Source organism: Halorubrum laminariae, from assembly GCF_024494655.1.
GTDB classification, from domain to species: domain Archaea; phylum Halobacteriota; class Halobacteria; order Halobacteriales; family Haloferacaceae; genus Halorubrum; species Halorubrum laminariae.
The window spans coordinates 56601-110675 of sequence record NZ_JANHDL010000007.1; the positions used below are offsets into that span (position 1 = coordinate 56601).

Consider the following 54075-nt stretch of genomic DNA (forward strand, 5'->3'; position numbering starts at 1 on the left):
TTCGACAACGACCTCTCAAACCGGTACCCCGGCAAGGAAGTCAGCGTCGAGGATGTCCCCGGTACGTTCGTCTTCCATATCGAGACGGACGGATCGTTCAGCGTCGAGGAACTGCTGCTCCGCGCGATCGACTCCCTCGAGGAGCGCGCGGACGAACTACAGACGAAAGTCACGGTCTAACGTAATGACGGACCTTCGAACCACCCGGTCGGCGCTCGCCCCTGCCCGCAGTCGCGACGCCGACGCTCGCGCCGCCGAACGGTCGCGTGGTCCCGGTGACACCGGGACCGAAAGTGGTTTGAAGGGAGCCGGATTACGCAGGAGTGCACGCAGGGATAGCCAAGTCAGGCCAACGGCGCAGCGTTCAGGGCGCTGTCCTGTAGAGGTCCGCAGGTTCAAATCCTGCTCCCTGCACTCCGTTTTCAACGAACTCTCCACACAGGAGGGACAGCTATGAGTAGCAAGACGAATCCGAAATTACAGAACCTCATCGCCGATCTGAAGTCGGTTTCGCGCGATTCCGGAGCCAACGTGTGGCTGGATATCGCGGACCGACTGGAGAAGCCACGGCGCACGCACGCTGAGGTCAACCTGGGCCGTATCGAACGATACGCGCAGGAAGACGAGACGGTCGTCGTCCCCGGCAAGGTGCTGGGCAGCGGTGTGCTTGAAAAGAACGTCACCGTCGCCGCCGTCGATTTCTCGGGAACTGCCCGCACGAAGATCGACCAGGCCGGCGAAGCGGTGTCACTCGAACAGTTCGTCGAACAGAACCCCGAAGGAAGCAACGTCCGGGTGATTCGATGAGTCTCGCGAAGATCGACGCGGATGTCGTCGTCGACGCCCGCGACTGCATCCTCGGCCGCGTCTCCTCGGAGGTCGCCCAGCGCGCCCTCGCCGGGGAGTCCGTCGCCGTCGTCAACGCCGAACACGCCGTCATCACCGGCAACGAAGAGGCGACGATGGAGACGTACCACACCCGCGCGGAGCTCGGCTCCGACAGTGGCCCGTACTACCCGAAGCGCCCCGACCGGATCTTCAAGCGTGCCATTCGCGGCATGCTGCCGTACAAGACGGAAGACGGCCGCGAGGCGCTTTCGAACGTTCGCGTCTACGTGGGTAACCCCTACGAGCGCGACGACGACGCCGAGAGCGTCGTCCTCGACGGTACCTCGCTGGACCGACTCTCGAACATCAAATTCACCACGCTCGGTGACATCTCCGAGTCTCTGGGAGCTAACGTCACATGGTAACGAACACCTCAGGCAAGAAGAAGACGGCCGTCGCTCGCGCAACGGTGCGCGACGGCGAGGGCCGCGTTCGCATCAACTCCCAGCCCGTCGAGCTGGTCGAACCGGAGCAGGCACGGCTCAAGATGCTAGAACCGTTCCGAATCGCCGGCGAGGAGCTTCGCGACGGCGTCGACATCGACGTCTCCGTCGAGGGCGGCGGCTTCAGCGGTCAGGCCGACGCCGCTCGCACCGCCATCGCGCGCGGGATCGTTCAACATCTCGGCGACGCGGAGCTGCGCGACGCCTACATGAACTTCGACCGAACGCTCCTGGTCAACGACGTTCGCCAGTCCGAACCCAAGAAGTGGGGCGGACCGGGTGCGCGTGCTCGCTACCAGAAGTCCTACCGCTGAGGTGATCCAGTTATGATGATCCCCGTTCGGTGTTTCACGTGCGGCAACGTCGTGGGTGAACACTGGGAAGAATTCAAGGAGCGAGCCCGCGAGGGCGACGAGGACCCCGGCGCGGTTCTCGACGAACTCGGCGTCGACCGGCACTGCTGTCGCCGGATGATGGTCAGCCACCGGGACCTCGTCGACGTCGTCTCCCCGTACCAGTAACATGTCTGCACAACGATATAATCGATACGAGAAGGCGCGCATCCTCGGTGCAAGAGCGCTGCAGGTGTCGTACGGTGCGCCCGTGCTGATCGAGTCTGACCAGACGGAGCCCATTCTCGTCGCCGCGGAGGAGTACGACGCGGGTGTGCTCCCCTTCACCGTCCGACGGGAGGGTGAGAAATGACGCGAATCACGAGCGTCTCGCTGCGCCGCGTGCTCGACTCGCGGGGCAACCCGACGGTCGAGGCCGACGTGCTCACCGAGTCCGGCGGCTTCGGTCGGGGAGCGGCCCCGAGCGGGGCGTCCACCGGCGAGTACGAGGCGATCGAACTGCCGGCGAGCGAGGCGATCGCGAAGGCCCGAGAGCACGCCGTTCCGCGGGTCGAAGGGCTCTACGCCGGCGACCAGCGCGCCGTCGACAACGCCCTGCGCGCGGCCGACGGCACCGACGACTTCTCCGCGATCGGCGCGAACAGCGCGGTCGCGATCTCGATGGCGGCCGCGAAGGCCGCCGCCGACGTGCTCGGCGCGCCGTTGTACCAGCACCTCGGCGGCGCGTTCCGCGGCGACAACTTCCCCGTTCCGCTCGGCAACGTCGTCGGCGGCGGCGAACACGCCAAAGAGGCCACGCACATTCAGGAGTTTCTCGCCGCACCCGTGGGTGCGCCGAGCGTCTCCGAGGCCGTCTTCGCGAACGCCGCGGTCCACGCGTCGGTCGCGGACGTGCTCGACGAGCGCGGCGTCCCGGCGGCGAAGGGCGACGAGGGCGCGTGGGCACCGCCGATATCGGACGCGGACGCGTTTGAGGTCGTCGAGGAGGCGGTCGACCGCGTCGAGAGCGAGGTGGGCTTCGAGATCCGCTTCGGGCTCGACATGGCAGCCGCGGAGCTGTACGACGACGACCGCGAGGCGTACGTGTACGGCGACGAGACGAAGTCGACGGACGAGCAGGTCGAGTACGTCGCCGGACTCGTCGACGAGTACGACCTCGCGTACGTCGAGGATCCCCTCGACGAGAACGACTACGAGGCGTTCGCGGAGCTGACGGACCGGGTCGGCGACCGGACGCTGATCTGCGGTGACGACCTGTTCGTCACCAACGTCGAACGACTCCGGGAGGGGATCGACGTCGGCGCGGCAAACAGCATCCTGATCAAGCCGAATCAGATCGGGACTTTGTCGGACGCGTTCGATGCGGTCGAACTCGCCGCCCGAAACGGGTACGAGACGGTTATCTCTCACCGCTCGGGCGAGACGGAGGACACGACCATCGCACACCTCGCCGTGGCGACCGACGCCGGCTACATCAAGACCGGCACGGTCGGCGGCGAGCGCACTGCCAAGCTGAACGAACTGGTCCGCATCGCGGACGGCGCGGTATGACGGACACCCACACGCATGAGTGAAGACAACGACGCGGTCGAACTCGACGACGCGGAGACCGAGGCGGTCGACGCGGCGGTCGAGGAGGAGGCCGACACGACCGAAGAACCGACCGCCGACGCGGCCGCCGACGGGGCGTCCGCCGACGCCGAACCCGGAGACGCCGAATCCGCCGAGGCCGCCGACGTGACGGCGGATGCGGACGACGATGTCGCAGACGAGGAGGAGACCTCCCCGTTCGACGACAACGTCATGCCCGACGACGATGTCGACCTGCTGATCCCCGTCGAGGACTACCTCTCCGCGGGTGTCCACATCGGGACCCAGCAGAAGACGAAGGACATGGAGCGGTTCATCCACCGCGTCCGCGACGACGGCCTGTACGTGCTCGACGTGAGCACGACGGACCAGCGCATCCGCACCGCCGCGGACTTCCTCGCGAACTACAATCCCGAACAGATCCTCGTCACGTCTTCGCGGCAGTACGGTCGGTTCCCAGCCGAGAAGTTCGCGGACGCCATCGGCGCTCGCGCCCGCACGGGACGGTTCATCCCCGGCACGCTGACGAACCCCGACTACGCCGGCTACATCGAGCCGGACGTCGTTGTGGTGACCGACCCGATCGGCGACGCACAGGCCGTCAAGGAGGCCATCACCGTCGGCATTCCCGTGATCGCGATGTGCGACTCCAACAACCAGCTGTCGAACGTCGACCTGGTCATCCCGACCAACAACAAGGGTCGACGCGCGCTGTCGGTCGTCTACTGGCTGCTCGCCAACGAGACGCTCGACCGCCGCGGCGCTGACACCGTCTTCGCGCTCGACGATTTCGAAGACGACCTCTGAGACGGCGTTTCACGTTCGAGTTCGACTTTTCTGCGACTACAGGAGATCGATCGTGAGAGGGTAGTCCCACGTCTCTCCGCCTGCGGCTTTCACTGCCCCGATGACGACCAGCACGGTATTGACGACGCCGAGGGCGGGAAACACCAGAAACCCGATTCCGGCGAGCGCGAACGCGACTGTGAGCGCGACGAACGAATAGATCGCGAAGCAGATCTGCCAGTTGATCGCGTTCCGCGCGTTCTCTCTGACGAAGGCGTCCTCGGTGACGACGTAGATCACGAGTGGACCGGCGATCCACGCGAACAGCGCGAGAACGTGTGCGATCGCGGCAAAGGCCGTGTTTCTGCTCGATCCGCTGACTCCGACGCCCGCTGCTGTGGATGCCATGGGCCCGATACCGCCGGTTTCGTATATAAGCCGACCACGTCACGTTACCCGGCCGCTACTCTTCGGCCACTGGTTCCGGCTCCGACTGCGCGTGCTCGTCTAACGCCCACCGCGACTCGATCTCGCGGTTCGCGAGCACGATCCGGTTCCCGTCGTCCGAGTCGATACGCGTCTTCCGCAGTTCGATCGCGGCGACGGTCCCCGTCACGCCTTTCGCTTCGATGCGGTCGCCGGGGTTGAAGTCCGGATCCCGAAGGAGGTAGACGCCCGCGACGGTGTCCTCGATCATCTCTGAGAGGGCGTAGGAGACGCCGAGCGCGATGAAGCCGACGGCGGTCCCGAGACTGGCCGCGACGTCACCCATCCCGACGACCTTCAGGAACGTGAGCCCGACGCCGAACCACAGGAAGATGGCGACGACCGTGACGAGCAGGTTCCCGATCAGCGCCCGATCGCCGGCGTAGATCCGTCCGACTGACCGGTCGACGATCGCGAGCACGATCCGAACGACTACGTACGCGAGCGTGAGGAAGACCAGCCCCGAGAGAACGCGCGGGACCGCGGCGGCAAGTCCGTTGAGGAACCCCCGAAGGGACTCCGCAAGTAGGTTTGAGAGGATCTGCATGGCACACGCGACGGGAGCGACAGACGAAAAGGTGGGGGGACTGCGGAGGATGTCGCCCGGGGACCAAGCGCAACGCCTGTAAGCACGCGGAGAGAGGAGATTCGTATGACCGTCTGTGACGCGCCGGGGAAGGTGTACCTCTTCGGCGAACACGCCGTCGTGTACGGCGAGCCGGCCGTGCCCGCGGCGATCGAGCGCCGAGCAACCGTGTCCGCCGAGCCCCGTGGCGACGATCACGTCCGCGTCGAGGCCGAGGATCTCTCGCTCGACGGGTTCACCGTGGAGTACGCGGGCGGCACGGAGGTCCGACCGGACGTCGACGTGCCGACCCCACTCGTCGAGGCCGCGATGGGCTACGTCGACGCCGCGGTCAGACAGGCCCGAGATGCGGCGAACGCTCCCGACGCCGGATTCGACATCACGGTCGAGAGCGACATCCCGCTCGGGGCCGGGCTGGGTTCCTCGGCGGCCGTGGTCGTCGCCGGGATCGACGCGGCGACCCGCGCGCTCGGCAACCCTCTCGAACCGCGCGAACTGGCCGACCGGGCGTATCACGCGGAGTACGAAGTACAGGACGGACAGGCCTCGCGCGCCGACACATTCTGCTCGACGATGGGCGGTGCGGTCCGGGTCGAAGGCGACAACTGCGAGCCGATAGACGCTCCCAACCTTCCGTTCGTCGTCGGCTTCGACGGCGGTGCCGGCGACACCGGAGAGCTGGTCGCCGGCGTCGGGAAACTCCGGGAGGAATACGCGTTCGCCGCCGACACGGTCACGGCGATCGGTGACATCGTCCGAACTGGCGAAGACCTGCTCGCGGACGCGGATCCGGGCGGAGACCCATCGCCGGCGACGCTTGAGGAACTCGGCGAACTGATGGATTTCAACCACGGACTCCTCGCCGCGCTCGGTGTCTCCGCGCGCTCGCTCGACACGATGGTGTGGGCCGCCCGAGACGCGGGCGCGCACGGCGCGAAGCTCACGGGTGCCGGCGGGGGCGGCTGTATCGTCGCGCTCGATCCGAGCGATCAGACGGAGACCGCGCTCTCGTTCACGCAGGGCTGTGAGGTGACGTTTCGGGCGTCGCTCGCGACGGAGGGCGTCCGGGTGGTGGAGCCGTGATGGGCGGTGGACCGACCTCCGATTCCGACGCGTCGACACCGCCCGTCGTGCTCAAGCTTGGTGGAAGCCTGATCACAGAGAAAGACCGGTCCGAGACGCTCGACGACGCGGCGCTCGACGCGGCCTGCGACTCGATCGCCGCGGCTCGCGATGACGGATCGGTCTCGCGACTCGTGGTCGTTCACGGCGGCGGTAGCTTCGGGCATCACCACGCGAGCGAGCACGGCGTCTCGACGACTGCAGGCACGAGCGACGTAGACGCGGTGATGGACATCCACGGTGCGATGACGACTCTGAACCGACACGTTCTCGCCCGGCTTCACGAGCGAGGTGTGCCGGCCGTTCCGGTTCACCCGCTTTCGGTCGCTGCCCGCCCCGACGGCGCGAGCGGCGACCTTGACCTTCCGAGCGCCTCGACGGCGACCTTGCTCGACGAGGGGTTCGTTCCCGTGCTCCACGGCGACGGCGTCGCCACCGCTGGGGCGGGTGTGACCGTCGTCTCTGGCGACGAACTGGTCGTCGAACTGGCGACCGCGCTCGGTGCGAAACGTGTCGGCGTCTGTTCGACGGTCCCGGGCGTTCTCGATGTCGACGGTGACGTGATCGACGCGATAGACGCGTTCGAACCGGTCGCCGACGCGCTCGGTGCGAGCGACGCGACCGACGTTTCTGGTGGAATGGCGGCGAAGGTCCGCGAACTTCTCGATCTCGACGCGCCGGCACAGGTGTTCGGTGCGGACGGCCTCGCGGCGTTCCTGCGGGGCGACGACGCCGGCACACGGATCGACGGCGGATCTGAGTGACTGTTCGTTGCGCACGTCGACCCCGGATCAGTGCGAAAGATTGTGTTGGGTCGTCCTACGACTCTCTGATCTGCTCCGTTCCTCTGATGATGCACACGTGCCCACCGTCGGTCGTGTGAGTCAACGACAACTGCTCGCGGATCCGACACCCGTCCGGTGTCTCGACTGTCGCCTCCCCGGTCCAGTGGCCGTCGTCGCTCACGCTCGGTAAGACTGTGTGACTAAAACGCTCAATTTCGTCGTCGGGGTAGAACTCCTCCCAGTGGGTGCCGACCAACTCGCCGACTTCGACGCCGTACACCGAGGCGTACGGGTCGTTGGCGAACAGGTAGGTCCCGTCGGAATCGAGGATCGCGATCGGCTCGCTCGCTGCTTCCAGTGCGGCGACGCTCCGTTCGACGTGTTCACTGAGCCGGTGGTGGTCCACAGCGTTTCGAATCCGATTGATGAGCACCTCGTACTGGTCCGTGCTGCCCCGTTTCTGCAGGTAGTCGGTGACGCCCGCCGAGATGGCTTCGCTTGCGACTTCCTCGCTTCCCTTTCCGGTGAAGAGCACGAACGGGAGTTCGGGATCGGTCTCGCGCACGTCTTCGAGGAAGTCGATACCCGTGCCGTCCGGAAGGTCATAATCGGAGACGACCGCATCGACCGGCCCCGCTTCGAACCGGCGCTTCGCGTCCGCGATCGTCCGTGTCGATTGGTGTTCGAACCTCGGATCGAGACGGTCGAGATACGACGCGGTGAGGTCGGCGAACGCACTGTCGTCTTCGACGTGGATGACCCGTATCGTCGTATCCGTCCTCACTCGTCCGAGCATACGTGAAGTTGCAGCGACCCGAACAATAAACGCTTGCCTCGGCGCACCGAGCACCGTACCGAACTCTTATTCGACTCACCACCCTGCGTTCGGGCATGAACGAAGCGGACGTGCGCGAGCGGCTCGCGACCGTGCAGGATCCCGATCTCCACGATGACATCGTCTCCCTCGGGCTGGTGAACCACATCGATATCGACACCGAGGCGGGCGTCGTCCACGTGTCGCTGGCGCTCGGTGCGCCCTTCTCGCCACACGAGTCCGAGATTGCCGGTGACGTGCGGGACGCGCTCGCGGACACCGACCTAGATGTCGAACTGTCAGCGTCGATTCCGGACGACCTCTCGGCGGACGATCAGGTCCTTCCGGGCGTCCAAAACGTGATCGCGGTCGCCTCCGGAAAGGGCGGAGTCGGAAAGTCGACGATGGCGGTCAACATCGCGTCGGGGCTCTCTGCGCTCGGCGCGCGCGTCGGACTGTTCGACGCAGACGTGTACGGGCCGAACGTCCCGCGGATGCTCTCGGCCGAGGAGCGTCCGCAGACCGACGGCGAGACGATCGTCCCGACCGAGAAGTTCGGTGTGAAACTGATGAGTATGGACTTTCTCACCGGCGAAGACGACCCCGTCATCTGGCGCGGTCCGATGGTTCACAAAATCATCACCCAACTCGTGGAGGACGTAGAGTGGGGCGAGCTTGACTACCTCGTGATGGACCTGCCGCCGGGCACCGGCGACACCCAACTCACGATCCTCCAGACGCTCCCGCTCACCGGGGCTGTGATCGTCACCACCCCGCAAGAGGTCGCGCTCGACGACGCGGTGAAGGGTCTGCGGATGTTCGGGAAACACGACACCAACGTGCTCGGCGTCGCCGAGAACATGGCCGGCTTCCGGTGTCCGGACTGCGGCGGCTTCCACGAAATATTCGGCTCCGGCGGCGGAAAGGCGCTCGCGCAGGAACACGATCTCCCGTTCCTCGGTGGCGTCCCCCTCGATCCCGCGGTCCGCACCGGCGGCGACGACGGCAACCCGGTCGTGCTTGACGACGGCGAGACCGCTGACGCGTTCAAACTGATCGTCGAGAACGTCGCGAACAACGCCGGTATCGTCCGCCGACGCGAAGCGTCCGAGAGCCGATGACCGGCGACAACGAAGCGGACCGAGACGACCGGAACGGTGAGCCCGCAGATCCGCTCGACGCCGCCGGCGTCGACCCAGTAGTGCCCGACTCGGCGGCGAACGCCGCCACCGACGACGTCACCGACGACGCCGCGGTTCGAGCCTTTCTCCGTGACATCGCGAACGACGTTCGCGGCGACAGCTCTGAGAGTCAGCAGCTCTCGGCGATCCTCTACCGCGTATCGGATCTGTATGATCCGAACGAGCAGACGTCGCCGGAGGAGATCTACCTCAACGTCCGTCACATCATGCAGATCAAAGCACAGAGCGGTATCGAGCGGTGAGGATCGGCCGGGAACTCACATTCGTTGCGTATACACGTCTCTCACATCTGTTCGAGACGGTATGCGCGGGACCGGATTCGAACCTCAGTCACTCCGCTTCGCTCCGTTCCCTGCTTCGAATCCTCATCGGGATGCTTCTCCTCGCGAAATGCTCGGAGAAGCATGCGTGGGACCGGATTCGAACCGGAACAAGACGGTCGCTCACTTCGTTCGCGCTGCGTCTTGCAGGGTTCGAACCGCCCCTGCTCTTCGCTCACTTCGTTCACTCATGCGCGGGACCGGATTCGAACCGGCGGACCCCTACGGGATAGCGTCCTAAGCGCTACGCCTTTGGCCTGGCTCGGCAACCCGCGCGCGAACTACCGTATCCGGGTGGCGCAAAAATAGCTGTCGCTCCGGGGCGCTCTCGGCCCCGCACTCAGCGATCGGAACCGAACGGGAGCCGATCTAGGAGCGCGTCGATGTCGGTCCGATCGAGAATCTGCTCGGCGATCACCACCGACACCATCCCGAGCCCGATTCCGACGACGGTGTCCGAGAGGTAGTGCGTTCCGAGGTATATCCGCGAGAACGCGATCAGCGCGGCAAGCGCAGTCGTGGCCGCGAATAGAAGCTCCTCCGAGGTCCGGGCCACCATCGCGTACGCGGTGACGGCAGCCGCGTGCCCCGACGGAAACGAACTCGTCGTCCCGGACGACCCCTCTGTCACACAGACTGGATTCGACGGGAACGGTCGCTCTACGACCGACATCAACCCCCAGACGACGATCCCGAGAATCGACAGCGCCACCACGCTCGTGCGGAACTCCTCGCGCCACCCCGCGAGGTGGAACAGCCCGACGAGCACGACGCCCGCCGTGACCGACCCGAGACCGGTCATCGAGGTCATCGCCTCGGTGAGCGGCGGTGTCCGTATCGAGGTCACGAACTCGGCGGCACGCAGATCGACCCACCGGACGTACCACAGCGGATCGCCCTGCGCGTGCTGTGAGAGAAGTGGACGCCGTGTGAGACTCGCCAAAAGCGCCTGCACGAGGCCAGTCACGGACAGAAATTGCAGTCGCAGTACGTCTCACACACCGGGTTCGCACAGTCGGCATCGCGGGCCGAACAGTGGGTTCGCCCGTGGCGGATCAACAACACGTGAAGCGGATAGATTAGCTCGTCGGGGACTATCTCGTCGAGTCGATCGTGAGCGGCCGCGTTCGAGGCCGACTCGGGAACCAGCTCAAACCGCTTCGAGACGCGCTCGACATGGGTGTCGACGGCCATCGTGGGCTTGCCAAAGTGGAAGTTCAACACCACGCTCGCGGTCTTCGGTCCGACGCCCTTGATATCGGTCAGCCACGCCTTTGCCCCGTCCGTCGCCATGGCGTCGAGAAACGCCAGCGAGTACGCACCGCCCGTCTCCTCGCGGACCGCGGAAAGCGCCCGCTGGATCCGAGCGGCCTTCTGGTCGGCGAGTCCGGCGACGCGGATCGTCTCAGCCAACTCGTCGTGATCGGCCGCCTCGATCGCGGCGAAGTCAGCGTAGCGATTGAACAGGGCCGCCGCCGCGCGGCTCGTGTTCTCGTCGGCGACGTTCTGTGAGAGAATCGTCGTCACCAGCTGTCGGACGCCCTCTCCGGGGTTCGCAGTGGGGTCCGCGCCGTGTTCGGTCTCCCGATCGACGGGCTCGTACAGATTCACGAGGTCGTCGTGAAGCGCGCGCACCCGCGCTTGCGTCCACGTTTGCGTCGACATACGGGCCGTACGAACGGGGTCGACTTGAGCGCGGCGGCCACGCGGACACTTATGTACCTCTCGTCGCGTACGGCTAGACATGTACCGTGCGAGCGAGCGAGTCGACAACGCGGCGTGGCTCGATCGGCTCGACGAGGCCTGCGCGACGCTCGATCTCGACGACGAGGCGCTCTCGACTGCGACCGATCTATTCCTCTCGCGGGCCCCCGACGACGACCGGGGCAAACGCGTCGCCGCCGCCGGCAGCCTCTACGCCGCCGCCCTGATCCGGGGGCAGGAGCGATCGCAGTCCGCCGTCGCCGACGCGATGAACGTTTCGCGGCTCTCAGTCCAGAAACGCTGGAAACCGATCTTGAAGGACGCCGGCTTCACCCCGCCGACGTGGTGAGTGAGGGCCCTCATCGGCCGATCCGAACTCACTTCGGTGTCGCGACGACCCCGAGGTGGTCCTCGTGGAACCGACCGAGCCGCCGCGTTTCGAGCACCTCGTAGGCGTCTCGAAGCCGATCGAGCGCGTCGTCGAACACGTCGTCCGGATCGGCGGTCACGTCTTCGCTTCGCGCCTTGATCGCAAGCAGCAGCCGCCCGTCGTCCGCTAGGAACTGCGCGTTGCGGACGGCGACCGTCGCCTGACCGCGGGTCGCAACGTCCTGTACGATCACGTCCACGTCGGCCTCCACGACGTGTGCGTACGTTTGTGGCCTTCTGGCGTCTTTCAACAGCGGGAAGAGCCGGTCGCGAGACGACGCGGCATCGAGGAGGTCGCGCACCGGGCGCGGCGCGAACTCGACGGCGTAGGTCGACCCCGCGAAGTCCGCGACGTGGCTGACGGTCGTGCCGCTCGCCGCGCCGAGGTAGAGGACGGTCTCGCCGCCCGCGAGCCCGGTGTCGAATCCGAGTTCGATCATGCCACCGAGCTTGGACCGTCGGGGATCCCAGGCGCGCCAGCCGTCCGCGGTCGGCTCCCCGTACACCGGCTCGCCACGAGTCGCGAGCCGAAGCTCGCCGTCGATCTCGCGCCGTTCGACCCCGTCTGGAAGCGCCGGGTTCGTCATCGGCTCTCCTCCGCTTCGGTGTCGTCGCCATCGCCCGCGCCCGCTTCGTCTCCGCCCTCTCCTCCGTCGCCGTCTGCGGCGCGTCCGCGGATCGCCGCCATCCGTTCGCGGAGGTCGTCATGAAGCGACTCTCGGCGCTCGCCCGCGTAGTGGTCCGCTCGGGCCGCCAGCGTCAGTTTCCCCGCGAGCGCCCGCGCGGCCGATCCGCGGTCCTCGGGGCGAGTTCCCCGAACGTACTCGTGAGTGTAGATGATACCGTGTTTCGGCGATGGAGCGCGTCCCGAGAGGTGTGCGAACAGCGCGTCCTCGGCTCCGAGCACCTGCACCGTCCCGGATGGCTTCTTCGCCAGCGACTCCAGTCCGCCCGTGAGCGCGATCAGCCGCGCCGCGAGCTCCGCGCCGGCCATCTCCGCGAGATTCGGCGCGACCGCGGGCGCGACCCGGTCGATCGTCGCCGCGATCGCGTCGCGCTCGTCGGCCATGTCGACCGCGCGGGCCGCGAGCGAGACCGCCCGTTCTCCTACCTCGCTCGTCGGCTCGCGGTCGGCGACCGCGCGAGCGCCCTCGATCCCGGGCTCCACGTCGTCGAACAGGCTGCCGGCCCACTCCGTGGCGCGTTCGGCCAACTCGTTCGCGGTGCGTTCGCAGTCGTCCATAGCACGGATCGCGTGTATCAGCTGGCGGTCGTCGGCTCGCTCGCGCTCGGCGACGGCCTCTCGCGTGGCGTGGATCGTCGCCTCGTGGAGGGCGTCGTAGTACGCCGCTTCGTCTCTCGCGAACCCCGCTTCGACTGCTCTCGCGGGCCAGTCCGCGGGACCGTCTGCACCGCCAGTCTCGATGGCGTCCCGCGCGGCGTCGAGGTCGTCGGGCGGCACGGTCTCGAACCACCCCGCCCCCGCTGCGTCGTTGCTCATACTCGGAGAACTGCGGGCGAAATCGTATAGGCGATCCGGTGTTACACCGACGCGAGGAAGTTCCCGATGAGGTCGTGACCGGCCGGCGTCAACACGCTCTCGGGATGGAACTGCACCGCCTCGATCGGATGCTCGCGGTGCCGAACGCCCATCACGATGGACTCGCCGTCGTGATCGGTCGTGGCGGTCACCTCGAAGATATCCGGCACCTCGATCGCGGCGAGCGAGTGATACCGTCCCGCGCGGAACCCCTGATCGAGCTCGGCGAAGACGCCGTCGCCGTCGTGATCGACGGGGAACGCCTTCCCGTGGATCGGCTCCGGCGCGTGCCCCACCGTGCCGCCGTACTCGTAGACAGCGGCTTCGAGACCGAGACAGACGCCGAGCGTCGGTACGTCGAGAGACAGCTCTCGTAGCACGTCTGCGGTGACGCCCACGTCGCGCTCGTTCTTCGGGTGGCCGGGGCCGGGGCTGATGAGAATCGCGTCGGGGTCCGCCCGCTCGACCTCGGCGAGCGACGCGGTGTTTTTGAACACCTCGATGTCGATCGGCTCGTCCTCGTCGGGCTGATCGGAGACGTACTCGACGAGGTTGTAGGTGAACGAGTCGAAGTTGTCGATCACAACGACCTTCATTCGTCGACCTCCGTACCCGGGATAAGCGGGTCTGCCCCGTGCTCGCTGTCCTCCCGGATGCGGTCGATCGCGGCCAACACGCCGTCCATCTTCTGTTCGGTTTCCTCGTACTCGGCGGTGGGGTCGGAGTCGGCGACGAGCCCCGCGCCGGCCCGGACGGTCACGGCGGTCTCGTCTTCGCCGCGAGCGCCGGCCGCGCCGTCCGCGGGCGACTCGTCGAGCGTTGCCGTTCGGATCACGATCGCGAAGTCGGCGTCGCCGCTCCACGCGTAGTAGCCGACACCGCCGCCGTACGCCTCGCGGGGAGTCGTCTCCAGATCCGCGATGATCTCCATCGCACGCACCTTCGGCGCGCCCGTGAGCGTCCCGGCGGGGAAGGTTGCGCGCGTCGCGTCGAAGGCGTCCGCGTCGGCCGCGAGCGTCCCCGTCACCGTCGACTCGATGTGCTGGACGTGGCTGTACTTCAACACGTTCATGAACTCCTCGACCCGGACCGAACCGGGCTCTGAGACGCGTCTCACGTCGTTGCGCGCGAGGTCGACCAACATCGTGTGTTCCGCGCGCTCTTTCCCGTCCGCGAGCATCTCGCCCGCAAGCCGGCGGTCCTCGACCGGGCTCGTCCCGCGGGGACAGGTGCCCGCGATCGGGTTCGAGACGATCCGGTCGCCGCGGACCGACACCAGCGTCTCGGGGCTCGCGCCGACGATGCTCCGGTCGTCGTGGCGCAGCACGTACATGTACGGCGAGGGGTTCACCTCGCGCAGTGCCGCGTACAGCCCGAGCGAATCGACCTCGCCGCGAAGCTCGCGGCTCCGCGAGATCACGCCCTGATAAATGTCGCCGTCGAGAACGTGTTTCTTCGCCGTGCGGACGGCCGCCTCGTAGTCTACCTGTGGGCCGGCCGACTCGGATTCGATGCGGACGCCGTCGGGGTCGGGCGCGGACGCGGCCCGGAGTTCGCCGGCGACCCGCTCCGCCTCGGCGACGAGGTCGTCGTAGACGGCTCCCGGGTCGTCGTCGCCCCCGATCACGGGCGTGAAGACGAGTTCAACCGTCTCCTCGACCTCGTCGAAGACGACCGTGCGGGTCGTGAGCGCGAACTCGGCGTCGGGGAACTCGGTCTCCGGTCGGTCGACGCCGACCTCCTCCAACCAGAGGTCGTAGACGGCCTCGTACGCGAGGAAGCCGACGAATCCCCCCGACAGGATCTGTCGGTCCGTGTCGGGGAAGCCCCGAAGCGAAACGTCCGGAAACGCCGCCCGAATGCGGTCGATCGCGTCGCCGCCTGCGGGGCCGAGGTCATCTTTCTCCTTGCCGGGACTCCCGATGAACGACGCGGCCGGCCCCAATTCGGTGACCTCCGTCCGATCCGGATAGACGGAGACGATCGCCTCCGGATCGTAGCCGACGAACGAGTAGCGGGCGTGTTTGTCCGCCTTCCCGCCGGAAGTAAACGCGCCGTCGGGGTCGCTGGAGGCGACCTTCTCGCCGGATTCGAGCAGAAACCCGTACGGGCTGTCGCCGACCAGCGTCGCGTACGCGGCGAGCGGTGTCACGTCCGCGTCGAGCGACGCGGCGGCGCGGACGACCACCGGATCGCCCCCGTCTGCGTCGCTCGCGAGGTCGACGAACGTCTCCCTGTCGGTGTCGAGGAGCGTCCTCGCGTCGCTCATGCCAGCTCCATCTCCCGGCCCGCGTTCGCGACGAAGCGGGCGATCGCGTTGTGGTCCTTCCGGCCGCCCTCCAGTTCGACACCGGAGGCGACATCGACCGCGAACGGATCGGCCGCCCGAATCGCCTCCGCGACGGTGTCCGGCGTGAGCCCCCCCGCGAGGACGACGGGCGACGCGAGTCGATCGGCGAGCTCGCCGGCTCGCGTCCAGTCGTGCGTCTCGCCGGTCCCGCCCGCGCCCGAGTCGTCCGTCGAGTCGAGCACGAGCGCGTCGGCGACCGCGTCGAGATCCTCCGCGCGGCGCGGATCTGCGGCGTCGACGGCGAGAATGACTTTTCGTTGGGTTTCGGCGCGGATATACCGAATCTCGTCGGGAGTCCACTCGCCGTGGATCTGGACCGCGTCGGGCCCGATCGTCCGGACGAGTTCGACGACGCGCTCCGCCGAGTCGGGCATCGTGACGAGCGTCGCCGTGACGAACGGCGGCACATCCGCGAGGAGATCCGCCGCCGTGGCGGGATCCACTTCGCGCGGCGAGTCGACGGGCACCTCAGTGATGACCCCGACCGCGTCGGCCCCGGCGTCGACGGCCGCCCGGAGGTCCGCGTCGCGGGCGAGTCCGCAGACTTTCACGCGCGCCATCAGTCGTCCTCCGAAGTCGTCGCGGCCGGATCGTCGGCCGCGGTCGCGTCCGCCGCCGAGTCGTCGCCGCAAAGTGCCGCGAACTTCGCCGCGGCCGCGCCCGAATCGATGGCCTTGGCGGCGCGCTCGACGCCGGCCGAAAGCGACTCGGCCTCGCCAGCGACGTAGACGGCCGCGCCGGCGTTCGCGAGCACGAGGTCGCGTTTCGGTCCCGTCACCGTCCCCTCGACGATGCCGCGTAGGTCGGCCGCGTTCTCCTCCGGCGTCCCGCCCGCGACCGCCTCGATCGGCGCTCCGTCGAGCCCGAGGTCTTCGGGTTCGATCGTGAACTCCCGCACCTCGTCGCCGTCAACCTCTGCGGCGACCGTTTCGCCGTGGATACCGATTTCGTCCATTCCATCGCCGTGGACGACGAGGGCACGCTCGACCGGCATGTGCGCGAGCGACCGGGCGATCGTCCCCACCAGCTCGGGGTCGTAGACGCCGAGCACCTGCGCGTCGGCCCCGGCCGGGTTCGTCAGCGGGCCGAGCACGTTGAATATCGTCCGCATCCCGAGTTCCTTCCGCGGGCCGATGACCGCCTTCATCGCGGGGTGGAAGACGGGCGCGAGCATGAAGCCGATCCCGTCCGCCTCGATGGCGGCCTCGACGGCCGAGGGCTCGGCCTCGATGTCCGCCCCGGCGACCTCCAGCACGTCGGCGCTGCCCGACGAGGAGGACACCGAGTAGTTGCCGTGTTTGGCGATCGGGACGCCCGCGCCCGCGGCGACGATGGCGGCCGTCGTCGAGACGTTGATCGTGTCGTGGTCGTCGCCGCCGGTCCCGCAGGTGTCGACGAGCGGCTCCCGATCGGGGTCGATCGTCCGGGCGGCGTCGCGCATCCCCTGCGCGAAACCGGCGATCTCCGCCTCGGTTTCCCCCTTCGCTCGAAGCGCGGCCAGCAGCGCGCCGATCTGCGCCTCCGTCGCGTCCTCGAAGACGAGCCGCGCGGCCTCGCGCGCCTGTTCGACCGTCAGATCCTCTCCATCCGTCACGCGTTCGACCGTATCGTTGATATCCATCATGTTCACCAATGTAGTATTTCGCGTTGTGATGTACAAGTATGTACACTAATTTAACGCTGTCGCCGGTTGTCTGTGCTCGCGGTCGTCGGTGAAAATCGGCTGGTCGTCCTCCGTTCGCCCGAGTGGTGTGGTCAGTCGTCGACGATCGGCGTCGGCTCGTCTCCCTCGACGACGACGACGGGAACCGCGGCCTCGTCAGCGACCGTCTCCGTCGTCGAGCCGAAGACGAACCGGCCGACGGTCCCCGTGGTCGACTCGCCCACGACGACGAGGTCGTAGTACGGCGACTGTTCGACGATCGCGCCCGCGGCCGTCCGTTCTTCAACGAGCCACTGGTCAGCGCACTCGAAGTCGACGATGCGCTCGCGCGCGGCCGAGAGTAGTTCATCGCCGGTCGTCGCGGTGGTGGCGGCGATGTGGTCCGCGGTGCTGTCGGCCGCGGTGGTTCCGTCTCGATTGTCCGGCTCCTCGCTCGCGGCGTCCGGCGTCTCGTCGGGGACGACGTGGAACAGGTCGAGCCACGCGTCGGTCGTCTCGGCGACCGCTCGTGCGAGGTCGACCGTCGCCCCCGAGTGCGGGCCGGGACCGACCGCGACGAGAATCGAGGCGAGTTGGTCCCCTCGACTCAGCCGGTCCGTCCCCTCGATCCGCGCGTGCGACGCGGTCGCGGTCGCCGCGATCGCTTCCTCGATCAACGACTCGATGATCGGACCGGTGATCGCAGAGCCGGTACGGGTCGTTTTGGCTGTCGCTCCGTCCGCGCCCCCGCCGTCGGGGTCGCTCCCGTTCATGGCTGGATGTCTGACGCGCGTCGGATAAATCCCGCCGGTCCGCCCGATCGTCTCAGTCTCGGAAGAACGCCTCGTCCTCGAACGGCTCCGACTCACCCTCGACGGCCAACACGTCGAGTGCGGTAACGTCGGCATCGACGTCGAGGAGTCCCGCGAGGCTCGGTTCCGTCCGTCCCTGGTCACCCGATATCAACTCCTTGATGTAGAGTCCGCCGGCTCCGCGGATCTCGACGGTCGCGTGGCGGGAATCGTCGAGTTCCGCGGTCGCCTCGTACACGTCGCGCTCGCGGGTGAGCCCCGCACGCCGGTGGTCCACCCGGTTCGGCGTGTACTGTTCGATCGTTTCCCCCTCCAGCCGATCGACTGCGTCGGCGAGGGCGTCGGCGTCGACGTCGGCATCGAACGCGACCTGCGCGCGATAGCGCTTGGAGGCATCGTGTTCTTTCACGCGCTCGACCATGTCGTACGTTGCGAGCCTGAGCCCCTCGACTTCGACGGCTCCGTCCGCGAACGCGTTGATGTCCGATTGGAGCCGATCGGTGTCGACGCGGCGTCGATGCGGCTCTTCGACCTCGATCACGAACGGTCGGCCGGTCCCGAGCATGAGCGCGTCGACGTCCTCGCGGCCCGCGCCGTGGAACGTCGCCTCCGTGCCGTCCATCACGTCCTCGACGACGGGTGCGGTGTACTCCTCGACGCTGTCGTCGTAGAGGTACCCGGAGCCGCCGCAGTGGTCGCAGGGATCCGCGCCCTGTCGCCCCGAACCATCACACTCCCGACACGGCCACTCGGTCTGCGGGATGTCCCGATCCAGTTTCCGGTATCGACCGTAGACGAACGTGGAGTTCACCTTCGCGTCGACCGCGTCTTCGGCCAGATCGATCGTGAACTGCACGTCCGGTCGGTCAAACGAGACCTCCGTGTCGGTGAGCCGACCGACGCGTTTCCCGACCTCGCGGTTGAACTCCGACTTGAACGGCTCGCCCGCGTCGGCGTCGAGTCCGGCGTCTTCCCGGAGTAGCGCCTCGTTTTCCTCGATCAGCGGCGGCGTTCGCGTCCCGACGTTGTACGTCTCGAACTCGGCGTCGCCGACCGCGTCGACGGCGCGCTCCGCCCACGCGTCGAACTCCGTACACCGGCCTTCACAGACCCAGCAGTCGGCCGTCTCGACCGGCTCGTAGTCCTCGTCGTCGCGCAACGTCAGCGCGGTTCGTAGCGCCGACCCGCGCTCGGCGTTCGACAGCCCGAAACTCCGGTCCGCGACGAGCCGGCCGAGACAGGCGTCACAGACCGGTCCGGTCTCGGCCGCCCGCGCCGCGACGTCGAGTACGTCCATACGAACTTCAGCGTTCGGTGCGATAACTGTCTTACGGGCCTCGCTCGGCCGTCGTCTTGAGGGCCTATCGGGGGCTCGCGCTCCCCAAGCAGTGTTTTCGGAAGGTCACGTGCACCAAAACAGCCATACTGCGCGCGACCGGACATGACGATATGGATCCGGAAACGCCGTCTCGCCGGCCGTTTCTGTCGGGGACGAAGACGATCGATATCCTCCACGTCGACGACGATCCCGACTTTGCGAGCCTCGTCTCGACGTTTCTGGAGCGCGCACACGACTCGATCTCCGTTCGCACGGAAACGGACCCTGCTGAGGCCCTGTCTCTGATCCGCACGGAGCCGACCGCGTTCGACTGCGTCGTCAGCGACTACGACATGCCCGGGATGACGGGGATCTACCTCCTCGAACGCGTCCGCGAGGACAGACCGGACCTTCCCTTTATCCTGTTCACGGGGAAGGGATCCGAAGAGGTGGCGAGCGAGGCGATCGCGGCCGGCGTCACCGACTACCTCCAGAAGGGCGGCGGCAGAGACCAGTACGACCTGCTCGCGAACCGCGCTCAGAACGCGGTTGAGCGGTACTGGGCCGATACGTACCTAGATCGGGGTATCGAGGCGATCGAGACGGCCCAAGACGGAATCAGTATCCTCGACGAGGACGGGTACGTCGAGTACATAAACGCCGCGGGTGCCGAGATGCTCGGATACGATCGTGAGGAGACGCTCGGCCTCCACTGGGAGACGTTCTATGACGACGAGCGCGTCGGCGAGGTGTACGACGAACTCCTCCCGAAGGCCCGAACCGGTCGATGGAAGGGAACGACGTCGTTCATTCGCAAAGACGGCACGGAGTTAGTCGCCGAACACGGACTGTCGTACACCGACGACGGCTCGCTGATCTGCACGCTCTCGAACCCCCGACGCGACGCGGACGCCGCAGTCGGTCAGTCGGTGAAAGAACAGGCGATGGACGAGGCTCCAATCGGCATCGTTCTCACTGATCCGGCCCACGACGACAACCCGATCATCTACGCCAACGACGCGTTCGAGGAACTGACTGGATACGACAAAAACGAGGTCATCGGACGAAACTGCCGGTTCTTGCAGGGCGAACGGACGAGTGAAGACGCGGTCTCGAAGCTCCGTACCGCTATCGACGCCGCGGAGCCGACAACCGTCGAGTTGCGCAACTACCGGGCGGACGGTACGCCGTTCTGGAATCGCGTTCGGGTCGCGCCCGTCTTCGACGACGCGGGTTCACCTGAGGCGTTCGTGGGGTTCCAAGACGACGTGACTCAGTCGAAGGCGCGGGCGGAGAAGCTCAGCAAGCACTCGGCGTACCTCGAAGCACTGTTCGAGTTCTCCCCGGATATGGTCGCGGTACACGACGCGGACGGTGTCATCCGCAACGTGAACGAGCGGTTCCACGAGACGCTCGGATACGAGAAGGCGGACGCGCTCGTCGGCAAGACGGTCTGGGACCTCGATCCCACCGTTGATCCGGAGCACGCCGAGCCGTTCTGGGAGAACCTCGAACCGAACACACCCCGCCGCTTCGAGGGCGAACTGAACCGGCGTGACGGCACGACTATCCCGATCGAGATCAGTCTGATCCGGCTCGATGTCGACGGCACCGACCTGTTCCTCGCTATCGACCGCGACATCTCCGCACAGAAGCGGCGCGAGGACACGCTCGTCGAGCGGAACGAGCAACTCGACCGGTTCGCGGACGTGGTCAGCCACGACCTCCGAAATCCGCTGGCGGTCGCGCGAGGGCGACTCGACCTCCTGCGCGAGGAGTGCGACAGCGACCACATCGACGACATCGCCGCGGCCCACGACCGCATGGACGCGCTCGTCGAGGACCTGCGCGCGATCGCTCGCGACGGCGACGAGGCGATGAACATCGAACCGGTCGCCGTCGCCGCCGTCGCCGCGGAGTGTTGGACGACCGTCCCGACGGGGCGCGCGACGCTCGAAGTCCGCGCGACGAAGACAATCGACGCCGATGTCGAACAGTTGCGCCAACTGCTCGAAAACCTCGTACGGAACGCGGTCGAACACGGCGGCGACGCCGTCACGGTCACGATCGGCGACACGCCCGATGGGTTCTACGTCGAAGACGACGGTCCCGGTATTCCGGAAAACGACCGAGACACCGTCTTCGAGCGCGGCTACTCCACGTCTGCGGACGGAACGGGACTCGGGCTCTCCATCGTCGAGCAAGTCGTCGACGCACACGGCTGGGAGATCTCGATCACGTCGGCCGAAGGCGGCGGTACTCGCTTCGAGATCGTCACGTCGTAATAGACAGTTGACACACATCGAGCTCGGACGCCGTCCCGTCCGAGTTAAGAGGGTCGACGGCGTCTCGCCGACCGTGACCGAGCCGTCGACGCGCGCGGAGACGGTCGAACTCGCCGTGGAGCTGCTCGCACACCTCGAACGCGAGGAGCTGACGCTCTCGGAGGCGATCGACCGGATCGAGACGGTGACGACGAGCCCCACGCTCACCCGCGAGATCCTCGACACCGCCGAGAAACGCGGAATCGTCGATCGCGACGGCGCACGACTCCGGGTCCGGCGCGGCGGCACCTACGTGAACTACGAGACGCAGGTGGTGACGCGGGAGGGGTCGTTCGACTGTCGCCGTTGCGGGGCGGGGATCACGACCGGCCACTTCGTGCGACTCGACGCTGGAGAACTCGGCCCGTTCGGCTCCTCGTGTATCCGGAAGGTGACCGGCCGCGACGACGACGGCGATCGGTAAATCAGTGCGGAGTCGGGGAGACCGAATCGTCCGACTACGACGGCGACATCTGGATGTTGAGGCTCTTCTGGACGAGTTGAGTGAACGCCATCGAACACAGGAAATACCAGAGGATCCACATCTGGATCGGGCCGACGATGCCCGCGTCCCAAGTGACGGCCCCGGCGATCGGAACGATCATCTCCTGTGCGGCGACCGCCGGGTACGCCGGGTCCGAACCGCGGTAGCCGATCACCCAGAACATCCAGAGGAACGCCGGGATCGTGAGGAACATGATCCACACCATCGGGCGGAACTGCTCTTTGAACATGCCGAGCTGATCGCCCATGGCGTCCATCTGCTCCTCTTGGATGGCGTCGAGTTCGGCCTGGTCGTCGCGCTCTTTGGCGTCCTTCCGGCGCTCTTGGATCTCTTTCATCCGATCTTGATACGCGCTCATCTTCTCCATGTCCATGAGCCCCGCGCGCAACAGCGTGGAGTACAGTCCGGTCGCGAGCGCGATCACCATCACCACGACGTAGAAGGGAACGATGTTCAACAGGGGTCCGAGAACCACATCGATCGAACCGGCGATCGCGTTTCGAACCGGGTTGACAGCGTAGCCGACGAAGGCTCCGATCGTCGCGACCCCCGCGATCTTGTCCCATTTCGTCCACGATGTCGTCTCCGGCGTCTCGCCACCGCTGCCGGACGAGCTGCCGTCACCGTCCTCCGACAGGCCCGATTTGATCGCGTCCGTGTCGGCCAGCGCGAAGCCGATCTCGCCGTCGACGAGGATTTCTTTCTCGATGAGTCGGCCCCACTGGCCGCTCGTGATCTCGTCGCGGACGTCGATCCACTGGACCTCGCCGTCGGTGGCGCGGTCGAGAACGACCTCGATCGCGTCTCGCATCTCGCCGTCCTCGCGGACGAGCGAGCGGACCCGCCGTTCGACCTTGCTCATTAGCGGCCGGTTAGCGGCCGACAGTTAAGAACCTTGTAGGATCGGTGTCGATCGCTGCGACGACTCCAAGCGTTTGACCTACTCGCCGAGCGCGTCGCGGATATGGTCGAAGACCTCGTCCGGGGCCGCCTCGCCGTCGACCTCGACGAGGTCGCCCTCGTCGCGGAAGTGCTCGATGACGGGCTCGGTGTTCTCGTAGAAGACTTCGAGTCGTTCGCGTGCGGTCTCTTCGGTGTCGTCGTCGCGCTGGATCAGATCGCCGCCGCACTCGTCGCAGACGCCCGCTTCCTCCGGCGGCTGGAAGTCGACGTGGAAGTTCGCGCCGCAGTCGTCACAGACGCGACGGCCGGTGAGCCGGTCGACGAGCACCTCCTCGTCGACGTCGAGGAGAACTACAGCGTCGAGGTCGGTTATCTCAGAGAGGTACTCGGCCTGATCGAGGTTGCGCGGGTAGCCGTCGAGGACGAACCCGTCGGCGTCGGCGAGCGCGGCCTCGACGATCTCGTTGACCACCGGGTCGGGCACGAGTTCGCCCGCCTCCATGAACGAGCGCGGCGTGCCGTACTCGGTCTCCATGTCTTTGTTCGCGCGGAGCGCGTCGCCCGTCGTGACGTGCTCGACGCCGTACTCGTCGGCGAGCTTCGCGCTCTGCGTTCCTTTTCCGGCACCCGGTGCACCCAGCAGAAGAATTCGGTGACTCATATCGATGCGCTCGCTCGCCCGACGTAAAAGGGTTGAAGATCCCGTCTCGCCCCGACGAGGTGGGGTCAGCCGGCGTCGTCGGTCAGCCGAAGCCCCATTTCGAGTTCGAAGCTCTCGGCGTTTGAGGTCTCAAAGCCGATCTTCTTGTACAGCGAGACGGCGGCGCGGTTCCACCGCTCGACGGTGAGCCACACTTTCTCGACGCCGGCAGCCTGCCCGTGTCCGAGCAGTCCCCGAATGAGGTGTGTACCGATCCCGGCGCGCTGGTACGTCTGGTGGACGAAGATCGCGAGTTCGTAGGCGTCTTCGTCTGGGACCAGTGTCGCGTGTCCGGCTACCTCGTCGTCACACCACGCAATCACGTTGTAGCAGTCACTGCCGAGGATCGCGTCGAGCCACTCCCGGATACGGGGCTCGCCGCTCGGCGGGATACCCTGTGCGCGGTCGGCGGGATCGAAGGTGTCGTACATCTGGACGAGCGCTTCGTATCCCTCGTCTGACCCCTCGTACGGACGTATCTCGATGGTCCGTTCCTCTCGATCGGTGAACGAGGTCGGGGGGGTGGGGAAGTCGTCTGCCACCGCGTCCGGATACGTTCGATCGGTCATCTGACCAGCGTGACTGACGTCTTGGCGTTCAACAGGACGAACTCGGCGATCGACCCGAGCGTGATCTTCCCCATCGGGCTGGTGTGGCCCCCGCCGAGCACGATCTCGTCGAACCCCTCGGTCTCGGCGAGTTCGACGAGACGGCTGCCCGGATCGCCCTCCACCCTCCGCACGTCGGCGTCGATTCCGGCTTCCGCGACGGCCGCTTCGACTCGTGTGATAACTTCCTCTATCGGCGGGTCGGCGTCCTCGTTGTCGACTACGGCGACGGTGAGATCGTCGTTCGCAACCGCTGCACGCTCGACGGTGCGGTCGAGCGCGCGGAACGAGTCGTCGCTGCCGCCAATCCCGCAGAGCACCTTCATGCGTGCACGTTCTCTCCCCGGTACAAAAATCGTTCTCTGACGGGTGAGCCAGCTGTGGATTCGAAGAGAACGAGACTGTCGGACAGTATATATAATCCACCGACAACCCTTTTGTTCAGGATGGAGTTCGTACTAATATGAACGATCGAACCGATCCGTCACCGGCGGCAAACGGCCAAGGATCGGACGCCTCCTCGACGTCGAACGCGGATCCTCTAGCGGGTGCGGATACAGACGAGCCGAGCGATGAGAGCGGCGCAACGAACGCGGACACCGGTGGATCGACGGTCGACGGCGACGAGAACTCTCGTGATGCGGACGAGGCTGACGGCGACGCGAACGAGACTGACGGCGACGTGAACGAGACTGACGGCGACGCGAACGCACCGCCGGACGTCCGCAAGTACGAGCGGTTCAAGAAAATGGACGGGGCCCGGTACGAGCGCGTCAACGAGTTCCTCCGAGACCGGACGTACATCACCGCCCGCGAGTGGGCGATCGCGCGGCTGTGTGCCGACTTCCGGACCGAGACGGGCGTCGAGATGACGAAGATCGGCGAGAACCTCCCCGACTTGGTCCCCTTTATGACGGACACGTACACGCCGCAGGCGGTCAATCAGGCACGGTACTCCTTCGAGCAGAAGGTGACGAAGGCGGGAGCGACGTTCCTCTACGGGGCGATGTCTGGGTTCTTCACCGCGGAGGATCTCGACGAGATGATGTACGAGGTGACCGAGGTCGCGAAGTTCCTCTTGGAGGTCGAAGGCGTCGACCTCGCGGTCGCGGACGAACTCGAAGCCGAAGACCGGATCAGCGAGGTGATGCGCGACGTTCGGGCCTCCTCAGCCGATCTTCGCGGCGAGGAAGTCCGTTGCCCCGAGTGCGGTCACGTCCACGAACCGAGCGAGGAGTGACAATGAACCGTTTTCCCGAGGCATTCGACGGACTTCCAGACCCGGTCGTCATCGTCGACACCGACGGAACGATCCAAGCTGCCAACAATCAGACCGAAACCGCCCTCGGGCATTCTCCCGACGAACTCGAAGGGACCGCGATCGAGGACCTGCTCTTCGACCCAGACGACGGAACCGCCGGAAAGACGCTGAACCGGTACGTCACAGACCCCGAACCGCGGTCGATGTCGGCCAGCCTCGACCTCTGTGCGCGCCGCGCCGACGGCACCGTCATCCCCGTGACGCTCAGCCTCGGCCCGTTTGAGCGAGATGACCGGTCGTTCCTCGTGATCACCATCGTCGACGACAGGGCGGAGAAGGCCGAGCGCGCGGCGCTCCACCGCCGGACCGAGACGCTGGAGGCGCTCCACACGGCGACGCAGAACCTCCTAAAGACGACTGACAGGGAGGTGGCGGCCGAGGCCGCTATCACGTACGTCGAGGACACCCTCGGCCACTCGATCGCCGGACTCTGGCTCTACGACGAGTCGCGGGACGCCCTTGAACCGATCGTCTGGACTGACTCCGCGGACGAACTCATCGGAGACCACCCGACGTTCGACGCCGACGAGCGGAGCATCACGTGGGAGGCGTTCGCGTCGGGCGACCCGAGATACGTCCCTGACACCCACGCCGAGCCAGATCGGTACAACCTGAGTTCACCGATCCGCAGCGAACTGGTCCTCCCGCTCGGCCGGTACGGCGTCATCAACATCGGCGCGACGGAGGCCGACGCATTCGACGAGTCAGCGCTCGCCGTCGCCCGGCTCTGGGCGGCGACTGTGACCATGGTGTTCGTCCGTATCGAACGGGAACGCCAGCTCCGCGAGCACGAGGCAGAGGTGGCCCGCGAACGCGACCGGCTGGAGGAGTTCGCCAGTCTGGTGTCTCACGACCTTCGGAACCCGCTCAACGTCGCGCGGGGGAACCTCGCACTGATCACAGACCGTCTCGAAACTGAGGGATCGGGGCAGTCGGAACTCGACGCAGTCGTCCGATCGCTCGACCGAATGGAGTCGCTCGTCGAGGACATGCTGACGCTCGCGCGACAGGGCGCTGCGATCGACGAACTCGAATGGGTTTCGATCGAATCGGTGGCGGAAGAGGCGTGGAGCGGCGTCGACACCGCGGACGCCGAACTCGCGATCGAGAGCGACGGTCGTCTTCGCGCCGATCGGAGCCGACTCAGACAGGCCCTCGAAAACCTGTTCGCGAACGCGGTCGAACACGTCGGGGAGTCGGTCCACGTCACCGTCGGACAGCTCGACGATGGTCGGGGGTTCTACGTCGCCGACAACGGTCCGGGTATTCCAGAGGACCGCCACGATGAGGTGTTCGAAGCCGGCGTATCGACGGATCCAGAGGGCACGGGATTCGGCCTGAAGATCGTCGACGAGGTGGCTCAGGCACACGGCTGGACCGTGTCGATCTTCGCCACCGAGGGCGGCGGCACCCGTTTCGAGTTCAGCGAGGTCGACACCGCCGACGGCGTCGCAGCGGAACAGTGATCCGGCGACCGGCACGGCTCACGTCGACGGCCTGACCGAGACAGTCCACGCACCGCGATCGACGGCCGATCAGTCGTCGGCGGTCGCGTCCCCACCGATCACGTCCCGATCCATGTCGCCCGCGTCCCGATCGGGCACCGTCCCGTCGTCGTTCCAGCCGCGAATGGCGTAGTACTCCGAGAGGGCTGCCTCGAACCCCTCGATCTCGTCAGCGTACGGGAGGGTGTCGTCGTCGCGGTCAAAGCCCCGGGAGTTGTTGAACGCGCGTTCTCGCTCGACGATCCGCGCGCCGAGCGCTTGGAGGGCCTCGTAGTCGGTGTCGAGCAGCGCCGCGAGCTGGCCGTCAGAGACGATCCCGCGAGAGAACTTACAGACGATCGCCGAATCGAGCGCGGCGTTGCGGTTCTCCTTTTCGACGAGCTTCGGCGGTTTCCCGTCCAGCCCCTCCGGATCGAGCGCATCGTCGGGGTCGACGAGCGGGTACTCGTACGGGTAGAACTCGCCGTACATGTGGTCCGCGCCGCGGTTGGCAGTCGCGAACGCGAGGCCCTGTCCGTTGAGGTGTCTCCCGTCGTGTCCCGAAAACGGGAGTCCTTTGACCGTCCAGTCGTCGGCTCCGAACTCCCCGTGCGCGCGGTGGACGCCCTCGGCGAGCTTGTCGCCGACGCCCTCCCGGTACGCGATCTGCTCGACGATCGACCGCACTAGCTCGGCGTTGCCGAACTCGTCTTCGCTCTCCAGAAACATCGAGACGACATCGCCACAGGAGATGGTGTCCATCCCCAGTTCGTCACACAGCTCGTTCGCGCGCATCACGTCGACGATGTCGTCGACGCCGGCGTTCGATCCGAACGCCATCACCGTCTCGAACTCGGGCCCCTCGGTCTCGACGCCGGTTTCCTCGTCGCGGGTCGGAAGCTTGCAGGCGAACGCGCACTGCGAGCAGGTTCCCTTCTTGTACTTCTTCTCTTCGACGCGGTCGCCGGAGATTCCCTCGACACCCTCGAAGGAGGTCTCGGAGAAGTAGTACGACGGGAGTGCGCCGACCTCGTTGGCGAGTTCCGTCACGCTCGCCGTGCCCTGCCGCTTCATGATCGAGTCAGACGTGGCCGCGTCGCGGTGGACCGCTGCGGCCTCGTCGGGCCAGTCGAGGTCGATCGCGGCGTCCGCGTCGTCCGCGTCGCTGGACGACATCCGGCTGCCAGCGGCGCTTCGCGCCGCGTGATCCCCGTCGAAGGTAAGCGCCTTCACACCTTTTGCGCCGAGGACGGCACCGAGTCCGCCGCGACCGAACGCCCGCGTGTCGGAGGTCATGATCGACGCGAATCGGACGCCGTTTTCACCCGCCGGTCCGATGCAGGCGACGTGTTCGGCCGAGAGGTCGTGGCTCTCGGCGAACCGCTCGGAAACGGCAGACACCTCGGCTTGCTCGAGGTCTGGCACCGGTTCGAAGGTCACGTCGGGTTCGCCGCCGTCACCGACCTCGCGCACGTGGATCGCGAGCAACTCGTCGCTCTCGCCGACGATCTCGACGGCGGCGAATCCCGTACCGGTGACGTTTCGCGAGAGGAACCCGCCGGCGTTCGACGAGCAGAGGCCGTTCGTGAGCGGTGAGAGCGCCGTGGCGGCCATCCGTCCGGTGAAGGAGGTCGTCGAGTGTTGCATCGGCCCCGTCGAGAGGTACAGGCGGTTTTCGGGGCCGAGCGGGTCGGCGTCGAACGGGATCCGGTCGTACGCGAGCGACGTGTTGAGCCCGCGGCCGCCGACGAACTCGGCGAGGCGGTCGTCGATGGGGGTCGTCGCGGCCGACCGCTCGGACAGGTCGACCGTGAGGAGCGGCCCCTGTGCGTGTCTCATGGGTGTATCTGAGAGTCTCTGGCGATAAAACTCCGGGTGGTCGATGCGGTCGGTGGTCAGCGGCGCGCGACCTCGTGACGACCAAACCCGTATCGGAGTCGGTTGGCGAGTCGCCGCGAGAACCGCCCCTCGTTGCGGGAGTCGAACCGCTCGGAGAGCGCCTGGTAGATGAGCGGCACCGGCACCTCCTGTTCGAGCGCCTCCTCGACGGTCCACGTCCCCGTCGAGCCGCCGGCGACGTGGTCCGCCACGTCGCCGAGGTCCGATCCCTCCTCGCGGAACGCCTCCTCGCAGAGTTCGAGCAGCCACGACCGGATCACCGCGCCGTTGTTCCACGTCCGCGCGACCGACTCCATGTCGAGGTCGTACCGGCCCTCAGTGAGCAACTCGAACCCCTCGCCGTACGCCTGCATCAACGCGTACTCGACGCCGTTGTGCACCATCTTCACGTAGTGGCCCGACCCGGACTCGCCCATCCGGTCGTGGCCGTCCGGCCCGGTCGCCACCGCGTCGAAGACGGGGACCATCGCCTCGTAGGCCCACTCCGGGCCGCCCACCATCAGTGAGAACCCCTCCTCGGCGCTGGCCGGGCCGCCGGAGGTCCCGCAGTCGAGGTACGCGGCGTCGGTCTTCTCGGCGCGGCGGACCGACTCGTGAAACCGGGAGTTCCCGCCGTCGACGACCACGTCGTCGCCTGTAAGATGCGGCTCCAGATCTGCGAGTGTCGCGTCGACCGCGTCGCCCGCGGGCACCATGAGCCAGATCCGGTTTCCGCCGTCACCCGCGTCGTCGCTCCCATCGCCCCCGCCCAACCGATCGCACAGATCTGCGACCGAGTCAGCCGGCTCTGCGCCATTTTCGGCCGCCTCTGCGGTCGCCTCCGCGGAGAGGTCGAACGCGACCACGTCGTGGCCCGCGTCCATCGATCGGTTCGCGACGATCTGTCCCATCCGTCCGAGTCCGATGACACCAAGTTCCATGTGCGCGGGGTGGGCACCGCTCGCCGTAGTGGTTCCGATCCGCGCGCCGGACGCTCGACGCGCACCAACGTAGCACGGGGCGCTCCACCGCTCCTCGACGCTCGACTACTCGTCGTCGAGCGCCTGCCAGGAGAGCCGCGGGGTCCGCGCGGCACCGACTTGGTCGATCCGACTCGCAGCGGTGCGGTTCGGCGACGTTTCGAGCGCCTCGTCGGTGTCGGCGTACGCGAGGTTGAACGCCTCTGCGAGGTCGTCAAGCGACGATTTCCCCTCGATCTCCGTCGGCTCTGTCAGCATGGCCTCCGGCACCATCTCCGGCCACTTCGTCGTCGGCGGGTGGACGCCGAAATCCAGCATTCGCTTGGCCACGTCTGCGGCGTCGCGGTCGCCCGCGGTCGCCGCGAACTCGTGGTGGAACGGCCCGTACGGCACGTCGATATCGATCCGCTCGGCGAGGTAGTTCGCGTTGAGCACGGCCTTCGCGGCCGCGTCCGCGAGCCCCTCGTCACCGAGGCGAGCGATGTACGCGTACGCCTTGATCAGAACGAGCCAGTTGCCCGCGAACCCGTGGACCTTCCCGATCGTGTGGTCGGGCTCGAACCGCTCGTAGCCTCCCTCGCCCTCGGTCTTCCGGACGCGAGGCGTGGGGAGGAACTCGGCCAGTTCGTCGACGACGCCGACGGGTCCCGCGCCGGGGCCGCCGCCGCCGTGCGGCGTCGCGAACGTCTTGTGGACGTTGTAGTGCATCACGTCAAATCCCATGTCGCCGGGGCGGCCGCGGCCGAGTAGCGCGTTGAGGTTCGCGCCGTCGTAGTAGAGCAGGCCGCCGGCGTCGTGGACGATCTCGGCAATATCGGTGATGTTGCGCTCGAAGAGCCCAACCGTGTTCGGGTTCGTGAGCATGAGTGCGGCGGTGTCGTCACCCACGGCCGCCTCCAAGGCCTCGACGTCGACGCGACCGTCCTCGCCAGAGGGTAACTCGACCACGTCGTACCCCGCCGTGGCGGCGGTCGCGAAGTTCGTGCCGTGTGCCGACGCCGGGACGACGACCTCAGAGCGGTCGTTGCCGTGGTGTTCGTGGTACGCCTTCGCGACGAGGATGCCGGTGAGTTCGCCGGCCGCGCCCGCCGGCGGCTGGAGCGTGACCGCGTCCATCCCGCCGATGTCGGCGAGGAACTCCTGCAGGCGGTACTGGAGTCCGAGCGTCCCCTGTATCGACCGCCCCGACCGGTCCGGGTGGACGGCGGCGTTCGGATCGGCGGCCACGTCTTCGGTGAACTTCGGGTTGTACTTCATCGTGCAGCTCCCGAGCGGATACGGCCCCGAGTCGATCGACCAGGTCATCTGTGAGAGCCGGGTGTAGTGGCGGGCGATCTCCGGCTCGGAGGGCGCGGGCAGTGTGAGAGAGTCGCGCGTCAGGTCGTCCGGAAGCGGCGACTCCGCGCGCACGTCGACGGTTTCCTCCGTTTTCTCCGAGAGCAGCGGTTCGTGTACGTTCTCGTCCTCTCGCGTGTATCGCGCCTGATCGTGGATCACTCAGATCACCTCCCCAAGGGTGGTGACGAGGTCGTCCGCCCGCGCCGCGTTCAGGTCCGTCACACACACCTGCAGCAGATGTTCGCCTATCACGTGGACGGCGAACCCTTCCGCTTCCAGATCCTCGGCGACGGCCGCCGCGGGCTGGTCGACGCGCACCGCGAACTCGCGGACATGATGGCGGTTGTGGACGGGTGCGGCCGCGCCTGTGAGGTCGTCGATCGCGTCGGCGAGGGCGGCCGCCTCGCGGATGCAGTCGTTCGCGAGGTCGACGAGTCCGTTCGGCCCGAGCGTCGCCGCGTGGATCGCCGCGCGCAGCGCGACCCACGCCTGGTTCGTGCAGATGTTCGAGGTCGCACGCTCCTTGCGGATGTGCTGTTCGCGGGTCTGGAGCGTGAGCGTGAACGCGCGGTCGCCGCCCGATTCGGCGGCGTCGCCGCCTCTGTCTCGCGCCCCCTCCGGCGGCGCGCGTTCCTCGCTCGCGCCCACGAGTCGTCCGGGGACCTGCCGGATGAAGTCGTCGCTGCAGGCGAAGATACCGAGTCCCATTCCGTACGCGGTCGGGAGCCCGAGCGCGCCGGCCTCCCCGACGACCACGTCGGCCCCGACGCTCGCCGGCTCTTGCAGCACTGCGAGCGAGACCACGTCTGAGCCGAGCGCGAACAGTGCATCGGCGTCGTCTGCGACCTCGCCGATCGCCGCGAGTCGCTCCTCGACACAGCCGCGGACCGTCGGATTCTCGGCGTACACCATGACCACGTCCGAGTCCGCCCGCTCCGCCAGCGCGTCGACATCGGCGTTCCCGTCGTCCATCGGGTACGATTCGACGGTCAACTCCGCGCCGGCACAGTAGTTCTCCAGCACCGCTTGCTTTCCCTCGCGCAACTGGGCCGGGACGAGCACGACATCTCCTGATGTCGATCGGACCCGGTCCGCGAGCGTCGCTGCCTCGCCGAGCGCGGTCGCCGCGTCGTACATCGAGCAGTTCGCCACGTCGAGCCCCGTGAGTTCGACGAGGATCGACTGGTACTCGAACAGCGCTTGGAGGAACCCCTGTGATATCTCCGGCTGGTACTGCGTGTAGCTCGTGAGGAACTCGGCGCGGTCCGAGAGGTGATCGACGACGCTCGGCACGTAGTGGCCGTAGTGGCCGCGACCGAGGAACTCCGTGAGGTCGTCGTTGCGGTCGAACAGTCGGGCGCACTCCGCGCGGATCTCGCGTTCACTCCGGGAGTCGATGCCAAACTCGCCGTCAAACGCGACCGAGTCAGGGATGTCGAACAGCGCCTCCTCGTCGTCGACGCCGATCGCAGAGAGCATCTTCGCGGTCTCGGCGTCGGTATGCGGTGCGTACGGGCTGCCGTCGGCTCGGCTCATTGACTCACTCCGAGGGCGGTGGTGCCGCCGCCGGTGGCGTCGCCGTCGGTCACGCGTCCGGGCTCCGTCCGTCCGTCGCGGGATTGCAGTGTCATCGGTGTTGCGCTCTCATCATCGTTTCAGGCGATCTGGTCGCGGTACGCGTCCGCGTCGAGCAGTTCGTCGGATTCGCCGTCGAGGTCGACTTCGAGCAGCCAGCCGTCTCCGTACGGGTCGTCGTTGACGAGTTCGGGGCGGTCGAACAGTTCCTCGTTGACCGCGACGACTTCACCCGAGACGGGGGCGTACAGGTCGGAGACGGCCTTGATCGACTCGACCACGCCAAACGCCTCGCCGGCGGTGACGGTGTCGCCGACATCGGGAAGCTCGACGAAGACCACGTCGCCGAGTTCGTCCTGCGCGAAGTCGGAGACACCGATCCGAACGGTGCCGCCGTCCGCCGTGGTCCACTCGTGCGATTCCAGGTACCGTAACTCGTCGGGAACTTCGAAGCTCATTGGTAAGGGGGGTCGTCGCGGCGCGCTCGGGCTGCTGTGATCGGGGTCGCCACGCCGCCGCGGTCGAGCCGACTCATTCGACTGTCTGCCGACGAGCGTTGCCGTCGAGCGCTGGTCCACGACACGTGTGGTCACCAGTTCAGACGACGAGGAAATAAAAGGTATGTTCCGGTTCCCGGTCGCACTGAGTCATCTCGTCGGCCGCGCGAGCGATCCGATTCTCCACTCGCCGCTCGGCGCTTCTTCCCTCGCCGTCACGTCCAGCGATCGAGGCCGGTCTGGACTTGCGATTCCGCGATCCGTTCGAAACCGCGTTCCACCTCGTCGGCCGCGACGCCCCACTCGTCGACGACGTACGCACGGGCGGCCTCCACGTCCGGGTTCACCGACGTGTCAATATCGACATCGATCGCTGGCGGGTCCATAAACAGGTCGCGGATCGCTTCGGCGTTCGGAATATCGGCGTCGCGGTCGGCGAGAACTCCCCACAGGTCTCCGTGTTCTCTCACCGCCGTCACCGCCGTCTTCGGGCCGATCCCGTGGATTCCCTCGTTGAAGTCGGTCCCGCACAGCATGGCCGCGTCGATCAGTCCCTGCCGGTCGAGTCCGAGTTCGTCGAGCGTCGCCACCAAATCCATCAGCTCCGGGTTACCTTTGCTCGTCAGCTGTCGGAGGGTCGTGGGCGCGCCGAACAACAGGGTATCGTAATCCTCGCTGCCGGCGTGGTCGACCGCGCCGGTCGCGGCCATGTGCGCGCACTGGGCTTCCCCCTCGGCCGGGGCCTCGACGGTCGGCACGTCGAGCAGCCGCAGCAGGTCGCGGGTGGTCTCGTGGATGGTCTCCGTGAGCCGCTGCGTGCGCGCTTCGAGCCGCGCGGCCTCGACGGCGTCGCCGCGCTCCGCCGCCGCCGCTCGCCGCTCCTCGGCCGCCTCGCGTTTCGCCCGCCGGTCTGCCACCTCGTCCGCCTTCAGATCCGTCACGTCCCCGTCGAACACCAATACCGGTATCAGGTCGTGTTCGAAGAACTTCGGAAGCCCCTGAACGATCCCGATCAGGTTCGCCACTTCCATGCCATCATCGGTCGTGTACACCTCGTCTGCCGTCCACTTGACCGTCGTCGTGAGGTAGCGGTACAGCCAGTTGTGCGCGTCGACGGCGACGACGCTCCCATCGATGTCCGCAAAGGTCACGTCGCGAATGGCAGCGAGGTCGCGCAAGTCCGCGTTTCCCATGCCCGACACTCGTGGTGGCCGGTGAAATATCGACCGCTCCGACTGCCGATTGTGAGGCGTTTATGTGCGTCAGTCGACTAGGGAAGCCATCGAATGGTCTCGCCGTTCGACGTGTTGAAAGTCGACGAGGACGCCGACGAGGCGACGATCGAACGGGCCTACCGGGAGCGCATCAAGCAGGCTCACCCCGATCAGGGGGGGACCCTCGAAGAGTTCCAGCTCGTCAGACGCGCGTACCGCGAACTCGACGACAGAGACGAGAACGGCGACGAGCGCGCAACAGACGATGACGACACGGACGTCGCCGACATCGACCTGACCGACGAGGACGGTGACGCCGAGGTGGAGCCGGTCCGCGTGGAGTTCCTCGATTACGAGGTGCTCGACGACTACGGCTGGTCGCTCGACGACGGCGACCTGTTCCGGAAGGCGTCGCACGCGGACCTCGACGAGTCAGAGCACGGACGACTGCTCGTCCAGCCGGACGAGAGCCTGCTCGAAGGGGCTGAAAACCGCGGGTTCGGGTGGCCATTTTCGTGTCGAGGCGGGGCCTGTGCCAACTGCGCCGTCTACCTCGTCGAGGGCGAGATTTCACAGCCCGCGAACCACATCATGCCTGACGATCTCGCCGATCGCGGGTTCCGACTCTCCTGTAACGGCTATCCGGTGAGCGACGAGCTCCGAGTCGTGTTCAACGTCAAACACCTCGACGAACTCGACGACCTCATCCTCCCGCCGGGACCGTTCACGCGACGGTGAATTCCTGCGATCCGAGCGCTCAGAACGCGTCTGCGACCGCGGCGACGATCGCGTCCTCGACGGCGTCGCGCTCGCCCGAGAGGAACTCGATTTTGCCCTCACGGAGGCCGGCAGTGGTGACGTCGGCGGCGGGCGCGATCTCCGCCGCGCGCGCGGCCACGTCGCGGATCGACACGTCCGCGGTGGTCCGCAGGTACAGCTCGTCGGTGCCGATGCCGACGGTCGCGTACGCCTCGCCGTTCGCGTTCCGGCGGTGGAGGTCGTCGAGAAGCAGCGGCGTCGGCGGGAAGTCGTAGCGGTGCGTGTAGCCGTCGGTGTCGAGCAGCGCGAACTCGACGCCGTCGACAGCTTCGGTGACGACGTTCTCGCTCGCGGTGCCGACCTCCGTCTCCAGCTTCTCGCGGAACTGCTCTGAGACGTGTGCGGCTAGGTTCCCGCTGTCGTCGAACAGCAGATCGGTGACGAGTTCGCGTTTGTCTTGGTACGACTGGTAGTACGCCTCAAGCGCGACCGCCTCGCGAAGCTCCGCGACGCGCTCGGCGTCGTAGCCGGCGGAGCGGGCGAGGTCGACGTAGCGGTCGGGCGTCTCGTCCCAGTAGCTCACGGCGGGGAGGTGCCGGAGGTCGGAGCGGACCTCGTCGTTGACCGCGGAGGCCAGCGATGCGACGAGCGCGCCGGTCGAGAGGTCGGCGTCGACGCCGTCGATTTCGGGCGACACGAGCGTGTCGACCGCCTCTCGCGTCTCGGCATCCGCGACCTCAGCGTCGACGACAACCGCGTCGACGCCGTAGACGGAGAGCAGTTCGATCCCGTCAGCGGACTCCACCGTCGAGCCGGTTCCGACGAGCAGGAACAGCGGGAGCTTCTCGTCGTGACGGTCGCGGTCCTGTAACATTCTGGTCGCGTCGTTCGTCGCCGCGTCCATGTCGTACACCGGATCTTCGAGCGGTCGCCGAGTGAAGTAGTGATACTCGGCGTCACTTTTCGCATGCTCGTCGCGGATCAGCGGGAGGACGGCGCGCTCGACGGCCGCGCCGGCGACGTAGCCGTCGGCGGTGGCGGGGTGACGCACGACGATCGGACGCGATTCGAGGACGGCGCGACGGACCGCCTCGGCGGCATCGAGCAGCCCGTCTGCGAGCTGCGCGACCGCTTCGTCGCCCGCGAGCGGCTGTAGCCCCTCGGGACGCGCCTCGGCGGTGAGCGCCTCGGCGAGTCGACGACGGACCGCCTCGGCCTCCTCGCCGTCAAGCAGGACGAGCGCCTCCGATTCGACCTGCACGTCGCCGCGGTGGCTCTCGACGCCGCCGTCGATCCGTACCGCATCGCCGACCTCGACGTTCGGATGCGCGCGGACGCCGGGCTCGACGAACGCGGCCACGTCGACGACGCCGGTTTCGTCGCCGATCTCGAACACCGTTGGACCGCCGGTCTGCCGGACGCCGACGACCTCGCCGTCGATCCGAACCGATTCGCCGATGGCGTCGGAGAGCGTGCCGATCTCGACCCGTTCGTGGTCGTCGTCGGGGCTGCCGATATCGTCGCCTTCCGCCGCTTCGATCGCGGGGTCGCGGTCGTCGATTTCGTCGTCGTCCGCAGAGGCGACCGCGTCGGACTCTGCCTCGCCGCCGGTGTCGTCTGCGGCGTCGCCGTCCTGTTCCGCGTCGGCGACATCGGCGGGCTCGAATTCACTCGTCTCCGGTTCGCTGGCGTCTACGTCGTTAGCCCCTGAGTCGTTCGATTCGACCTCCGTCGCAGAGCCGGCCGACTCGTCTCGATCGGCGGTGTCGGCGTCTGCGTCTGCCTCGTCCTCGTCATCGCCGTCATCGACCGCTTCCGGGAGGTGTTCCGTGTCGCCGTCCTGTACGAGGATGCCGCGGAACTCGCGGTCGGCCTGCCGGATCGACCACCCGAGGTCGATGTTCCCGTTGTCGCGGACGCCCTTCACTTGGACGAACACGTCGTCGCCGGGTTCCCAGTCGAGGCTGTCGAGTCGTCGGTCGAGCTCTGACCGGTGGAGGAGTCCGGTCACGCCGGGCGCGAGGTCGACGAAGACGCCGAACTCGGCGTAGCCGTCGACGACGCCGCGGTAGAATCTGCTCGGAACGAGTTGGTCGGGGGAGTTTCCTCGGAAGTCGAAGGCGACGTCTTCTTGGTGTGAATCGCAGATACGACCGCCACCGTCGACGGCGACGCCACAGATGATACAGGATCCCATTTGAGTACACCGAGAGTCTCGGGCCTAAAACGGTTGTCGAAACCCGTGTGAGAGCACACGGCCGAAACCCGCTGGGATCGGCCCTCGCAGAGTGGCCGTGACAGACCGTGTGACACACACGGATAGCTCGGCCGCGTCGTCTTCATCCGAGCACGGCTCGGACCGCCGCGATGACCCGATATCCGACGCCGTACCCGAGAACGGCCGGCGGGAGTCCCGCGACGACCGCTCGGGGGAGCGTGAGCCGGTGGACGGTCCGGATCCCGAACACGAACAGTACCACGGCGTACGCGCCGCAGACGACGCGAAGCGCCGGAACTGGCGGCCCGGCGAGCGCCATCGGGGAACTCGCGTACGCGACCACCTGTACCGTCTGGCTCACACCGGCTCGATCACGGAGGACCCATCCGTCGTCGTACGCGACGCTGGCGATCACCACGGACAGCGTCGCGACGGCCGCAGTCAGATGGAGTCCGACCGGTGCCGCGAGCGCGACGACGAGGAGCAGCACGACGAGCGCGGAGACCGCAACCGAATCGACGACGCCGGGAACTGCCGACGGCTCCGCGAGGATCCAGCCCAGCGTGTACGCGGCGGCGACGGTGACCGCGAACGTCAACGCGGGAGCCTGATCGCCGGGACTCACGCCGTTCGAGAACAGTTGTCGGGGACGGACGAGCGTCGCGACCCACGCGCGAGCGATTCCGCTCGGTCCGCGAGCGCGTCCGCCGGTCGGATCGTCGATCCACGAGGTCACGGCGGCTCATTGGGGCGGACAGCATAACGCCGTTCCGATCCCCGGCTATCTCACGTGATAACTGGCGGGTAACTGATTATACGGTGCACGTCGGAGGTACGGCCGAATGCGCGTGCTCCGACACGACGATCGAGGGTTCACGCCGCTCGCCGGTTCGGGGCTGCTCGTCGGCATCGTCGTGGTGCTTCTGGCGCTCGTCGGTGCCGCGATGATCGGCCTCATCGACGGCGTCGCCCCCCCGGACGCCGAGTTCGAGGCGGAACAAGACGGAGGCGAACTCGTCATCGTCGCCGGCGGTCCCGATCCGGTTCCCGCACAGGAGCTGTACGTCCGCGGCGAGGATCCGGACGGGAACGTTCAGTTCGGCAGGTGGCCGGGCGACGGCGTGGTCCAGCCGGGTGATCGGGTGCCGGTTCCGAACGCGACCGGCAACGAGCAGTTCGAGGTCGTCTGGGAGCCGGTGGCGTTCGACACCCGCGAGACCTTGGGGCGGTACGACGGCGAGGAGTCGAACATCGAGGAGTGGTCCGAGAACGGGTCCGGCCGCGATCCGCTCGGCGCGACCGGCGTCTGAGCCGCGTCTGCGACCGAACCACATGAGGTTTTAACGGATGGAGCGTGTATGACCGGTATGGGTATCCTCTCTCGCGCCTCTTACGTCATCCGCTCGAAGGTGAACGCCCTCCTCAACCGAGCGGAGGACCCGACGGAGTCGCTCGATTACTCGTACGAACAGATGCGCGACGAACTCCAAGACGTGAAACAGGGGATCGCCGACCTCACGACCCAGAAGAAGCGCTTGGAGATTCAACAGCGCAAGCTGGAGGAGAACGTCGAGAAGCACAACCGACAGGCGCGCGAGGCCGTCCAGCAGGACCGCGACGACCTCGCGCGCAAGGCCCTCGAAAAGAAGAAATCGAAGATGAGCCAGATCGAGGAGCTGGAAGGGCAGATCGCGGACTTGAACGACACCCAAGAACAGCTCGTCGAGAAGAAGAACAAGCTCCAGAATCGCATCGAGGAGTTCCGGACGAAGAAGGAGACGATGAAGGCCCGCTACGAGGCCGCGGAGGCATCCTCACGCGTCTCGGAGGCCATGACGGGTGTCGGCGACGAGATGGAAGACGTGAGCCGGTCCATCGAGCGCGCCGAAGAGCGAACCGAAGAGATGGAGGCGCGCGCGGAGGCGATGGACGAGCTCGAAGACTCCGGTGCCTTCGAGGACGCGCTCTCCGACAAGGACAGCATCGACCGAGAGCTTGAGAGCCTCTCGACGAACAGCGAGGTCGACGCCGAACTGGAGACGCTCAAAGGCGAACTCGGCAAAAGCGACGGAGCGGGCGACGGAGCGTCCGACAGCACCGACGAGGAGATCGACGCCGAACTGTCAGACATCGAAAGCGAGATCGACGCCGACGATCTGGAGTCGGAGGTAGACGACACCGCCGTCGCCGACGACGGCGACGCGAGCACAGAGGTCGACGCGGAACTCGACGTCGAACTGGAAGACTCGGAGGCTGACGCCGACGAGCAGCGGAACTAACATTCGACGTTTGCTGCCCCGATCGCCACCGATTCACGTCTGACGACTCGCGCTCTATTTTAGTTACCGCCGACCGGCCGAGCCCCGGTCCCCGCGCGATCCTGATCTACGAGCCGTATCTCGCCGTCGGGCATCTCGACTCCGTCGTAGGGATCGTCGGCGAGAAGCAGCGAGCCGTCGAGGTCAGCGTAGTCGAGCAGTGGTGCGAGCTGTGCGGCCGCCGCGATCGACGCGTTCGACTCGATCATACAGCCCAGCATCACCTCCAGTCCGTGTGCCCGCGCGGCGGCGATCAGCCGCCGCGCCTCCAGCAGTCCGCCGGTCTTCATCAGCTTCAGGTTCGCGATGTCACATCGGTCGGCGATCGCGGGGATGTCGGCGAGACTCACGCACGATTCGTCGGCGGCGATCGGGAGCGCCGAGCGCTCGTAGACGAACCGGAGCCCCTCGGGGTCGTCGGCGGACACCGGCTGCTCGACGAACTCCACGTCGCGGTCGGCGAGCCACGCGGTCTTTTCGACGGCCTCGCGGGGCGTCCACGCCTCGTTCGCGTCGACGCGGAGACGCACGTCCGGGGCGGCCTCGCGGACCGCGTCGACGAGGTCGCGGTCCCGGTCCGTGCCGAGCTTGAGTTTGAGTACCGGATATCCGGCGTCTGCAGCGTCTGCGGCCTTCTCTCGGACGCGTTCGGTCGTGTCAAGTCCGACGGTGAACGACGTGGCCGGCATCCTCGACGGATCGAGTCCCCACAGCCGGTACAGCGGGACGCCGAGCCGCTTCGCGGCGAGGTCGTGGACCGCGATCGAGACGGCACAGCGGGCGGCCGGATTGCCGTTCACGACGCCCGCCATCCGGGATTCGATCTCGTGGAGCGCGTGCGGGTCGCCGACCGACTCAACGGCGGCGAGCAGATCCGGAAGGATCGCCTCTACCGTCGCGGCTGTCTCGCCGTAGTGCGCCGACGGCGCTGCCCCGCCGACGCCCGTCATCCCTCCCTCGTCCGTGACGCGGACGATCACGTTCTCCGCGTCGGTCTGGGTCCCCCGAGAGATCGTGAAGGGGTCCGAAAGCGGCATCGACACCCGTTCGAACTCGGCCTCTAGGGTCATTCGCCGCCGAGCCCCGCGTCGACGATGCCGTCGACGATCGCGTCTGCGCCGTCGCGGACGGGATCCGCCGCCGGCCCCCCGACCTCGGCCGCGAACGACGCGACCGCGTCGGCGGCCGCCTTGTCGCTCTCGACGTTCTTCGTGTTGAGCGCGCCGGCGATGACCGCCGTCTCGTTGATCGGGTCGGCGAGTCCCTCGTACAGGTCGACGTACTCGGAGACGGGTCGGAGGTCGAACGATTCGTACCCGTGGATTGCCTCGCGGCCGGCGGCGTGACAGAGCACGAGGCCGTCGGCCATCGAGCCGTGAACGATCCCGCAGGTGACCGCTGAGTAGGCGGGGTGAATGATGCTTCCCTGGCCCTCAACCACGAGCAGGTCGTGGTCGTCGCCGACCGCGACGAGCATGTCCTCGACCGCGCCGGCGGTGAAGTCGGAGACGACCCGGTCGATCGGGTTCCCCCACCCGGCGATCATGATGCCGGTCTGGCCGGTCGGGACGAACGCCGCGTCGATCCCTCGCTCGCGGGCGGCCGCGACGATCTCCAGTGAGGCCGTCATCTTCCCGACCGAGCAATCCGTTCCCACGGTCAGTACCACGTCCGCGTCGACATCGCCCGAGGCCCCGGTTGCGACCGTGAGGTCGTCGTCGGGCTCGCGGACATCGACGAGGTGGACGCCGTGTTCGTCGGCTAGCGAGACGAGTTCCGGGTCCTCATTGAGGAAGTAGTGGAGGCCGCTCACCACGTCACAGCCCGCCTCGATCGCGGCTTCGACGTCGTCGCGCCACGACTCGTCGAAGCCGCCGCCGATGGGCGCGATCCCGATGTACAACGCGTCGATCTCGCCGTCCGCTGCCGCGAGCGCGTCCACGAACGACTCAACAATCGGCGCGTCGTCGATATCAGGAACGTGATCACGGACGCGGTCGCCGGCGCGGTCGCGGTCGAGGACGGCACACACGTTCTGGTCGCCGTAGCGCATCACGCCGAGGGCGGTCTTCGCTCGGTCGGGGAACTTCTCGTGGGCGAGGATGGCGATGCGTTCGTCGCTCATGCTCGGTCCGTCGCCCCGAGAATGGTTAAAAGAGTCGAGGTGGCCGTGCCGTCACGGTCCCGGAAGCGGGAAGGACGTACCTCAAAGTGTGTTGGATGTGATCGAGAAACACGCTCGAAGCGAGAAGGCAAACGTATTATTCTAGGGTGATACCACTAGAGTATGTCTGAGACAACTTCGGGCGCGATAGCCGCTTGGGGAACGCAGATTCGCGAGTATGCCACCGGGATGGGGCCGTCGTGGATCGCCGGTGCGATCGCTGCCGGTCCGGCGTCGATGGCGAGCCTGATCACCGCCGGCGCGCGCTTCGACTACGCGCTGCTCTGGGTCGTCGTGCTGTCGGCCGGGGCCGGCACGCTCGCGCAGTACCTCGCGATGCGTCTGGGGCTCCTGACGGAGCGCGGCGTCGTCGACGTCGTCGAGCGACACCTCGGTGAGTGGTGGGCGTGGATCCTCGTCGCGGATGTCGTCATCGCGGCCGGCGTCGCACAGTTGGTGATAATGAACACCGTGGCGACCGTGTCGGCGACGATAACGGGCGTCGACGCGCGGATCTGCGGCGCGTTCTGGGCGCTCGTTCTCGTGGTCGGGCTGGCCGGCAAGGGGTACCGCTTCGTCGAGTTCGTCGCGAAGGTGTTGGTCGCCGCGGTCGTCGCCGCGTTCGTCGCGTCGCTTTTCGTCGTCCCGATAGAGCCCACACAGGCGCTTTCGGGGCTCGTTCCGACGCTTCCAGCCGGGAGCGCGGTTGTCGCCGCGGGCATCCTCGGTGGTGCGGTGCACATCACGCTCATTACCATGCACTCGTACACGATGCGGGCGCGCCAGTGGACCGAGGGCGAGTACCGCCTCGCGACGGTCGATGTCGTCGCTTCCATGCTTATCGCGTTCGGCGTCTACAGCGTGGCGACGTTCCTCGTCACCGCGAGCGTCCTCAGCGATCCGAGCCTCTCGACGGTGGGCGCGGCACAGGCACTCGGCCCGCTGGCCGGCTCGGCCGCGCAGTGGCTGTTCCTGCTCGGGCTCGGCGGCGCGGCCGTCTCCACGCTCGGTGGTAACACGCTCGTTCCGCCGTTCCTCGTCGCAGACAAGCTCGGGTGGGGAACCACGGTCGAGGACGGACGGTACCGCGGACTCTTGGTCGCGGTCGCGCTGCTGTCCGCTCCGGGCGCGTTCATCGGCGGGGAGATCCTCGGGCAGCTCGTGCTCGTGCTCGCGTTGGGGACCGTGGGAACGCCCTTCGCCATCGTGGTCGTGTTGTACCTCCTGAACTCCGACGCCGTGTCCGAGGGGGCGTCTGCGCTCGCCAACCTCGGCGGCGTCGCGCTGTTACTGGTGTCCGGCACGCTGGCCGTCAACTTCGTCGTCGAACAGATCGGCGGCGGGATCGACGTGCTCACGGGACTCGTCGTCGCGTTCGCGGCCGCGCTCGGGATCGCGACGGTCGCACTGCTCGCGAAACTCATCGGAGAGACGTACCGCCGGGCGGCCTGACGCAGACGGAATCGGCGACCCACCGCAAAACTGCGCGGGCGACCTCACGATAGTCGGCTCGGGCCGTTCCGCTCGCGTCAGGCGTCGCCGCCGACGAACTGGGCCGCGCCCTCGTAGAACCAGTAGTCGTTCTCGCGCATCGCTCTGCCGAGTTCTTGGTGGAACTCGACGAAGTCGGCGAACTCGTCTTTCTCGACGCCGTCGAATATCTCCTCGACGGAGACGACCGTTTCGAAGTCGATCCGGACAGGGTGGTTACCGTACTGCTCGACGTACTCGGCCGCCGTCAGCGGGAAGTCTTCCTCCTCGTCGATTTTCTTCGCGAGGACGGCGTGGCCGTACTTCCGCCCTCCTTCGCTCCCCTGCTCTCCGTCGGGGTCGTGTGGCCAGTCCATGCGAGCCGATTCGGCGGTCCGAGGCATAGTCATTTCGGAACCCGCGACCAGATGCAGTCCGCAGGTCAATGCGAGCGGAGAGATATCTCGCCGTCGTGCGGTGTTTGCTTATAAAGGAGTGGGTTGGGGCGGATTTGAACCGCCGGCCTCCTCCATGTCAAGGAGGTGTCATAACCGGACTAGACTACCAACCCGTGGGGGCGTTCACTCGCAACTCGTGGTATCCGGGGGATATAATTGAACCTTTCGTTTCGGCGGCCCGCGATACGCCGCGGTCAGCCGATCCGAGCGACGCTTTCCGGCCGCATGCGTCACTGCGTGACGTATTTCGACCGCCTTTTGTTGGTCGACGAGAGTGTGCTCGCATGGTCGACCTCTCCGCTCGCGCCGACCGGCTCGACGAGTACCTCGACGCGCGCGGGCTCGAAGCGGTCTGGTTCGCCAGGCCCAACGGTTTCGCGTGGCTCACCGGCGGCGACAACGTCGTCGACGGCGACGCCGACGTCGGCGTCGCCGCGGCCGGCTACGACGGGGAACTCCGCGTGATCACAGACAACATCGAAGCCGACAGACTCCTCGACGAAGAGCTACCCGACGGGGTCGCCGTCGAATCGTTCCCGTGGCACACCTCGTCGCTCGCGGAGGCGGTCGCCGACCGGTCGCCCGCTCCCGCGGCAGCGGATTTCGACGTTCCCGGATTCGACCGCGTCGACGGCGGCCGTCTCCGGCAGCCGCTCACCGACGACGACGTCGATCGATACCGCGAGCTGGGACGCGAGGTCGCTGCCGCCCTTGAAACCGTCTGTCGAAACCTCGAACCCGACGATCCGGAGTATGAGGTCGCCGCCGGCATCGACATTTCGCTCGCCTCCCGAGACGTGAACACGCCGGTCGTTCTCGTTGGCGGTGCCGAGCGGGCACAGACGTACCGACACTACACTCCGACCGACGCGACGCTCGGCGACTACGCGCTGGTCTCCGTCACCGCCGAGCGCGCCGGGTTGTACGCCTCGCTCACGCGCACTATCGCCTTCGACGCGCCGGAGTGGCTGAAAAAGCGTCATCGCGCGGCCGCCCGCGTCGAGGCCACCGCGCTCGCGGCGACGGAGGCGGCCGCAGACGGCGAGTTGACGGGATCTGCTGATTCTGACACCGCCGGAGACGTCTTCGCGGCGATCCGCGAGGCGTACGATGCCGTGGGACACCCGGATGAGTGGCGCGAACATCATCAGGGCGGCGCTGCGGGCTTCGCGAGCCGCGAGTGGATCGCGACGCCGGAGAGCGACGAGCCAGTCCGGCGTCCCATGGGCTACGCTTGGAACCCGACCGTTCATGGCGCGAAAAGCGAGGACACCCATCTCGTCGCACCCGATCGGACCGAGACGCTCACGAAGACGGGGCAGTGGCCGACACACGAGGTGGAGCCGGTCGCAGTCGAGGGAATCTCGACCGAACCGCGGGAATTGACTGCGCCGGTGATCCGCTGACTGGATCGACGATCCGCTGACTGCGGTCAGTAGACGTACTCGTTCTCGTCGATGCCGACGTAGCTTTTCTTCACCCGCCGCTTGTTCCACTTGTACGCGAGCAGGAGCTTCGCCGACTCCCACCCGGAGCGGTACGGCTGCGAGAGCAGCCCGTCACCCGCCGCCGCGAGCATCTCGTCGGCCGCGCCGATGATCCGATCCCAGTCATCCGGGTCGTACTCGGCGACCATGTCTGCCATCGTCACGTTCCGGACGATCTCGTCGCCGATGGTTTCCTTCCACCGCCGATTGTAGGACGCGAGGTCGCCTTCGGCGGCGAGTTCGCCCGCGATCGCGCCGGTTCGGACCGCCACGTGGTCGCCCCCCTCGTGGAAGGCAGAGGTCGTCCCCATCGCGCCGCCGGCGACGGCGATGCCCGCGTCGGTCGGCGAATCGATCGGACGTGTCGAGGAGATCGGGTACGTCTCGGTTCCGCCGCGCTTGCCGGCGTCCTCGACGAGCGGGAACTCCGTCTCGATGTCGTACTCGTCGCCGTACTGCCACTCAAGCAGCCGTCGGACGTACTCGCTCCCCTGCGGGATCGAGTCGTCGTCGGGCTCGAGCAGCGCGTACGCTTCGGCATCGAACTCGTCGATGTCGAGCCCGATCGGCATCGTCAATCCGATCCGACAGACGCGGTCCGCGTTCGGGAATATCCACGGGTACGCGGTCTCGCCGGGCATCACGCCCCACCAGAAGACGATCGCGTCGTTCACCTCCTCGTACACCTCCTTCGGGACTCGCCGATACTCCTGATAGGCAATGTGGTTCGCCGTCCGAGAGGCGAGCCGCTCCGAGGCCGGTGCGTCGGCCGGGAGGTACTCGTCGAGCACCCGGTTCGTCACCGTGCGCTGGGGCCCGTCGGCGAGGACGACGAAGTCGGCCCCGACCGACTCGCCAGAGGCGAGTTCGACGACGTGACGTGGCCGGTCGGTGTTGCCCGTGCCGGGAGCTATCGACGGGTCGGTGTCCACGCCGCGGACCGACACGCCGGTGCGGTACTCGGCCCCGGCGTCTTCCGCTCGGTCGCGGAGCCAGTCGTCGAACCGCGCGCGGTGAAAGGTGTATCCGAACGTGTCGTACGAGGACTCGATCCCAGTCGACGTGAGCGTCGCCGACTCGTCAGGGCCGCGGAATTCGGCGCGGTTTAGCTTCCGCTGGACGACGCCATCGTCGAACTCGTCGGGGTGGATCCCCATGATGTCGACCCAATAATCCAAGATCCCGGCGGCGTCGGTTGAGTCGGGCCCGAGCCGGTCCCGATCGGCCCGGGGAACCCCCTTTTCGAGGACTAGGGCGTCCGCGTCGCCTGTCGCGGCCGCGTGCGCTGCGGCGGAGCCGGCCGGGCCGCCCCCCACGATCGCGACATCTACGCGTTCCATACTCCGTGAGGTTCCCGTCCGAGTATTAAATTCACGGTCCGGCTGCACCGTCCGAGTCGTTCATCGTCGTTCGTTATTAGATGGAGTGTCGGAGAGACACGTTTTAGACGGTTCGGAGAAGCCGATCCGACACACATGGCACGCGAGACATGGGCGACACGGGCGGGATTCATCCTCGCCGCCGTCGGCAGCGCAGTCGGGCTCGGGAACATCTGGCGGTTCCCGTTCATCACCGGACAGGAGGGCGGCGGGGCGTTTCTCCTCGTCTACCTGCTCTTCGTCGCACTGATCGGCCTCCCGGCGATCCTCGTCGAGTTCGTGATCGGTCGACACACGGAGCTGAACCCCGTCGGCGCGATACGCGCCCTCGGTAGCGGTGCGTGGAACTACCTCGGCTGGCTGTTCGTGGCCATCGGATTCGTGATATTGTCGTACTACAGCGTCGTCGCGGGGTGGTTCCTGCGGTACACGCTCATCGGTGTTCTCGACGGCTACGCCATCGCCGACACGGGGGAGGCGCAGGCGCTGTTCGGCACCGTCGCCACCGGGATCGACACCCTGCTGTTCCACGCCGTGTTCATGGCGCTCGTCATCGGGATCATCGCTGCCGGAGTCCGCCGCGGCATCGAGATCGGGGTGAAGGTCATGGTACCGGCTATCGTCATCCTGCTCGTCGGACTCGCGGCGTACGGGTTTACCCTCGACGCGTCGACGGCGGCCTACAGCTACTACCTCTCGCCGGACTTCGGCTACCTCGCCGCGAACTGGACGAGCATCCTCCCGGCCGCGGCCGGACAGGCGTTTTTCACCCTCTCACTGGGGATGGGTGTGATGATTACCTACGCCTCCTACCTCGGTGAAGACCGAAACCTCGTCGCGGACGCGGGCGTGATCGCCAGTCTCGACACCCTCGTCGCGGTGCTCGTCGGGTTCGTCGTCTTCCCGTTCCTCTTCGCGGCCGGACTCGAACCCGGAGCGGGCGGTCCGGGCGGCATCTTCGTGAGCCTCACGACGGCGTTCGCCGGAATCCCCGGCGGACGCGTCCTCGGCGTCGTCTTCTTCGGCATGGTCGGCATCGCGGCGCTGTCATCTGCGATCAGCATCCTCGAAGTGCTCGTCTCCTACCTCATCGACGAACTCGGCGTCTCGCGCGTCCCCGCGTCCATCGCGCTCGGCGTCGCCGTCTTCCTCCTCGGTGTTCCGGTGACAATCGACCTCATCTTCCTCGACCTCTTCGACCTGCTCGCCGACGGCATTCTGCTCGTGTTGGGGTCGCTGCTACTCGCGCTGTTCGTCGGCTGGGTCGTCCCCGATATCGCCCGCGAGGAACTGTCCCGGGGGATCGGCGACCTCGGTCCGTTCGGTGACGCGTGGATCTGGATCGTTCGGATTCCGATCGTCGTCGTCGTGGCCGTCTCGCTGTATCTTGGCGTCGTCGACTACGTCGAGTTTCTCACTGTCGACTTCGCCGAGTGGCTGGCCGCGCGGTAACGGATTCGCGACCAGAGCTCAGACTTCGACCGTCTTTTTGCCGATGTCGCAGGCTCAGCGGCGCTGTACCGTCGAGTAGTCGGCGATAATTCCATCGACGCCGGCCGACGCGAGGCGATCGGCCTGGTACCACGTCTCCACGGTCCAGACGTTCACGGCGCGCTCGTCTGCGTGCGCGACGGCGACGATGTCGTTGGCGTGCCCGAACGCGTCGGCGTCGAAAAAGGGTGTCCCCCGGATCGCGTCGATCGGGGGGTGGATCGCGTCGGCGTCGTGTTGGCGGGCGATCGCGAGCCCGTCGTCGATAGACTCCGACACGAGCGGCGCGACCGGCGCTGCCGACAACTCCGTGACTGCCGCCAGCGCACCCTCACAGAAGGACGAGAACAGGCAGTCGTTCTCGTGATCGTCGACGACGGCGAGCACGCGTTCGACGAACGGTCGCCAGACCGCCGTCCGCTCGGCGAGCGCGTCGCTCCCTAGCTTCTCTCCCGGCCGGATGTCCCACCGTCCCGGGTTCTTAAGTTCGACGTTCACGCCGACATCGGCGGGGACGGCGTCGAGCACGTCGGCGAAAAGCGGCACGGTTTCGCCGCTTTCGAGCACCGGCGCGCTCGTGACGGTCGCGGTGTCCGTCTCCCAGACGACGCCGGTCGCGTCGGTGAGTCCGGCCGGCCTGTCATCTCCGTCACGCCGACCCAACTCCGCGTCGTGAGCGGCGACCACGTCGCCGTCGACGGTCGGGACGACATCGACTTCGATCCAGTCGGCGCGACGGCGACGGGGTCCAGACTCCTCGGTCGCGTCCGACCGCTCTCGAGCCGCGGGTTCGGTCGCCGCCTCGAACGCCGCGACGGTGTTCTCCGGATTTTCGCCGGCGAAGCCGCGGTGCGCGACCAGCGTCGGCTCTCCGTCTCTGGGATCGATCATATCGCGTCGGCCACGGCGTCGACGACGACACCGGCGGCCTCTGAAATAACTGTCTTGATTCGCGCGAGGACACCCGACGATCCGCCGTTTGCGTCCTCTTCGCTCGACTCGTCGGAGTCAGCGCCCTCGTCGGAGTCGATTCCGTCACTCATCGTCGTCGATCAGACGTGTTCCTCGTACGGCTGTACGATCACGAACCCGTCCGTGCCGTCGAAGCGCATCTGGTAGCGTTCGCCGGACTCCTGTCCGATCATGTCCGAGAGGCTGCGATTCACCTCGACGTTCGGGGCAGTCTCGCTCCACGCGACCGTCGCGCTCGGGTCCGTCGCGACCGGCGGCTCCAACACGATCGGATCGCCGTGGGTCGTGAGCGCGACGTAGCCGGGTCCTTGGAGATAGACATTGCTGAACCCGCCGGCGAACGAGCCGGCGAGGCTGTCTATGGTGCTGATCTCGTACGAGAGCGAGTCCTCGAACGCGAGTACGTCTTCGCCGTTGACCGTGATCGACTCGCCGGCGTCCAGCTCGACCACTTGGACCTTCTTGCCGCCGTCGGCGAAGTAGACGTGTCCCTGCCCCTCGACGGCCATTATCGGCGTCCCTTCGCCGGTGGCAGCCTCCTTGAGGAGGCCGGTGATTCCTCCTTCTGCCGACGCCTTCCCGGTGAACGAGATGTCGCCGGTGTACGCGATCATCGAACCGGCCTTCGCCATCACGGTGCCGTCGACCGCGACGTCGAGGGTGTAACTGTTCTCGCGCTCGAAGGGATCGGCGCTCTCGGTCGATGCGTTCGCGGCGGTGAACTGATCGAGATTCATGTGCGGGGACCGAACTCGCGGGTTCGGCTACGTGCCGATTCCCCGGTCTGATACATAAATGTCGGGAGGCGGAGTCAGTACACGACGAGCGAGAGGTACAGCTGTCCGACCCCCGCGATCATCATTACGACGCCGGCGACGCGCTTCAGGAGGTCCGCGTGGGCCATCACGCGGGTGGCGTTGCTCACGAGTCCGACGCCGGTCGCGACGGTGGTCGCGGCCATCAGAAGGGCGACGGTTCCGGCGTAGACGCCGACGACGAGCAGCGCCGTCTCCGTGGGAAGCGCGATCGCGCGGGCGACGACGCCGAGAAACACCGGTGCCACGCACCCTGCGCCGGCGAGCGCGTACCCCGCACCGAAGACGCCGAAACCGAGCACGCCCGCGCGACGCTGCGGGAGCGGGACCGATATCGCCGGGGCTCGTCCGGCGGCAACGAGCAGCCCGAAAGTGACGAGGAGGGCACCGACGAGCGTCTCGAAGACGGTGATGTTGGAGAGCGTCGAGTAGCCGATGTGGACGGTGGCACCCGCGAGTAGCGCGAACGTCGCGAGCACGCCCAGAGCGGCTGCGAGTCCGCGGACGCCAGCACCGGCGACCGAGGCGCGGTCGGCGTCGACGGAGTTCACGTAGAAGCCGACGTACCCTGGTAACAGCGGGTACGCGCACGGCGAAAAGAACGTCGCAACACCGGCGGCCAGCGCGAACGGGACGTTGGTCGCGATCGAGATGTCCGTCATCGGCGCGAGTGCTTTCCGTCGCCGCGGCAGAAGCGCGGTGCGGTCATCTGTTCAGGGCGGTTTCGATGCCGGCAACGAGTTCGTCCGCGGTGTGGACGCCCGAATCGCTCCACGCGACTCGCCCGTCGGCGTCGAGCGCGACCGCGGTGGGATACCCGCCCACGTCGAGCTTCGCCGCCAGTTCGGCCGTGACATCGGCAGCGACCAGCCAGTCGCCGTCGTGCTCGCGCCACCAGTCGGCCACGTCCGACTCGCTCACGTCGTCGCCGACATCCTCGTTTGTCACCGAGGTGAACAGCACGTCGTCTCCGACGCGGTCGTGGGCCTCTCCCAACGCCGGCATCTGCTCGGCACACGGCGGGCACCACGTTCCGAAAAAATCGACGAACGTGGCCCGTCCGTCGGCGGGTATCACAACCTCGCCGTCACGGCTTCCGGGGGCATCGACCGTGGTGAGCGTCACCGGTTCGACGGGCTCTGCGCCGTCGCTCCCGATTCCGAGCGCGGCGGGTGCGTTCCCGGTGGCGACCGCACCCGCCCCCCCGAGAGCGCCCACGCTGGCGAGGCCCGCGAGGAGGTTCCGTCGCCTCACGCCGTGACCACCCGCTCGACGTCCTCGATGAGCGACTCGATGTCCGTCTGCGGGCCTCTCGGATACGCTCGCTCGATGATTCCCTGCTTGTTCGCGAGGAGGATCAGCCCGTAGTGGGGGAACTGGTACTCCAAGTTCTCGTACTGGTCGGCCTCGGTCTTCTCGATCACGAGTCCGAACTTCTCCTCCATCAGGGACTGGCCAGCCTCGTAGCTCCCCGGCCGGAGGAAGTGCCAGTTGTTGGTATCTAGATTCACGCCCTGTTGGCCGGCATATTCGCGGAGGACATCGGCCGTGTCGCGCTCGGGATCGAACGTCTGTGCGAGCAACGCGAGTTCGTCGCCGTACTCATCCTCTGCGGCGGCCGCCTGCGCCCGTCGGAGCCGAAGGATGAGCGCCGGACAGACCCCGTCGGGACAGTTGGTGTAAAATGAGGTCCAGAGGACCGCGCGTTCGCCCTCGTAGTCCGCGACTGTCACGTCCTCGCCGGTGAGTGGGTCGGACAGCGTAAAATTCGGCATCTCGTCGCCGTAGCTGGGATGAGATGCTTCGCTCAGATCCTGCTCGGGAGGGCCGAGAACTGTTCCTTCGGCTCCAGACGATCCGAATACCCCGAGACACCCGGCAGTTGCCGCGGTGGCGGCGACGCTGGTCGTGCTGGCGACCGACCGGAGGTACGTGCGGCGATCCATGTGATTACGATAGATTCGTGGCCGCTCGTAAATGAACCTCGCGGCTGGTCGCACGCGATGAACACAGGCGACTCGCCGCGATTCGCCGTGGTCGAACACATCACAGGTCGTGGTACCGTGACCCTCGCAAGGGTTATCCCCAAACGGACTGTACGTTTGGTTGCAATGGCAAACGGTAAGGTTGATTTCTTCAACGACACTGGCGGCTACGGTTTCATCTCGACTGACGACGGCGACCTCGACGACGACGAAGACGTGTTCTTCCACATGGAAGACGTCGGCGGTCCGGACCTCGAAGAGGGTCAGGAAGTGGAGTTCGACATCGAGTCCTCGCCTAAGGGACCCCGCGCGACGAACCTCGTCCGTAACTAATTACCGGATTCCGGCGTCGCTCGACGCGATCGGCGACCGATTCCGATTCTTCACACTCTCAATCTACGAGGAGTGACATCTTTTCGGTCAGCGTCCGCAGACGAGTACAGTTTCTGGTTGAATCCCGCGCGTGACCCACCGCGATCGACCGTTTAAATACGAGCGCGAGTGAGACGCTGACGTGACCGATTCGATTCCGACCGGCTGCGGTCCGGTCGACGACCTGTTGGACGGCGGGTTCGAGCGCGGCGTCGTCACGCAGGTGTACGGGCCGCCCGCGGCGGGGAAGACCAACCTCGCGCTCGCGGCCGCGGTGGAGGTCGCGGCCGGCGGCGATCGCGCGCTCTACATCGACACGGAGGGCCTCTCCATCGATCGCTTTGAGCAGGTGGCGGCGGGTAGCCTCGACCGATCGAACGCCGACGAGACAGTCGAAGAACTCGCCTCTCGGGTGATCATCACGGAGGCGTACGACTTCGACGACCAGCGCGAGGCGGTCCGCGACGCCGAGGAACTCGCCACGGAGGTCGATCTGATCGTGGTTGACTCCGCCACCGGCTTCTATCGCCTCGAACGGGCCGACGACGCCGAAACGGGCGACTCGCTGCGAGCGGTCGCGAAACAGGTGACGCACCTTCTCTCGCTGGCCCGCCGGCACGACTTGGCCGTCGTGATCACGAATCAGGTGTTCAGCGACCCCGACAGCGACCGCGACCGCGCGCTCGGCGGCAACACGCTCAACCACTGGACCGGTGCGATCGTCCGCGTCGACCGCTTCCGCGGTGGGAACCGCCGGGCGACGCTGGAGAAACACCGGTCGAAGCCGGCCGGCGAGACGGTGACCTTCCGGATCGTCGGCGACGGCCTTGCCGAGGGAACCGACGCCTGACTGTGGCTCATCTTGTCGATAACCTATTGTCCGTCTAACGTGACGTAGCAACCCTCGTCACGGCCGTGAGGATTAACCCACTCGCAGCCGAGGTCACGGGTAATGGGGGGAGGAGAGAAACGATCGACAGTCGTGCTCGTGTGGATCGCGGTCGCGTGTGTACTCGTCGCGAGCGCCGCGCCCGCTGCCGTGGCGGGCGGTTTCGACGGCGGTGCGGCCGCGGTCGATGACGAGTCATCGACGACGGACGCGGTCGACCGCGAGGCGATCGGTCCCGGACTTCAGTCCACGAACGGTACTGTCGAAGTGGTCGTGCGGTTCGGAAACACTGCGAGGTTCGAACAGCAGACGGTAGGTGATGGCCGTATCTCGACGGCCGATCTCAAGACGAATGCGGACAGCTCTCAGACCGAGTTCAAACGGTTCGCGAACGGGAACGGCGCGATCACGGTGGAACGGAGCTTCTGGGTCGCGAACGCGATGCTCGTCACGGTCGACACCGATCGCGTTCCGATCGACCGCGTTCTCCAAGTTCGCGGCGTCGAGCGCGTCCACGAGAACTTCGAGGTCGAAATCGACTCCGCGACGTCGACTTCGGAGGCCGGCGCGCCGAGTCCAGTGACCCCGTCGCTCGCGCTGCCGACGCCCACAGCACAGACGGTGTCGACGGCGTCGACGGACGCGACGTACGGTGTCGAAATGGTCCGAGCACCCGAAGTGTGGGACACGTTCGACACTCGTGGTGAGGGCGCGACGGTCGCCGTGCTCGATACTGGTGTCGATCCCGATCATCCTGACTTGAACGTGAGCGGCTGGGCGGAGATTGACGAGAATGGTAAC

General features: G+C 66.8%; 61 protein-coding genes and 3 tRNA genes (2 of these 64 running past the window's edge). 27 read left to right on the top strand and 37 right to left on the bottom strand.

Features of this window, described 5'->3' with window-relative positions:
• From NO887_RS12570 to rpsB, 9 genes are all read left to right on the top strand, one after another.
• On the top strand, positions 1-180 hold the 3' end of the coding sequence (locus tag NO887_RS12570) for a DNA-directed RNA polymerase subunit D (protein ID WP_256418631.1). Its footprint begins 573 nt before the window's first position; 180 of the gene's 753 nt are visible here — the last part of the coding sequence; its start codon lies beyond the left edge, outside the window; the stop codon is at positions 178-180.
• 149 nt (positions 181-329) lie between these two features.
• Positions 330-414, top strand: a tRNA-Leu gene (locus NO887_RS12575).
• A 39-nt stretch (positions 415-453) separates the two neighbouring features.
• Positions 454-807, top strand: a complete 354-nt coding sequence (locus tag NO887_RS12580; RefSeq protein WP_256418632.1) for a 50S ribosomal protein L18e — start codon at positions 454-456, stop codon at positions 805-807.
• The gene (locus tag NO887_RS12585; protein ID WP_256418633.1) at positions 804-1253 is read left to right on the top strand and encodes a 50S ribosomal protein L13; all 450 of its coding nucleotides are present in this window, start codon (positions 804-806) and stop codon (positions 1251-1253) included. Before NO887_RS12580 ends, NO887_RS12585 begins: the two co-directional genes overlap by 4 nt.
• Positions 1247-1645, top strand: a complete 399-nt coding sequence (locus NO887_RS12590) for a 30S ribosomal protein S9 (protein ID WP_256418634.1) — start codon at positions 1247-1249, stop codon at positions 1643-1645. The genes NO887_RS12585 and NO887_RS12590 overlap by 7 nt, the downstream gene beginning before the upstream one ends.
• A 12-nt stretch (positions 1646-1657) precedes the next feature.
• Entirely contained in the window at positions 1658-1852 is a 195-nt protein-coding gene (locus tag NO887_RS12595; protein WP_256418635.1) for a DNA-directed RNA polymerase subunit N, read from the top strand.
• 1 nt (position 1853) lies between these two features.
• The gene (locus NO887_RS12600) at positions 1854-2036 is read left to right on the top strand and encodes a DNA-directed RNA polymerase subunit K (protein ID WP_256418636.1); all 183 of its coding nucleotides are present in this window, start codon (positions 1854-1856) and stop codon (positions 2034-2036) included.
• Complete coding sequence (eno, locus tag NO887_RS12605; protein ID WP_256418637.1) at positions 2033-3235, top strand: phosphopyruvate hydratase; 1203 nt, start codon at positions 2033-2035, stop codon at positions 3233-3235. The genes NO887_RS12600 and eno overlap by 4 nt, the downstream gene beginning before the upstream one ends.
• 15 nt (positions 3236-3250) lie before the next feature.
• Positions 3251-4081, top strand: coding sequence for a 30S ribosomal protein S2 (gene rpsB / locus NO887_RS12610; protein WP_256418638.1), 831 nt, complete (start codon positions 3251-3253; stop codon positions 4079-4081).
• A 36-nt stretch (positions 4082-4117) separates the two neighbouring features.
• Here the strand turns inward: rpsB and NO887_RS12615 are convergent, their stop codons facing one another.
• Both NO887_RS12615 and NO887_RS12620 read right to left on the bottom strand, forming a co-directional pair.
• On the bottom strand, positions 4118-4468 hold the full coding sequence (locus NO887_RS12615) for a DUF4870 domain-containing protein (protein ID WP_256418639.1): 351 nt from the start codon (positions 4466-4468) through the stop codon (positions 4118-4120).
• Positions 4469-4523: 55 nt separating this feature from the next.
• Complete coding sequence (locus NO887_RS12620; RefSeq protein ID WP_256418640.1) at positions 4524-5093, bottom strand: mechanosensitive ion channel family protein; 570 nt, start codon at positions 5091-5093, stop codon at positions 4524-4526.
• 105 nt (positions 5094-5198) lie between these two features.
• On the opposite strand from NO887_RS12620, the gene mvk reads away from it, so the two are divergent.
• Positions 5199-6215, top strand: coding sequence for a mevalonate kinase (gene mvk / locus NO887_RS12625; protein ID WP_256418641.1), 1017 nt, complete (start codon positions 5199-5201; stop codon positions 6213-6215).
• Positions 6215-7018: an isopentenyl phosphate kinase gene (locus NO887_RS12630; protein WP_256418642.1), complete on the top strand. Its 804-nt coding sequence runs from the start codon at positions 6215-6217 to the stop codon at positions 7016-7018. The genes mvk and NO887_RS12630 overlap by 1 nt, the downstream gene beginning before the upstream one ends.
• A 55-nt stretch (positions 7019-7073) precedes the next feature.
• On the opposite strand, the gene NO887_RS12635 is transcribed toward NO887_RS12630, so the two are convergent.
• Positions 7074-7835 carry a response regulator gene (locus NO887_RS12635; protein WP_256418643.1) on the bottom strand — a complete coding sequence of 254 codons (762 nt, stop codon included), beginning with the start codon at positions 7833-7835 and terminating at the stop codon, positions 7074-7076.
• Positions 7836-7930: 95 nt separating this feature from the next.
• Here NO887_RS12635 and NO887_RS12640 point away from each other — a divergent pair, with 95 nt between their 5' ends.
• Complete coding sequence (locus NO887_RS12640) at positions 7931-8974, top strand: Mrp/NBP35 family ATP-binding protein (RefSeq protein ID WP_256418644.1); 1044 nt, start codon at positions 7931-7933, stop codon at positions 8972-8974.
• Complete coding sequence (locus NO887_RS12645; protein WP_256418645.1) at positions 8971-9297, top strand: DUF7976 family protein; 327 nt, start codon at positions 8971-8973, stop codon at positions 9295-9297. Before NO887_RS12640 ends, NO887_RS12645 begins: the two co-directional genes overlap by 4 nt.
• Before the next feature lie 269 nt (positions 9298-9566).
• On the opposite strand, the gene NO887_RS12650 is transcribed toward NO887_RS12645, so the two are convergent.
• The 3 genes from NO887_RS12650 to NO887_RS12660 form a co-directional block, all read right to left on the bottom strand.
• Positions 9567-9651, bottom strand: a tRNA-Leu gene (locus NO887_RS12650).
• A 64-nt stretch (positions 9652-9715) separates the two neighbouring features.
• The gene (locus NO887_RS12655) at positions 9716-10342 is read right to left on the bottom strand and encodes a phosphatase PAP2 family protein (RefSeq protein ID WP_256418646.1); all 627 of its coding nucleotides are present in this window, start codon (positions 10340-10342) and stop codon (positions 9716-9718) included.
• A complete protein-coding gene (locus NO887_RS12660) occupies positions 10339-11040 on the bottom strand; it encodes an endonuclease III domain-containing protein (RefSeq protein ID WP_256418647.1) in 702 nt (233 codons plus the stop codon). The genes NO887_RS12655 and NO887_RS12660 overlap by 4 nt, the downstream gene beginning before the upstream one ends.
• Before the next feature lie 79 nt (positions 11041-11119).
• Between NO887_RS12660 and NO887_RS12665 the strand changes: the two genes are divergently transcribed.
• Positions 11120-11428, top strand: a complete 309-nt coding sequence (locus NO887_RS12665; RefSeq protein WP_256418648.1) for a transcription initiation factor IIB family protein — start codon at positions 11120-11122, stop codon at positions 11426-11428.
• Positions 11429-11456: 28 nt separating this feature from the next.
• On the opposite strand, the gene NO887_RS12670 is transcribed toward NO887_RS12665, so the two are convergent.
• From NO887_RS12670 to NO887_RS12705, 8 genes are all read right to left on the bottom strand, one after another.
• Positions 11457-12095, bottom strand: coding sequence for a fibrillarin-like rRNA/tRNA 2'-O-methyltransferase (locus NO887_RS12670; RefSeq protein ID WP_256418649.1), 639 nt, complete (start codon positions 12093-12095; stop codon positions 11457-11459).
• Positions 12092-13009, bottom strand: coding sequence for an NOP5/NOP56 family protein (locus NO887_RS12675; RefSeq protein ID WP_256418650.1), 918 nt, complete (start codon positions 13007-13009; stop codon positions 12092-12094). Before NO887_RS12675 ends, NO887_RS12670 begins: the two co-directional genes overlap by 4 nt.
• A 41-nt stretch (positions 13010-13050) precedes the next feature.
• Positions 13051-13644, bottom strand: coding sequence for an anthranilate synthase component II (gene trpG, locus NO887_RS12680; protein ID WP_256418651.1), 594 nt, complete (start codon positions 13642-13644; stop codon positions 13051-13053).
• Positions 13641-15317: an anthranilate synthase component I gene (gene trpE / locus NO887_RS12685; protein WP_256418652.1), complete on the bottom strand. Its 1677-nt coding sequence runs from the start codon at positions 15315-15317 to the stop codon at positions 13641-13643. The genes trpG and trpE overlap by 4 nt, the downstream gene beginning before the upstream one ends.
• Positions 15314-15958, bottom strand: coding sequence for a phosphoribosylanthranilate isomerase (locus NO887_RS12690; protein ID WP_256418653.1), 645 nt, complete (start codon positions 15956-15958; stop codon positions 15314-15316). The genes trpE and NO887_RS12690 overlap by 4 nt, the downstream gene beginning before the upstream one ends.
• Entirely contained in the window at positions 15958-17019 is a 1062-nt protein-coding gene (trpD, locus tag NO887_RS12695; RefSeq protein WP_256418654.1) for an anthranilate phosphoribosyltransferase, read from the bottom strand. The genes NO887_RS12690 and trpD overlap by 1 nt, the downstream gene beginning before the upstream one ends.
• A 134-nt stretch (positions 17020-17153) precedes the next feature.
• On the bottom strand, positions 17154-17813 hold the full coding sequence (locus NO887_RS12700) for a universal stress protein (RefSeq protein WP_256418655.1): 660 nt from the start codon (positions 17811-17813) through the stop codon (positions 17154-17156).
• A 52-nt stretch (positions 17814-17865) separates the two neighbouring features.
• Positions 17866-19149 (bottom strand): tRNA pseudouridine(54/55) synthase Pus10, encoded by a 1284-nt coding sequence (locus tag NO887_RS12705; RefSeq protein ID WP_256418656.1) that lies wholly within the window; start codon positions 19147-19149, stop codon positions 17866-17868.
• Positions 19150-19301: 152 nt separating this feature from the next.
• Here NO887_RS12705 and NO887_RS12710 point away from each other — a divergent pair, with 152 nt between their 5' ends.
• A complete protein-coding gene (locus NO887_RS12710; RefSeq protein ID WP_256418657.1) occupies positions 19302-21455 on the top strand; it encodes a PAS domain S-box protein in 2154 nt (717 codons plus the stop codon).
• A gap of 73 nt (positions 21456-21528) precedes the next feature.
• Entirely contained in the window at positions 21529-21918 is a 390-nt protein-coding gene (locus NO887_RS12715; protein ID WP_256418658.1) for a DUF5830 family protein, read from the top strand.
• A gap of 34 nt (positions 21919-21952) precedes the next feature.
• On the opposite strand, the gene NO887_RS12720 is transcribed toward NO887_RS12715, so the two are convergent.
• The 4 genes from NO887_RS12720 to NO887_RS12735 all read right to left on the bottom strand — a co-directional run bounded on the left by NO887_RS12720 (position 21953) and on the right by NO887_RS12735 (position 24536).
• Positions 21953-22861, bottom strand: coding sequence for a DUF106 domain-containing protein (locus tag NO887_RS12720; RefSeq protein ID WP_256418659.1), 909 nt, complete (start codon positions 22859-22861; stop codon positions 21953-21955).
• Positions 22862-22939: 78 nt separating this feature from the next.
• Positions 22940-23563, bottom strand: a complete 624-nt coding sequence (locus NO887_RS12725; RefSeq protein WP_256418660.1) for an adenylate kinase — start codon at positions 23561-23563, stop codon at positions 22940-22942.
• Positions 23564-23628: 65 nt separating this feature from the next.
• A complete protein-coding gene (locus NO887_RS12730; RefSeq protein WP_256418661.1) occupies positions 23629-24171 on the bottom strand; it encodes a GNAT family N-acetyltransferase in 543 nt (180 codons plus the stop codon).
• Positions 24168-24536, bottom strand: a complete 369-nt coding sequence (locus tag NO887_RS12735; RefSeq protein WP_256418662.1) for a universal stress protein — start codon at positions 24534-24536, stop codon at positions 24168-24170. Before NO887_RS12735 ends, NO887_RS12730 begins: the two co-directional genes overlap by 4 nt.
• Before the next feature lie 137 nt (positions 24537-24673).
• Here NO887_RS12735 and NO887_RS12740 point away from each other — a divergent pair, with 137 nt between their 5' ends.
• Entirely contained in the window at positions 24674-25450 is a 777-nt protein-coding gene (locus tag NO887_RS12740; protein WP_256418663.1) for a DUF5806 family protein, read from the top strand.
• Positions 25451-25452: 2 nt separating this feature from the next.
• Positions 25453-26997, top strand: coding sequence for an ATP-binding protein (locus NO887_RS12745; protein ID WP_256418664.1), 1545 nt, complete (start codon positions 25453-25455; stop codon positions 26995-26997).
• Between the two features lie 69 nt (positions 26998-27066).
• Here NO887_RS12745 and NO887_RS12750 read toward each other — a convergent pair whose 3' ends face one another.
• The 6 genes from NO887_RS12750 to fen all read right to left on the bottom strand — a co-directional run bounded on the left by NO887_RS12750 (position 27067) and on the right by fen (position 34476).
• Entirely contained in the window at positions 27067-28854 is a 1788-nt protein-coding gene (locus NO887_RS12750; RefSeq protein ID WP_256418665.1) for an aldehyde ferredoxin oxidoreductase family protein, read from the bottom strand.
• 56 nt (positions 28855-28910) lie between these two features.
• Positions 28911-29834, bottom strand: a complete 924-nt coding sequence (locus NO887_RS12755) for a decarboxylating 6-phosphogluconate dehydrogenase (protein ID WP_256418666.1) — start codon at positions 29832-29834, stop codon at positions 28911-28913.
• 105 nt (positions 29835-29939) lie between these two features.
• Positions 29940-31370, bottom strand: a complete 1431-nt coding sequence (gene gcvPB / locus NO887_RS12760) for an aminomethyl-transferring glycine dehydrogenase subunit GcvPB (protein ID WP_256418667.1) — start codon at positions 31368-31370, stop codon at positions 29940-29942.
• Complete coding sequence (gene gcvPA, locus NO887_RS12765) at positions 31371-32747, bottom strand: aminomethyl-transferring glycine dehydrogenase subunit GcvPA (protein WP_256418668.1); 1377 nt, start codon at positions 32745-32747, stop codon at positions 31371-31373.
• Between the two features lie 119 nt (positions 32748-32866).
• Positions 32867-33244 carry a glycine cleavage system protein GcvH gene (gcvH, locus tag NO887_RS12770; RefSeq protein WP_256418669.1) on the bottom strand — a complete coding sequence of 126 codons (378 nt, stop codon included), beginning with the start codon at positions 33242-33244 and terminating at the stop codon, positions 32867-32869.
• 254 nt (positions 33245-33498) lie between these two features.
• Positions 33499-34476: a flap endonuclease-1 gene (fen, locus tag NO887_RS12775; protein ID WP_256418670.1), complete on the bottom strand. Its 978-nt coding sequence runs from the start codon at positions 34474-34476 to the stop codon at positions 33499-33501.
• 93 nt (positions 34477-34569) lie between these two features.
• On the opposite strand from fen, the gene fer reads away from it, so the two are divergent.
• Positions 34570-35235, top strand: a complete 666-nt coding sequence (fer, locus tag NO887_RS12780; protein ID WP_256418671.1) for a ferredoxin Fer — start codon at positions 34570-34572, stop codon at positions 35233-35235.
• Positions 35236-35254: 19 nt separating this feature from the next.
• Here the strand turns inward: fer and NO887_RS12785 are convergent, their stop codons facing one another.
• Together NO887_RS12785 and NO887_RS12790 are read right to left on the bottom strand one after the other, a co-directional pair.
• Entirely contained in the window at positions 35255-37453 is a 2199-nt protein-coding gene (locus tag NO887_RS12785) for a DHH family phosphoesterase (protein ID WP_256418672.1), read from the bottom strand.
• Between the two features lie 142 nt (positions 37454-37595).
• Positions 37596-38210 carry a YIP1 family protein gene (locus NO887_RS12790; protein WP_256418673.1) on the bottom strand — a complete coding sequence of 205 codons (615 nt, stop codon included), beginning with the start codon at positions 38208-38210 and terminating at the stop codon, positions 37596-37598.
• 106 nt (positions 38211-38316) lie between these two features.
• On the opposite strand from NO887_RS12790, the gene NO887_RS12795 reads away from it, so the two are divergent.
• On the top strand, positions 38317-38784 hold the full coding sequence (locus NO887_RS12795; protein ID WP_256418674.1) for a type IV pilin: 468 nt from the start codon (positions 38317-38319) through the stop codon (positions 38782-38784).
• A 57-nt stretch (positions 38785-38841) separates the two neighbouring features.
• Positions 38842-39753: a PspA/IM30 family protein gene (locus NO887_RS12800; protein WP_256418675.1), complete on the top strand. Its 912-nt coding sequence runs from the start codon at positions 38842-38844 to the stop codon at positions 39751-39753.
• Between the two features lie 59 nt (positions 39754-39812).
• Here NO887_RS12800 and NO887_RS12805 read toward each other — a convergent pair whose 3' ends face one another.
• Together NO887_RS12805 and NO887_RS12810 are read right to left on the bottom strand one after the other, a co-directional pair.
• Positions 39813-40862, bottom strand: coding sequence for a dipeptide epimerase (locus NO887_RS12805; RefSeq protein WP_256418676.1), 1050 nt, complete (start codon positions 40860-40862; stop codon positions 39813-39815).
• A complete protein-coding gene (locus NO887_RS12810; RefSeq protein ID WP_256418677.1) occupies positions 40859-41917 on the bottom strand; it encodes an N-acetyltransferase DgcN family protein in 1059 nt (352 codons plus the stop codon). The genes NO887_RS12805 and NO887_RS12810 overlap by 4 nt, the downstream gene beginning before the upstream one ends.
• Positions 41918-42079: 162 nt before the next feature.
• Between NO887_RS12810 and NO887_RS12815 the strand changes: the two genes are divergently transcribed.
• Positions 42080-43408 carry a divalent metal cation transporter gene (locus NO887_RS12815; protein ID WP_345780161.1) on the top strand — a complete coding sequence of 443 codons (1329 nt, stop codon included), beginning with the start codon at positions 42080-42082 and terminating at the stop codon, positions 43406-43408.
• 77 nt (positions 43409-43485) lie between these two features.
• Here the strand turns inward: NO887_RS12815 and NO887_RS12820 are convergent, their stop codons facing one another.
• Together NO887_RS12820 and NO887_RS12825 are read right to left on the bottom strand one after the other, a co-directional pair.
• Entirely contained in the window at positions 43486-43803 is a 318-nt protein-coding gene (locus tag NO887_RS12820) for a DUF5785 family protein (RefSeq protein WP_256418678.1), read from the bottom strand.
• Between the two features lie 119 nt (positions 43804-43922).
• Positions 43923-43997 (bottom strand) — tRNA-Val (locus NO887_RS12825).
• Between the two features lie 171 nt (positions 43998-44168).
• On the opposite strand from NO887_RS12825, the gene NO887_RS12830 reads away from it, so the two are divergent.
• Positions 44169-45290, top strand: a complete 1122-nt coding sequence (locus NO887_RS12830) for a M24 family metallopeptidase (RefSeq protein WP_256418679.1) — start codon at positions 44169-44171, stop codon at positions 45288-45290.
• A gap of 26 nt (positions 45291-45316) precedes the next feature.
• On the opposite strand, the gene NO887_RS12835 is transcribed toward NO887_RS12830, so the two are convergent.
• Positions 45317-46711, bottom strand: a complete 1395-nt coding sequence (locus NO887_RS12835; protein ID WP_256418680.1) for an NAD(P)/FAD-dependent oxidoreductase — start codon at positions 46709-46711, stop codon at positions 45317-45319.
• Positions 46712-46846: 135 nt separating this feature from the next.
• On the opposite strand from NO887_RS12835, the gene NO887_RS12840 reads away from it, so the two are divergent.
• Entirely contained in the window at positions 46847-48202 is a 1356-nt protein-coding gene (locus NO887_RS12840) for a sodium-dependent transporter (protein WP_256418681.1), read from the top strand.
• Between the two features lie 54 nt (positions 48203-48256).
• On the opposite strand, the gene NO887_RS12845 is transcribed toward NO887_RS12840, so the two are convergent.
• The 6 genes from NO887_RS12845 to NO887_RS12870 form a co-directional block, all read right to left on the bottom strand.
• Positions 48257-49132 (bottom strand): glycerophosphodiester phosphodiesterase, encoded by an 876-nt coding sequence (locus tag NO887_RS12845; RefSeq protein ID WP_256418682.1) that lies wholly within the window; start codon positions 49130-49132, stop codon positions 48257-48259.
• On the bottom strand, positions 49129-49284 hold the full coding sequence (locus NO887_RS12850) for a hypothetical protein (protein WP_256418683.1): 156 nt from the start codon (positions 49282-49284) through the stop codon (positions 49129-49131). The genes NO887_RS12845 and NO887_RS12850 overlap by 4 nt, the downstream gene beginning before the upstream one ends.
• A gap of 9 nt (positions 49285-49293) precedes the next feature.
• Positions 49294-49950 carry an AIM24 family protein gene (locus NO887_RS12855; protein ID WP_256418684.1) on the bottom strand — a complete coding sequence of 219 codons (657 nt, stop codon included), beginning with the start codon at positions 49948-49950 and terminating at the stop codon, positions 49294-49296.
• Positions 49951-50024: 74 nt separating this feature from the next.
• Positions 50025-50690, bottom strand: a complete 666-nt coding sequence (locus NO887_RS12860; protein WP_256418685.1) for a cytochrome c biogenesis CcdA family protein — start codon at positions 50688-50690, stop codon at positions 50025-50027.
• A gap of 43 nt (positions 50691-50733) precedes the next feature.
• Positions 50734-51282 carry a TlpA family protein disulfide reductase gene (locus tag NO887_RS12865; RefSeq protein ID WP_256418686.1) on the bottom strand — a complete coding sequence of 183 codons (549 nt, stop codon included), beginning with the start codon at positions 51280-51282 and terminating at the stop codon, positions 50734-50736.
• Positions 51279-51974, bottom strand: coding sequence for an SCO family protein (locus tag NO887_RS12870; protein WP_256418687.1), 696 nt, complete (start codon positions 51972-51974; stop codon positions 51279-51281). Before NO887_RS12870 ends, NO887_RS12865 begins: the two co-directional genes overlap by 4 nt.
• Positions 51975-52139: 165 nt before the next feature.
• Between NO887_RS12870 and NO887_RS12875 the strand changes: the two genes are divergently transcribed.
• The 3 genes from NO887_RS12875 to NO887_RS12885 all read left to right on the top strand — a co-directional run.
• Positions 52140-52346 carry a cold-shock protein gene (locus NO887_RS12875; RefSeq protein ID WP_004595330.1) on the top strand — a complete coding sequence of 69 codons (207 nt, stop codon included), beginning with the start codon at positions 52140-52142 and terminating at the stop codon, positions 52344-52346.
• Between the two features lie 181 nt (positions 52347-52527).
• Positions 52528-53235 (top strand): DNA repair and recombination protein RadB, encoded by a 708-nt coding sequence (gene radB / locus NO887_RS12880; protein ID WP_256418688.1) that lies wholly within the window; start codon positions 52528-52530, stop codon positions 53233-53235.
• A 102-nt stretch (positions 53236-53337) separates the two neighbouring features.
• On the top strand, positions 53338-54075 hold the 5' end (the start) of the coding sequence (locus tag NO887_RS12885; protein ID WP_256418689.1) for a S8 family serine peptidase. The gene runs 2877 nt beyond the window's last position; only the first 738 of its 3615 coding nucleotides appear in the window; its start codon is at positions 53338-53340; its stop codon lies beyond the right edge, outside the window.

What these genes read in the sequence shown, in the direction of transcription:
- NO887_RS12580 (WP_256418632.1), top strand. Translation starts at nt 454, where the DNA reads ATGAGTAGCAAGACGAATCCGAAATTACAGAACCTCATCGCCGATCTG.
- NO887_RS12585 (WP_256418633.1), top strand. Translation starts at nt 804, where the DNA reads ATGAGTCTCGCGAAGATCGACGCGGATGTCGTCGTCGACGCCCGCGAC.
- NO887_RS12590 (WP_256418634.1), top strand. Translation starts at nt 1,247, where the DNA reads ATGGTAACGAACACCTCAGGCAAGAAGAAGACGGCCGTCGCTCGCGCA.
- NO887_RS12595 (WP_256418635.1), top strand. Translation starts at nt 1,658, where the DNA reads ATGATGATCCCCGTTCGGTGTTTCACGTGCGGCAACGTCGTGGGTGAA.
- NO887_RS12600 (WP_256418636.1), top strand. Translation starts at nt 1,854, where the DNA reads ATGTCTGCACAACGATATAATCGATACGAGAAGGCGCGCATCCTCGGT.
- eno (WP_256418637.1), top strand. Translation starts at nt 2,033, where the DNA reads ATGACGCGAATCACGAGCGTCTCGCTGCGCCGCGTGCTCGACTCGCGG.
- rpsB (WP_256418638.1), top strand. Translation starts at nt 3,251, where the DNA reads ATGAGTGAAGACAACGACGCGGTCGAACTCGACGACGCGGAGACCGAG.
- NO887_RS12615 (WP_256418639.1), bottom strand. Translation starts at nt 4,468, where the DNA reads ATGGCATCCACAGCAGCGGGCGTCGGAGTCAGCGGATCGAGCAGAAAC.
- NO887_RS12620 (WP_256418640.1), bottom strand. Translation starts at nt 5,093, where the DNA reads ATGCAGATCCTCTCAAACCTACTTGCGGAGTCCCTTCGGGGGTTCCTC.
- mvk (WP_256418641.1), top strand. Translation starts at nt 5,199, where the DNA reads ATGACCGTCTGTGACGCGCCGGGGAAGGTGTACCTCTTCGGCGAACAC.
- NO887_RS12630 (WP_256418642.1), top strand. Translation starts at nt 6,215, where the DNA reads ATGGGCGGTGGACCGACCTCCGATTCCGACGCGTCGACACCGCCCGTC.
- NO887_RS12635 (WP_256418643.1), bottom strand. Translation starts at nt 7,835, where the DNA reads ATGCTCGGACGAGTGAGGACGGATACGACGATACGGGTCATCCACGTC.
- NO887_RS12640 (WP_256418644.1), top strand. Translation starts at nt 7,931, where the DNA reads ATGAACGAAGCGGACGTGCGCGAGCGGCTCGCGACCGTGCAGGATCCC.
- NO887_RS12645 (WP_256418645.1), top strand. Translation starts at nt 8,971, where the DNA reads ATGACCGGCGACAACGAAGCGGACCGAGACGACCGGAACGGTGAGCCC.
- NO887_RS12660 (WP_256418647.1), bottom strand. Translation starts at nt 11,040, where the DNA reads ATGTCGACGCAAACGTGGACGCAAGCGCGGGTGCGCGCGCTTCACGAC.
- NO887_RS12665 (WP_256418648.1), top strand. Translation starts at nt 11,120, where the DNA reads ATGTACCGTGCGAGCGAGCGAGTCGACAACGCGGCGTGGCTCGATCGG.
- NO887_RS12670 (WP_256418649.1), bottom strand. Translation starts at nt 12,095, where the DNA reads ATGACGAACCCGGCGCTTCCAGACGGGGTCGAACGGCGCGAGATCGAC.
- NO887_RS12675 (WP_256418650.1), bottom strand. Translation starts at nt 13,009, where the DNA reads ATGAGCAACGACGCAGCGGGGGCGGGGTGGTTCGAGACCGTGCCGCCC.
- trpG (WP_256418651.1), bottom strand. Translation starts at nt 13,644, where the DNA reads ATGAAGGTCGTTGTGATCGACAACTTCGACTCGTTCACCTACAACCTC.
- trpE (WP_256418652.1), bottom strand. Translation starts at nt 15,317, where the DNA reads ATGAGCGACGCGAGGACGCTCCTCGACACCGACAGGGAGACGTTCGTC.
- NO887_RS12690 (WP_256418653.1), bottom strand. Translation starts at nt 15,958, where the DNA reads ATGGCGCGCGTGAAAGTCTGCGGACTCGCCCGCGACGCGGACCTCCGG.
- trpD (WP_256418654.1), bottom strand. Translation starts at nt 17,019, where the DNA reads ATGGATATCAACGATACGGTCGAACGCGTGACGGATGGAGAGGATCTG.
- NO887_RS12700 (WP_256418655.1), bottom strand. Translation starts at nt 17,813, where the DNA reads ATGAACGGGAGCGACCCCGACGGCGGGGGCGCGGACGGAGCGACAGCC.
- NO887_RS12705 (WP_256418656.1), bottom strand. Translation starts at nt 19,149, where the DNA reads ATGGACGTACTCGACGTCGCGGCGCGGGCGGCCGAGACCGGACCGGTC.
- NO887_RS12710 (WP_256418657.1), top strand. Translation starts at nt 19,302, where the DNA reads ATGGATCCGGAAACGCCGTCTCGCCGGCCGTTTCTGTCGGGGACGAAG.
- NO887_RS12720 (WP_256418659.1), bottom strand. Translation starts at nt 22,861, where the DNA reads ATGAGCAAGGTCGAACGGCGGGTCCGCTCGCTCGTCCGCGAGGACGGC.
- NO887_RS12725 (WP_256418660.1), bottom strand. Translation starts at nt 23,563, where the DNA reads ATGAGTCACCGAATTCTTCTGCTGGGTGCACCGGGTGCCGGAAAAGGA.
- NO887_RS12730 (WP_256418661.1), bottom strand. Translation starts at nt 24,171, where the DNA reads ATGACCGATCGAACGTATCCGGACGCGGTGGCAGACGACTTCCCCACC.
- NO887_RS12735 (WP_256418662.1), bottom strand. Translation starts at nt 24,536, where the DNA reads ATGAAGGTGCTCTGCGGGATTGGCGGCAGCGACGACTCGTTCCGCGCG.
- NO887_RS12740 (WP_256418663.1), top strand. Translation starts at nt 24,674, where the DNA reads ATGAACGATCGAACCGATCCGTCACCGGCGGCAAACGGCCAAGGATCG.
- NO887_RS12745 (WP_256418664.1), top strand. Translation starts at nt 25,453, where the DNA reads ATGAACCGTTTTCCCGAGGCATTCGACGGACTTCCAGACCCGGTCGTC.
- NO887_RS12750 (WP_256418665.1), bottom strand. Translation starts at nt 28,854, where the DNA reads ATGAGACACGCACAGGGGCCGCTCCTCACGGTCGACCTGTCCGAGCGG.
- NO887_RS12755 (WP_256418666.1), bottom strand. Translation starts at nt 29,834, where the DNA reads ATGGAACTTGGTGTCATCGGACTCGGACGGATGGGACAGATCGTCGCG.
- gcvPA (WP_256418668.1), bottom strand. Translation starts at nt 32,747, where the DNA reads ATGAGCCGAGCCGACGGCAGCCCGTACGCACCGCATACCGACGCCGAG.
- gcvH (WP_256418669.1), bottom strand. Translation starts at nt 33,244, where the DNA reads ATGAGCTTCGAAGTTCCCGACGAGTTACGGTACCTGGAATCGCACGAG.
- fen (WP_256418670.1), bottom strand. Translation starts at nt 34,476, where the DNA reads ATGGGAAACGCGGACTTGCGCGACCTCGCTGCCATTCGCGACGTGACC.
- fer (WP_256418671.1), top strand. Translation starts at nt 34,570, where the DNA reads ATGGTCTCGCCGTTCGACGTGTTGAAAGTCGACGAGGACGCCGACGAG.
- NO887_RS12785 (WP_256418672.1), bottom strand. Translation starts at nt 37,453, where the DNA reads ATGGGATCCTGTATCATCTGTGGCGTCGCCGTCGACGGTGGCGGTCGT.
- NO887_RS12795 (WP_256418674.1), top strand. Translation starts at nt 38,317, where the DNA reads ATGCGCGTGCTCCGACACGACGATCGAGGGTTCACGCCGCTCGCCGGT.
- NO887_RS12800 (WP_256418675.1), top strand. Translation starts at nt 38,842, where the DNA reads ATGGGTATCCTCTCTCGCGCCTCTTACGTCATCCGCTCGAAGGTGAAC.
- NO887_RS12805 (WP_256418676.1), bottom strand. Translation starts at nt 40,862, where the DNA reads ATGACCCTAGAGGCCGAGTTCGAACGGGTGTCGATGCCGCTTTCGGAC.
- NO887_RS12810 (WP_256418677.1), bottom strand. Translation starts at nt 41,917, where the DNA reads ATGAGCGACGAACGCATCGCCATCCTCGCCCACGAGAAGTTCCCCGAC.
- NO887_RS12815 (WP_345780161.1), top strand. Translation starts at nt 42,080, where the DNA reads ATGTCTGAGACAACTTCGGGCGCGATAGCCGCTTGGGGAACGCAGATT.
- NO887_RS12820 (WP_256418678.1), bottom strand. Translation starts at nt 43,803, where the DNA reads ATGGACTGGCCACACGACCCCGACGGAGAGCAGGGGAGCGAAGGAGGG.
- NO887_RS12830 (WP_256418679.1), top strand. Translation starts at nt 44,169, where the DNA reads ATGGTCGACCTCTCCGCTCGCGCCGACCGGCTCGACGAGTACCTCGAC.
- NO887_RS12835 (WP_256418680.1), bottom strand. Translation starts at nt 46,711, where the DNA reads ATGGAACGCGTAGATGTCGCGATCGTGGGGGGCGGCCCGGCCGGCTCC.
- NO887_RS12840 (WP_256418681.1), top strand. Translation starts at nt 46,847, where the DNA reads ATGGCACGCGAGACATGGGCGACACGGGCGGGATTCATCCTCGCCGCC.
- NO887_RS12845 (WP_256418682.1), bottom strand. Translation starts at nt 49,132, where the DNA reads ATGATCGATCCCAGAGACGGAGAGCCGACGCTGGTCGCGCACCGCGGC.
- NO887_RS12850 (WP_256418683.1), bottom strand. Translation starts at nt 49,284, where the DNA reads ATGAGTGACGGAATCGACTCCGACGAGGGCGCTGACTCCGACGAGTCG.
- NO887_RS12855 (WP_256418684.1), bottom strand. Translation starts at nt 49,950, where the DNA reads ATGAATCTCGATCAGTTCACCGCCGCGAACGCATCGACCGAGAGCGCC.
- NO887_RS12860 (WP_256418685.1), bottom strand. Translation starts at nt 50,690, where the DNA reads ATGACGGACATCTCGATCGCGACCAACGTCCCGTTCGCGCTGGCCGCC.
- NO887_RS12870 (WP_256418687.1), bottom strand. Translation starts at nt 51,974, where the DNA reads ATGGATCGCCGCACGTACCTCCGGTCGGTCGCCAGCACGACCAGCGTC.
- NO887_RS12875 (WP_004595330.1), top strand. Translation starts at nt 52,140, where the DNA reads ATGGCAAACGGTAAGGTTGATTTCTTCAACGACACTGGCGGCTACGGT.